The 55,962-nt window shown below is 68.7% G+C and carries 58 protein-coding genes and 1 pseudogene (1 of these 59 only partly in view); 18 read left to right on the top strand and 41 right to left on the bottom strand.

Annotated elements, in window-relative coordinates; genetic code table 11:
* Together BLQ73_RS13525 and BLQ73_RS13520 are read left to right on the top strand one after the other, a co-directional pair.
* Positions 1-204, top strand: partial view of an FAD-dependent monooxygenase gene (locus BLQ73_RS13525; protein WP_093170791.1) — the final stretch only. Its footprint begins 1,371 nt before the window's first position; 204 of the gene's 1,575 nt are visible here — the last part of the coding sequence; its start codon lies beyond the left edge, outside the window; its stop codon occupies positions 202-204.
* A gap of 140 nt (positions 205-344) precedes the next feature.
* Positions 345-776 (top strand): VOC family protein, encoded by a 432-nt coding sequence (locus tag BLQ73_RS13520; protein WP_093170790.1) that lies wholly within the window; start codon positions 345-347, stop codon positions 774-776.
* 251 nt (positions 777-1,027) lie between these two features.
* On the opposite strand, the gene BLQ73_RS13515 is transcribed toward BLQ73_RS13520, so the two are convergent.
* The 4 genes from BLQ73_RS13515 to BLQ73_RS13500 form a co-directional block, all read right to left on the bottom strand.
* The gene (locus BLQ73_RS13515; RefSeq protein ID WP_093170789.1) at positions 1,028-2,290 is read right to left on the bottom strand and encodes an amidohydrolase family protein; all 1,263 of its coding nucleotides are present in this window, start codon (positions 2,288-2,290) and stop codon (positions 1,028-1,030) included.
* Positions 2,291-2,404: 114 nt separating this feature from the next.
* Positions 2,405-3,862, bottom strand: coding sequence for an aldehyde dehydrogenase (locus BLQ73_RS13510; protein ID WP_093170788.1), 1,458 nt, complete (start codon positions 3,860-3,862; stop codon positions 2,405-2,407).
* Positions 3,843-4,931 carry a zinc-binding dehydrogenase gene (locus BLQ73_RS13505; RefSeq protein ID WP_093170787.1) on the bottom strand — a complete coding sequence of 363 codons (1,089 nt, stop codon included), beginning with the start codon at positions 4,929-4,931 and terminating at the stop codon, positions 3,843-3,845. Before BLQ73_RS13505 ends, BLQ73_RS13510 begins: the two co-directional genes overlap by 20 nt.
* Position 4,932: 1 nt before the next feature.
* Positions 4,933-5,913 (bottom strand): cytochrome P450, encoded by a 981-nt coding sequence (locus BLQ73_RS13500; protein WP_143020250.1) that lies wholly within the window; start codon positions 5,911-5,913, stop codon positions 4,933-4,935.
* Here BLQ73_RS13500 and BLQ73_RS31295 point away from each other — a divergent pair.
* Positions 5,899-6,279 (top strand): hypothetical protein, encoded by a 381-nt coding sequence (locus BLQ73_RS31295; protein ID WP_143020249.1) that lies wholly within the window; start codon positions 5,899-5,901, stop codon positions 6,277-6,279. The genes BLQ73_RS13500 and BLQ73_RS31295 overlap by 15 nt on opposite strands.
* 74 nt (positions 6,280-6,353) lie before the next feature.
* Here the strand turns inward: BLQ73_RS31295 and BLQ73_RS13495 are convergent, their stop codons facing one another.
* From BLQ73_RS13495 to BLQ73_RS13465, 7 genes are all read right to left on the bottom strand, one after another.
* On the bottom strand, positions 6,354-7,538 hold the full coding sequence (locus BLQ73_RS13495; RefSeq protein WP_093170785.1) for an acyl-CoA dehydrogenase family protein: 1,185 nt from the start codon (positions 7,536-7,538) through the stop codon (positions 6,354-6,356).
* 60 nt (positions 7,539-7,598) lie between these two features.
* Positions 7,599-8,144 carry a DoxX family protein gene (locus BLQ73_RS13490; protein ID WP_093170784.1) on the bottom strand — a complete coding sequence of 182 codons (546 nt, stop codon included), beginning with the start codon at positions 8,142-8,144 and terminating at the stop codon, positions 7,599-7,601.
* Positions 8,145-8,155: 11 nt separating this feature from the next.
* On the bottom strand, positions 8,156-9,160 hold the full coding sequence (locus BLQ73_RS13485; protein ID WP_176955421.1) for an ABC transporter substrate-binding protein: 1,005 nt from the start codon (positions 9,158-9,160) through the stop codon (positions 8,156-8,158).
* Positions 9,161-9,247: 87 nt separating this feature from the next.
* Complete coding sequence (locus BLQ73_RS13480; RefSeq protein WP_093170782.1) at positions 9,248-9,997, bottom strand: ABC transporter permease; 750 nt, start codon at positions 9,995-9,997, stop codon at positions 9,248-9,250.
* A 104-nt stretch (positions 9,998-10,101) separates the two neighbouring features.
* Complete coding sequence (locus BLQ73_RS13475) at positions 10,102-10,977, bottom strand: ABC transporter ATP-binding protein (RefSeq protein WP_218125841.1); 876 nt, start codon at positions 10,975-10,977, stop codon at positions 10,102-10,104.
* A gap of 29 nt (positions 10,978-11,006) precedes the next feature.
* Positions 11,007-11,495, bottom strand: coding sequence for a cupin domain-containing protein (locus BLQ73_RS13470; RefSeq protein ID WP_093170781.1), 489 nt, complete (start codon positions 11,493-11,495; stop codon positions 11,007-11,009).
* Positions 11,496-11,601: 106 nt separating this feature from the next.
* A complete protein-coding gene (locus BLQ73_RS13465) occupies positions 11,602-12,786 on the bottom strand; it encodes an amidohydrolase family protein (RefSeq protein WP_218125840.1) in 1,185 nt (394 codons plus the stop codon).
* 138 nt (positions 12,787-12,924) lie between these two features.
* Between BLQ73_RS13465 and BLQ73_RS13460 the strand changes: the two genes are divergently transcribed.
* Positions 12,925-14,556, top strand: a complete 1,632-nt coding sequence (locus BLQ73_RS13460; protein WP_176955420.1) for a thiamine pyrophosphate-binding protein — start codon at positions 12,925-12,927, stop codon at positions 14,554-14,556.
* A 101-nt stretch (positions 14,557-14,657) separates the two neighbouring features.
* Here the strand turns inward: BLQ73_RS13460 and BLQ73_RS13455 are convergent, their stop codons facing one another.
* The 7 genes from BLQ73_RS13455 to BLQ73_RS13425 are packed head-to-tail and all read right to left on the bottom strand — an operon-like array spanning position 14,658 to position 22,420.
* Positions 14,658-15,851 (bottom strand): lipid-transfer protein, encoded by a 1,194-nt coding sequence (locus BLQ73_RS13455; protein ID WP_093170779.1) that lies wholly within the window; start codon positions 15,849-15,851, stop codon positions 14,658-14,660.
* Positions 15,852-15,892: 41 nt separating this feature from the next.
* Positions 15,893-17,515 (bottom strand): AMP-binding protein, encoded by a 1,623-nt coding sequence (locus BLQ73_RS13450; protein WP_093170921.1) that lies wholly within the window; start codon positions 17,513-17,515, stop codon positions 15,893-15,895.
* On the bottom strand, positions 17,457-18,290 hold the full coding sequence (locus BLQ73_RS13445) for an enoyl-CoA hydratase/isomerase family protein (RefSeq protein ID WP_093170778.1): 834 nt from the start codon (positions 18,288-18,290) through the stop codon (positions 17,457-17,459). Before BLQ73_RS13445 ends, BLQ73_RS13450 begins: the two co-directional genes overlap by 59 nt.
* Positions 18,290-19,444, bottom strand: coding sequence for an acyl-CoA dehydrogenase family protein (locus tag BLQ73_RS13440; RefSeq protein ID WP_093170777.1), 1,155 nt, complete (start codon positions 19,442-19,444; stop codon positions 18,290-18,292). Before BLQ73_RS13440 ends, BLQ73_RS13445 begins: the two co-directional genes overlap by 1 nt.
* 14 nt (positions 19,445-19,458) lie before the next feature.
* A complete protein-coding gene (locus tag BLQ73_RS13435) occupies positions 19,459-20,337 on the bottom strand; it encodes a TIGR03619 family F420-dependent LLM class oxidoreductase (RefSeq protein ID WP_143020248.1) in 879 nt (292 codons plus the stop codon).
* Between the two features lie 20 nt (positions 20,338-20,357).
* Positions 20,358-21,575, bottom strand: a complete 1,218-nt coding sequence (locus BLQ73_RS13430) for an amidohydrolase family protein (protein WP_093170775.1) — start codon at positions 21,573-21,575, stop codon at positions 20,358-20,360.
* Positions 21,576-21,610: 35 nt separating this feature from the next.
* The gene (locus tag BLQ73_RS13425; RefSeq protein ID WP_093170774.1) at positions 21,611-22,420 is read right to left on the bottom strand and encodes an enoyl-CoA hydratase/isomerase family protein; all 810 of its coding nucleotides are present in this window, start codon (positions 22,418-22,420) and stop codon (positions 21,611-21,613) included.
* Positions 22,421-22,649: 229 nt separating this feature from the next.
* Between BLQ73_RS13425 and BLQ73_RS13420 the strand changes: the two genes are divergently transcribed.
* The 3 genes from BLQ73_RS13420 (at position 22,650) to BLQ73_RS13410 (ending at position 25,032) form a co-directional block, all read left to right on the top strand.
* Positions 22,650-23,816 (top strand): thiolase family protein, encoded by a 1,167-nt coding sequence (locus BLQ73_RS13420; RefSeq protein WP_093170773.1) that lies wholly within the window; start codon positions 22,650-22,652, stop codon positions 23,814-23,816.
* Positions 23,817-23,930: 114 nt separating this feature from the next.
* The gene (locus BLQ73_RS13415; protein WP_093170772.1) at positions 23,931-24,122 is read left to right on the top strand and encodes a ferredoxin; all 192 of its coding nucleotides are present in this window, start codon (positions 23,931-23,933) and stop codon (positions 24,120-24,122) included.
* Between the two features lie 145 nt (positions 24,123-24,267).
* Positions 24,268-25,032, top strand: a complete 765-nt coding sequence (locus tag BLQ73_RS13410) for an SDR family NAD(P)-dependent oxidoreductase (RefSeq protein WP_093170771.1) — start codon at positions 24,268-24,270, stop codon at positions 25,030-25,032.
* A gap of 68 nt (positions 25,033-25,100) precedes the next feature.
* Here the strand turns inward: BLQ73_RS13410 and BLQ73_RS13405 are convergent, their stop codons facing one another.
* Entirely contained in the window at positions 25,101-25,718 is a 618-nt protein-coding gene (locus tag BLQ73_RS13405; RefSeq protein WP_093170770.1) for a TetR/AcrR family transcriptional regulator, read from the bottom strand.
* Positions 25,719-26,028: 310 nt separating this feature from the next.
* On the opposite strand from BLQ73_RS13405, the gene BLQ73_RS13400 reads away from it, so the two are divergent.
* The gene (locus BLQ73_RS13400; protein WP_093170769.1) at positions 26,029-26,883 is read left to right on the top strand and encodes a helix-turn-helix transcriptional regulator; all 855 of its coding nucleotides are present in this window, start codon (positions 26,029-26,031) and stop codon (positions 26,881-26,883) included.
* On the opposite strand, the gene BLQ73_RS13395 is transcribed toward BLQ73_RS13400, so the two are convergent.
* Entirely contained in the window at positions 26,869-27,321 is a 453-nt protein-coding gene (locus BLQ73_RS13395) for a Zn-ribbon domain-containing OB-fold protein (RefSeq protein WP_093170768.1), read from the bottom strand. The two genes, BLQ73_RS13400 and BLQ73_RS13395, sit on opposite strands and share 15 nt — an antisense overlap.
* Positions 27,318-28,622, bottom strand: coding sequence for a thiolase C-terminal domain-containing protein (locus BLQ73_RS13390; RefSeq protein WP_245691059.1), 1,305 nt, complete (start codon positions 28,620-28,622; stop codon positions 27,318-27,320). Before BLQ73_RS13390 ends, BLQ73_RS13395 begins: the two co-directional genes overlap by 4 nt.
* A gap of 76 nt (positions 28,623-28,698) precedes the next feature.
* On the opposite strand from BLQ73_RS13390, the gene BLQ73_RS13385 reads away from it, so the two are divergent.
* Positions 28,699-29,841, top strand: coding sequence for a CaiB/BaiF CoA transferase family protein (locus tag BLQ73_RS13385; protein ID WP_176955419.1), 1,143 nt, complete (start codon positions 28,699-28,701; stop codon positions 29,839-29,841).
* Positions 29,842-29,912: 71 nt separating this feature from the next.
* Here BLQ73_RS13385 and BLQ73_RS13380 read toward each other — a convergent pair whose 3' ends face one another.
* Positions 29,913-30,962, bottom strand: coding sequence for an Lrp/AsnC family transcriptional regulator (locus tag BLQ73_RS13380; protein ID WP_093170766.1), 1,050 nt, complete (start codon positions 30,960-30,962; stop codon positions 29,913-29,915).
* A 321-nt stretch (positions 30,963-31,283) separates the two neighbouring features.
* On the opposite strand from BLQ73_RS13380, the gene BLQ73_RS13375 reads away from it, so the two are divergent.
* Together BLQ73_RS13375 and BLQ73_RS13370 are read left to right on the top strand one after the other, a co-directional pair.
* On the top strand, positions 31,284-32,735 hold the full coding sequence (locus tag BLQ73_RS13375) for an MFS transporter (protein ID WP_218125838.1): 1,452 nt from the start codon (positions 31,284-31,286) through the stop codon (positions 32,733-32,735).
* Positions 32,736-32,757: 22 nt separating this feature from the next.
* Positions 32,758-33,726 carry a threo-3-hydroxy-L-aspartate ammonia-lyase gene (locus tag BLQ73_RS13370; RefSeq protein WP_093170764.1) on the top strand — a complete coding sequence of 323 codons (969 nt, stop codon included), beginning with the start codon at positions 32,758-32,760 and terminating at the stop codon, positions 33,724-33,726.
* A gap of 141 nt (positions 33,727-33,867) precedes the next feature.
* On the opposite strand, the gene BLQ73_RS13365 is transcribed toward BLQ73_RS13370, so the two are convergent.
* Positions 33,868-34,635, bottom strand: a complete 768-nt coding sequence (locus BLQ73_RS13365; RefSeq protein ID WP_245691058.1) for an LmbU family transcriptional regulator — start codon at positions 34,633-34,635, stop codon at positions 33,868-33,870.
* Positions 34,632-34,928 carry a hypothetical protein gene (locus BLQ73_RS13360; protein WP_093170763.1) on the bottom strand — a complete coding sequence of 99 codons (297 nt, stop codon included), beginning with the start codon at positions 34,926-34,928 and terminating at the stop codon, positions 34,632-34,634. The genes BLQ73_RS13365 and BLQ73_RS13360 overlap by 4 nt, the downstream gene beginning before the upstream one ends.
* A 312-nt stretch (positions 34,929-35,240) precedes the next feature.
* Between BLQ73_RS13360 and BLQ73_RS13355 the strand changes: the two genes are divergently transcribed.
* Positions 35,241-35,639 carry a GntR family transcriptional regulator gene (locus tag BLQ73_RS13355; protein ID WP_245691057.1) on the top strand — a complete coding sequence of 133 codons (399 nt, stop codon included), beginning with the start codon at positions 35,241-35,243 and terminating at the stop codon, positions 35,637-35,639.
* Positions 35,640-35,688: 49 nt separating this feature from the next.
* A complete protein-coding gene (locus BLQ73_RS13350) occupies positions 35,689-36,015 on the top strand; it encodes a hypothetical protein (RefSeq protein WP_093170761.1) in 327 nt (108 codons plus the stop codon).
* A gap of 30 nt (positions 36,016-36,045) precedes the next feature.
* Here BLQ73_RS13350 and fabG read toward each other — a convergent pair whose 3' ends face one another.
* A complete protein-coding gene (gene fabG / locus BLQ73_RS13345; protein WP_093170760.1) occupies positions 36,046-36,774 on the bottom strand; it encodes a 3-oxoacyl-ACP reductase FabG in 729 nt (242 codons plus the stop codon).
* A gap of 123 nt (positions 36,775-36,897) precedes the next feature.
* On the opposite strand from fabG, the gene BLQ73_RS13340 reads away from it, so the two are divergent.
* A complete protein-coding gene (locus BLQ73_RS13340; RefSeq protein ID WP_245691056.1) occupies positions 36,898-37,380 on the top strand; it encodes an NUDIX domain-containing protein in 483 nt (160 codons plus the stop codon).
* Between the two features lie 113 nt (positions 37,381-37,493).
* Positions 37,494-38,480: an aldo/keto reductase gene (locus tag BLQ73_RS13335; RefSeq protein WP_093170758.1), complete on the top strand. Its 987-nt coding sequence runs from the start codon at positions 37,494-37,496 to the stop codon at positions 38,478-38,480.
* A gap of 99 nt (positions 38,481-38,579) precedes the next feature.
* Here BLQ73_RS13335 and BLQ73_RS13330 read toward each other — a convergent pair whose 3' ends face one another.
* From BLQ73_RS13330 to rfbA, 9 genes are all read right to left on the bottom strand, one after another.
* Complete coding sequence (locus BLQ73_RS13330; protein ID WP_093170757.1) at positions 38,580-38,852, bottom strand: phosphopantetheine-binding protein; 273 nt, start codon at positions 38,850-38,852, stop codon at positions 38,580-38,582.
* Positions 38,849-40,309 carry an amino acid adenylation domain-containing protein gene (locus tag BLQ73_RS13325; protein ID WP_093170756.1) on the bottom strand — a complete coding sequence of 487 codons (1,461 nt, stop codon included), beginning with the start codon at positions 40,307-40,309 and terminating at the stop codon, positions 38,849-38,851. Before BLQ73_RS13325 ends, BLQ73_RS13330 begins: the two co-directional genes overlap by 4 nt.
* On the bottom strand, positions 40,306-41,460 hold the full coding sequence (locus tag BLQ73_RS13320) for an acyl-CoA dehydrogenase family protein (protein ID WP_093170755.1): 1,155 nt from the start codon (positions 41,458-41,460) through the stop codon (positions 40,306-40,308). The genes BLQ73_RS13325 and BLQ73_RS13320 overlap by 4 nt, the downstream gene beginning before the upstream one ends.
* A 1-nt stretch (position 41,461) precedes the next feature.
* Positions 41,462-42,487 (bottom strand): ketoacyl-ACP synthase III family protein, encoded by a 1,026-nt coding sequence (locus BLQ73_RS13315; protein ID WP_093170754.1) that lies wholly within the window; start codon positions 42,485-42,487, stop codon positions 41,462-41,464.
* Between the two features lie 110 nt (positions 42,488-42,597).
* Entirely contained in the window at positions 42,598-43,440 is an 843-nt protein-coding gene (locus tag BLQ73_RS13310; protein WP_176955418.1) for an SAM-dependent methyltransferase, read from the bottom strand.
* A complete protein-coding gene (locus BLQ73_RS13305; protein ID WP_245691055.1) occupies positions 43,437-44,975 on the bottom strand; it encodes an aromatic amino acid ammonia-lyase in 1,539 nt (512 codons plus the stop codon). The genes BLQ73_RS13310 and BLQ73_RS13305 overlap by 4 nt, the downstream gene beginning before the upstream one ends.
* Positions 44,972-46,249: a class I adenylate-forming enzyme family protein gene (locus tag BLQ73_RS13300; protein ID WP_093170752.1), complete on the bottom strand. Its 1,278-nt coding sequence runs from the start codon at positions 46,247-46,249 to the stop codon at positions 44,972-44,974. The genes BLQ73_RS13305 and BLQ73_RS13300 overlap by 4 nt, the downstream gene beginning before the upstream one ends.
* A gap of 2 nt (positions 46,250-46,251) precedes the next feature.
* A complete protein-coding gene (gene rfbB, locus BLQ73_RS13295; protein WP_093170751.1) occupies positions 46,252-47,274 on the bottom strand; it encodes a dTDP-glucose 4,6-dehydratase in 1,023 nt (340 codons plus the stop codon).
* 6 nt (positions 47,275-47,280) lie between these two features.
* On the bottom strand, positions 47,281-48,168 hold the full coding sequence (rfbA, locus tag BLQ73_RS13290; protein ID WP_093170918.1) for a glucose-1-phosphate thymidylyltransferase RfbA: 888 nt from the start codon (positions 48,166-48,168) through the stop codon (positions 47,281-47,283).
* A gap of 154 nt (positions 48,169-48,322) precedes the next feature.
* Between rfbA and BLQ73_RS13285 the strand changes: the two genes are divergently transcribed.
* On the top strand, positions 48,323-49,651 hold the full coding sequence (locus BLQ73_RS13285) for an activator-dependent family glycosyltransferase (protein ID WP_093170750.1): 1,329 nt from the start codon (positions 48,323-48,325) through the stop codon (positions 49,649-49,651).
* 107 nt (positions 49,652-49,758) lie between these two features.
* Here BLQ73_RS13285 and BLQ73_RS35250 read toward each other — a convergent pair.
* Positions 49,759-50,079, bottom strand: a pseudogene (locus BLQ73_RS35250) (class III lanthionine synthetase LanKC N-terminal domain-containing protein); the annotation flags it as partial.
* Between the two features lie 10 nt (positions 50,080-50,089).
* Complete coding sequence (locus tag BLQ73_RS13275) at positions 50,090-50,647, bottom strand: GNAT family N-acetyltransferase (RefSeq protein ID WP_093170749.1); 558 nt, start codon at positions 50,645-50,647, stop codon at positions 50,090-50,092.
* A 69-nt stretch (positions 50,648-50,716) separates the two neighbouring features.
* On the opposite strand from BLQ73_RS13275, the gene BLQ73_RS13270 reads away from it, so the two are divergent.
* Both BLQ73_RS13270 and BLQ73_RS13265 read left to right on the top strand, forming a co-directional pair.
* The gene (locus BLQ73_RS13270; RefSeq protein ID WP_093170748.1) at positions 50,717-51,385 is read left to right on the top strand and encodes a helix-turn-helix transcriptional regulator; all 669 of its coding nucleotides are present in this window, start codon (positions 50,717-50,719) and stop codon (positions 51,383-51,385) included.
* A 9-nt stretch (positions 51,386-51,394) separates the two neighbouring features.
* Entirely contained in the window at positions 51,395-52,297 is a 903-nt protein-coding gene (locus tag BLQ73_RS13265) for a DUF4429 domain-containing protein (RefSeq protein WP_093170747.1), read from the top strand.
* 62 nt (positions 52,298-52,359) lie between these two features.
* On the opposite strand, the gene BLQ73_RS31290 is transcribed toward BLQ73_RS13265, so the two are convergent.
* From BLQ73_RS31290 to BLQ73_RS31285, 5 genes are all read right to left on the bottom strand, one after another.
* The gene (locus tag BLQ73_RS31290; protein WP_143020246.1) at positions 52,360-52,458 is read right to left on the bottom strand and encodes a SapB/AmfS family lantipeptide; all 99 of its coding nucleotides are present in this window, start codon (positions 52,456-52,458) and stop codon (positions 52,360-52,362) included.
* Positions 52,459-52,728: 270 nt separating this feature from the next.
* On the bottom strand, positions 52,729-53,514 hold the full coding sequence (locus BLQ73_RS13260; RefSeq protein ID WP_245691054.1) for a TylF/MycF family methyltransferase: 786 nt from the start codon (positions 53,512-53,514) through the stop codon (positions 52,729-52,731).
* Between the two features lie 15 nt (positions 53,515-53,529).
* Entirely contained in the window at positions 53,530-54,798 is a 1,269-nt protein-coding gene (locus tag BLQ73_RS13255) for an activator-dependent family glycosyltransferase (protein ID WP_093170746.1), read from the bottom strand.
* A 15-nt stretch (positions 54,799-54,813) separates the two neighbouring features.
* Positions 54,814-55,356, bottom strand: coding sequence for a hypothetical protein (locus tag BLQ73_RS13250; protein WP_093170745.1), 543 nt, complete (start codon positions 55,354-55,356; stop codon positions 54,814-54,816).
* Positions 55,357-55,422: 66 nt separating this feature from the next.
* On the bottom strand, positions 55,423-55,521 hold the full coding sequence (locus BLQ73_RS31285; protein WP_143020245.1) for a SapB/AmfS family lantipeptide: 99 nt from the start codon (positions 55,519-55,521) through the stop codon (positions 55,423-55,425).
* Between the last annotated feature and the right edge of the window lie 441 nt (positions 55,522-55,962).

Raw genomic sequence — 55,962 nt, 5'->3', positions numbered from 1 at the left:
CACCGCATCGGGTCCACTCCGGACAGTAAAATCTTCGACGCCAAGGGCGAGTTCAAGCGGATCTACCAGCCCTACCCCGGCGAGATCATCCTGATCAGGACAGACGGCCATATCATCGCCCGCGCTTCCGCCGGTCAGGAAATGGATATCATCAACCATTTGGCCCCGTTCCGGTCGATCGGCAATCAGGTCAGGCCCTACTAGGGCCGCCGCCTACGACATCTCAGGTCTCCGCGGCCCCTGCGGTCTCCACCACCCGACTCCCGACTCCAGGGAGTGCCTCTTCACCAACTCCACCGCCCGGCCGCGCGCCGGGCGGTCTCCAGAAGGGCGACCGAACGACCATGACCACGCCCGACTCCCCCATGCCCCGGTTCCACCTGGCCATGCCGGTCGACGACATCCCCGCAGCGCGCCACTTCTACGGGGAGGTGCTCGGCCTGGAACAAGGCCGCAGTGCGGACACCTGGGTGGACTGGAACCTGCATGGCCACCAGTTCGTCACGCACCTGTCACCGGCCTCCTCGCAGCGGATTCACAACCCGGTCGACGGCCATGACGTGCCGGTGCCGCACTTCGGCCTCATCCTCACGGTCCCGCAGTTCCAGGCACTGGCCGACAGGCTGCGTGCGGCGGGTACGGCATTCGTCATCGAGCCCTACGTGCGCTTCCCCGGGAAGCCTGGCGAGCAGTGGACGATGTTCCTGCTCGACCCGGCGGGCAACGCCCTGGAGTTCAAGGCGTTCACCGACGACTCCCAGGTCTTCGCCACCTGACGCGGTGCCGTACCCCGACGAGCCCCAGAAGCGGTAGGGGCACCGATCCCGGCCTGGCCGCGAGCAGCGCGTTTCGCCTCTCGCAGCCAGGCCGGAGGCATGCGGAGGTGTCCTCGCTCGCGAGTCGCCAATGGCCCCGGCGCTGTGTGTCATCGCGCCGGGGCCATCGCCTGTCGAGAGGGCGAGTACCACCCGCAGGTGAGGATCAAAGGTGAGGGGATGCCGGCTGCGGACCCGGCATCCCCTCGGTCTCAGGCGGCTCCCAGCAGCGTCGACGCAGCCCGCATCGAGGCCGGGGGCTCCGGATGGTGGTAGAGGGCCGCGGCGTTCCCGTAGCAGATCTTCTTGATGGTCTCGGTCGGGAGGGCCTCCAGTTCCGAGCGGAAGAGCGCCTGGCTGTCGGGCCACGAGCTGTCCGTGTGCGGGAAGTCGACCTCCAGCATCATGCGGTCCTCGCTGATGATGTCCAGTCGGCGGAACGCCGACGGATCCTCGATCGAGGTGAACCAGAAGTTCCGGTGCAGGACGTCGACGGGGTGCGTCTTCACACCGGCCCAGAAGTCCGGCTCCGCCTCCCGCTGGCGGTACGCCCTGTGGAGGCGCTCGACCACCATCGGCACCCATGAGATCCCGGCCTCCGACAGCACGATGCGGATGTCGGGGTACCGCTGCGCTATGCCGGAGAAGATCCAGTCGACGACCGTCTCGATCCCGTTGAGCGGGAACAGCGCCACCTGCGCCGGCACGGGCGAGTCGGGCGACGGGCAGCTGATCCGGCCCGACGAACCGATGTGGAGGTTGATCGACGTTTCGGTCTCCGCGCAGGCGCGCCAGAACGGTTCCCAATGGTCGGAGTGGACACTCGGATACCCCAGGGCTGCGGGGTTCTCCGTGAAGCTCACCGCGTGCACGCTCCGCTTGGCGTTGCGGTAGATCTCCTTTGCGGCCAGTTCAGGGTCCGCGAGGTAGGTGAGCTGGCAGGGGATGAGCCGATCGGGATGCGAGCCGGCCCATTCCTCCACCACCCAGTCGTTGTAGGCCTGCACGCAGGCGTACGCCGTCTCCTGGTCGGGAATGCGCGACAGCGACGTGCCGGCGAACCCCCAGGTGATCGAGGGGAAGCAGAGCGAGGCCCACACCCCGACCAGGTCCATGTCCTTGACCCTGGCATCGGTGTCGTACACCGATCGCCGGTAGTCCTCCCTGCGCATCCTCGTCGACCGCCACTCGCTGATGGGCCGGTTCGCGGCGCCGTCCATGCCGGTGAAGAAGAAGCGCTTGTCGCCGATCAGCCATGCCGGCCGGCCGTCGATCTCGACCAGCTTCGGCGCGTTGTCGCGCAGCTTGGCCGGCACCCGGTCGAACAGGGTCGGGGGCTCGAACGCGTGGTCGTCGACCGAGATCACCGGGCACCAGACCTCGCGCGGCTCCGGCTCGGGTAGGAACGTCAGCTCGTGATCGGCCCCGATTCTGAAGACATCGGATTCTGAGAGGGAATCAATATCGCTTGGCATCGTTTGACCTCCGTACCTTATGCCGCGATGCAGCCTCTGGGTGAACCTCGTGGGGGTGCGCCGATCGCCGGATCGGCACGTGGGAACCAGCGGATGCCCGGGTGTTCGGATCGCTCACAGGAGCGGCAGTTGCTTCGTCTCGGTGTAGGCGAGGAGCCCTTCGATCCCGCATTCACGTCCGATGCCGCTCTGCCGGAAACCGCCGAAGGGCGCGTCGAAGCTGCCGCCCTGTCCGTTGACGAGCAGCAGGCCGGCCTTCAGCTGCTTCGCCACGCCGACCGCCCGCTCGGAGTCGCTGCTCCACACGCCCGCGGCGAGTCCGTAGTCGGAGTCGTTGGCGATGGCGATGGCGGCGGCGTCATCGTCGTAGGGGATGACCCCGACGACCGGACCGAAGATCTCCTCCCGGGCGATGCGCATCGAGTTGTCGACGTCGACGAAGACGGTCGGCTCGACGTACCATCCCGTGTCCAGGCCGGCCGGGCGTCCACCGCCGACGGCGATCCTCGCTCCCTCGCTTCGCCCGATGCCGATATAGCCTTCCACTCTTTCCCTCTGGCGCTCGGACACCATCGGGCCGATCTCGGTCGTCGAGTCGGTCGGGTCGCCCACCTTCATCGACGACACCATGTCGCACAGGGCGTCGGTGAACTCTTGCCGCCGCGACCGCGGCACAAGAATCCGTGTCTGGTTGGTGCAGGTCTGTCCGCTGTTCCGGAAGGCGTAGTCGCGGAGGCCTTCCATGGTGAGCTCGACATCCGCGTCGTCCAGAATGAGCGCAGCCGATTTGCCGCCCAGCTCCAGTGTGCAGCGTCGCAGGTCTCGGCCGCAGATCTCCGCGATCCGGCGGCCCGCCTGGGTCGAGCCGGTGAACGCCACCCGGTCGACGCCGGGGTGGCTGACGAGGTGCTCGCCCGCCTCGCGGTCGGCGGGAACCACGTTGAGCACCCCGGGCGGAAGGCCGGCTTCGTCGAAGATCTCCGCCAGGACCAGTCCGTCGATCGCCGTCTCGGGCGATGGCTTCGCCACGACGGTGCAGCCGGCGACAAGTGCCGGAGCGATCTTCATCAGCAGGAGGGCCTGCGGGTAGTTCCACGGCGCGATGGCGGCGACGACGCCCGACGGGTCGTGGACCACCAGAGCGGGCAGGCTGAGCCCCTTGCGTGCCTGTTCGACCTCGAATTGCTTCCCGAGCTGGATGAAATACGTGAGGACGTGCTGCGCGATGGGGCCCTGGGCCTTCTGGGAGAAGGTGATCGGACTCCCCATCTCCGCGGTGATGAGGTCGGCGAGCTCTGCGGCGCGCGCCGCATAGAGCTCGCTCGCCCGCTCCAGGTAGCGGATCCGCTCGGCGACCGGAAGACCGGACCAGGCCCCCTCGTCGAAGGTACGGCGGGCCGCCGCCACGGCACGATCCATGTCGGCGGCGGTGCCGTCCGGGGCGCACCCGATGGGCTGCAAGGACGCCGGGGACACGACATCGCGCAGAGGCCCTGTGGACTTGACCCACTCGCCGTCGATGTAGACCGCCTCGCGCCGGCGATCTCCGGATTCAGAACGTCGTGATGACACTTCGGATGACCTCACCAGAAAGCATCGCCTTCATGGCGACGTTGATCTCGTCCAGACGGACCTGCTGAGAAACGAGCCCCCCGGTGTCGAGGCGGCCGCTCTCGATCATGTCGATGAAGAGCTGGAAATGGCGCCGGATCTGAGCCGAACCGGCTACACAGCCCTTCACGATCTTCTCGTTCGCCTGCAGGTCGAACGCGGGAACACGGAACTCGCCGTCCATCGGTCCGTAACCGACGAGCACCAGCATCCCGCCCTTGTTGATCATGCGGAATGTGGAGGAGACGATCTCCGGTGTGCCGACGACGTCGAACGCGTAGTCGACACCCTTGCCGCGGAGCAGCTCCTTCACCTGCTCTTCCGCGGGCGCGGTGGTCGGATCGACGACATCCGTGGCCCCGTGCCTGCGGGCGATCTGTCGCTTGGACTCGACCGGATCGACCGCGATGATCCGAGCGGCACCCGCGACGGCGGCACCCTGGATGACCGATTGGCCGACGCCCCCACATCCGACCACGGCGACGGTCGAACCGGGTTGCACACGCGCGGTGAACAGTGCGGCGCCGACGCCTGTGGTCATACCGCAGCCGAGCAGGGCCAGGTGGGCATCGGGAAGATCCGAGTCGACGCGGACCACCGATGCCTCATCGCACGTCAAGATGTCGCTGAACGTGCCGATCCCGCTCATGGCGATGGCACTCGAACCGTCCTGCCGGGTCGCACGTGGCGCCTGCAGGAATGCGCCGAGCGCGTCGCACAGATGAGAGCGATCACTCACGCAGTACGAACAAGTGCCACATGCCGGGCGGAAGGACGCGATCACCCGGTCGCCGACGGCTACCCGGGTCACCTGGCTCCCGACCTCAAGGACCGTTCCAGCGCCCTCGTGGCCGCCGATCATCGGCCCCGAGACCATGCCGGCGAACAGGCCGTTGCGAACCGAGAGATCGGTGTGGCAGATGCCGCTCGCCCCCACGGAGACGACGACGTCACGCGGACCGGGGGGCAGCGGCTCAAGCGATTCGACCGCGAGGTCCTGCCCGAACCCCACGAGCACGGCGGAACGCATGTCAGTGGTCTCCGTTAAATCGAAGGGGCAGGTAATCGACACCCATCATCTGGCCCATCATCAGGCGGGGCAGGTGCCGTGGGGCTCCCACCAGCTCCAGGGGCGGGCGCGCGGCCAGGGCCTCAAGGAGGATCCGGATCTCAGCGCGCGCCAGAGTGGCTCCGACGCAGTAGTGGGCGCCGATGCCGAACGCGAGGTGCTGCCGGGCGTTCGCCCGGTCCGGGTTGAAGGTCTCGGCATCCGCGAACTGCTCGGGGTCGCGGTTGGCGGCGCCGTACAGCAGCACCAACCGCTCCCCTTCCTCCAACGGGGTGTCGTGGAGCGTCGTCGGCGTCGTCACGGTCCGGAACATGGTGTGCACCGGCGGGAACAGGCGCAGCCCCTCCTCCACGAACCCCTCGATCGAGGCGGAGTCCGACCGCATCCGGGTCTGGAGCTCGGGATGTGTCACCAGGTGGTGGACGAGGCTCGCGATGCTCCGTGCCGTCGTCTCGAATCCCGCGAAGACGAAGCTCCGAATGATGTTGAGCAGTTCGTCCTCGGCGAGCGGCCGGCCGTCGAAGTCCAGCTGGACCAGGGTGCTGAGGTAGTCGTCGCGAGGCTGGGCCCGGCGCTCGTCGAGGTGCGTCTTCGCGAGAGCATCGAGCTCCTTCATCGCCTCGATCATCGCCGGTGTCCCGGCGTGTTCAAGAACCACCCTCGCGAATGCCTGCAGCTGCTCGTTCGCGGACTCCCCGAGCCCCAGCAGGTGGCCCACGGCGCGGACCGGGATCTGCACGGCGACACGCTCGACGAAGTCGATGTCGGCGCCCTCCGCGAATGCGTCGAGGACGCGCTCGGTCAGGTCACGCAGATACGGCTCGATGCCGCGGACCCGAGGTGCGCTGAGCACTTCCAGGAACAGCTTGCGGTACGCGGTGTGAACGGCGCCGTCGAACTCGATGGGAATACTGGGAGCCCGACCGGCATGAGCCGGGTGCATAACACCCTCGGCAGAGGAGAACCTCTTGCCGTCCTTTTCGACTTCGACGACATCGGCATGCCGCGTGACGAGCGCGAAACCGTTGTGCGCCGAGGTCTTCGCGACCGGGCAGCCCGCGAGAAGGCGGCTGTAAACCCCGTTCAAAACCTCATTATTGAGTGCTGCGTCGTGGTGGTCGAAGTCGACGGCGAGGCGATCGGCTTCCGTACCGCCGCGAATTTCCGTGTCGGCCTTGTCTTTCAATGTGGTACCCCTGACCTGTGTCAGTCGATTGCGCACAGCCTCCCTATGAGCGGTAAAAGCGTCAAGGCGCCATGGGTGGTGGCATCAGTGCCCGCTTCCGCACCGGGAGGATCGTTACAGTGAACAGCAGTAGATAAATCTCATGAGATGTTTCAATAGTCGCCGCCCGCCCTCGCCGCGCGCTTTGTCTTCGGCGCTCACGCCCCTCCACCGGCGCGTTGGTCGAACCGCAGCCCGAGATACTCCGACGCGATTCGCACACGCTGGATATTGGGCGTGCCCCCGGCGAGCGCCCAGCCGTGCGCGTCACGATGCAGCCGTTCCACCTCGTATTCCTCTGAGTAGCCGTAGCCCCCGTGCACCTGGATCGAAAGATCGGAGACCACCTTGGCCATCTCGTTCGCGGTGCACTTCGCGATGGATGCGGCCAGCGGGCCGGGAGCTCCGCGGCCCGCTTGCTCCGCCGCAGCGTAGATCAGCAGCCGGGCCCCCTCGACCCGCATCACCATGTCGGCGATCGCCCCCTGGACGAGCTGGAAGTCCGCGATCCGACGGCCGAACTGCTCGCGCTCACCAACGTGCCGGGCCGCACGGTCCAATGCGGACTGGCCGACGGCGAGCGACATCGTCGCGTTGCCCAACCGCTCGATCGAGAACGCGGTGAACAGCTTCGAGAACCCGCCGGCCGGGACGATCAGGTTGTCGAGCGGCACTCGTACGTCGGTGAGGAAGATGTCGGCCGAGCAGACCCCTCGAAAGCCCATGAGCTGCTCCTGCGGGCCGAAGGTCAGGCCAGGGGTGTCGCCGTCGACGACGACGGCACCGATTCCCTTCGCGCCCGGCCGGTCGTCCAGCCGCAGATAGACCAGGTACTGCTCAGAGTGTCCCGCGCCGGAACACCACCGCTTGACGCCGTTGATCACGATCTCGTTCCCGTCGACACGCCCTCGTGTGGACATGTCGGTCGCGGCTGTGCCGGCGTCGGGCTCCGAGATCGACACCGCGAGTGTCTTCTCCCCCGCCACGATCGGCGGTAGCAGGCGGTCTTTCTGCTCCTCGGTGCCGAACAGCTCGATCACCCGGGCCGGGCCGGTGCACGCCTCGAACACCGGCCAGGCTGCGACGGGCGACGCCTTGGCCAGCTCTTCCAGCACGATGAGCGCGTCCAGCAGCGGCCGTTCCTCACCCCCGTACTGCTTCGGCATGGTGATGCCCAGCAGACCGAGTTCGGCGAGCTTCTTCCGCTCCGATGTCGGTAGCGGTGTACGGCTGCGGTCCCATTCCCGCGCGTGCGGGGCGAATCGTTCGGCGGCCAGCTTCTCGACCATCTCGCGCAGGGCGCGCTGATCAGGGTCGAGCTGAGTGAGGATGTCCTTCGTCATAGCGCTCCACGTGCTTATCCGGTGTTTGCCATAGGTGTTGAGCGGTTGCTTATCGACAGATCATTGGTCGCCGTCTCCCCCGGTGGGACTTCCGTTGGCCGCGGCGGCCTGCCCGACCGACCGCGGCCGGTACGTGGCCCCGAGCAGTACGGCGGCGCCGGCGACCCCCAGTCCCCCGGCGATCAGCGCCGGCCATGCCCCGGCGACCGCTATGCCCAGCACGGCGTCGAGCGACGCGGTTCCCGGGCCCGCGATGGCGATGACCAGGGCGCCGAGTCCAAGCACCAGCACGTACTCGTAACCGTCTTTGAACACGAAGAAGCCGTGGCGGCGATGCGCGGCGAAGCCCGCGACCACCATGACGCCGATGACGCCGGCTGCTGCGAAGGGGGTGAGCAGCCCGAGGGCGAGGCCGGCGCCGGCCGCGAGCTCCACGATCACGCTCGCCGCCGCCTGCGCCATCCCGTACCTCAGGCCGAGGCTCTCGAACCAGCGGGCCGCACCGGGCAGTCGGCCTCCGCCGAACGCGTGATTGAGCCCGTGTACTACCACGACCCCGCCGATGACCAGACGCAGTACAAGCAGCGCGGAGTCGATTTCATCCATCCCGGTCCCTTTCATTTCCGATTCGGGGTGACGACGAAGTCGGAGGCGTTCAGCGAGTCGGCCGCAATACCGCCGGCGGTGAGCAACTCGATCTGGTTGTTCAGAGCCTGCGTCGGAACTTCCAGCCCCGGCTTGGTCGCCGAGTAGGCGGTGTTGTTCAGATAATCCACCAGCTTCTCGGCCAAGGGGACATCGTTCGACGTGACGTTCTTGGCGATGTATCCAATAATTTTGTCCCGGTTGGCGGGCTTACCGATGAACTCAATGGCCTGCTGCTCCGACGCCATCCACCGACGGAGGGCTTCGGGATTCTGTTTGGCGAACGACCGGTTCGTCATCATGCCGATGACCGAATCCGAGAATTTCGGCGGCGCCTCGTTCGCGATATCCACATAGAGTCCGCCGACTCCGGCCTTCTCGATCAGGTGGGCGGTGGGGGCGACATTGATGAAAGCGTCCAGCGCCTTCTGCTGGAACTGCGCGATGGCGGCCTGACCGGTGGTGATCGAGATCAAGGTGACGTCCTTGTCCGGGGTGAGACCCGCCTCGCGCAGCAGTCCGCGCATCACGATGTCCCCGCTGCTCCCGATCCCGGGCACACCGACCTTCTTGCCGCGCAGCGCCTGCACCTTGGCCTTCCAGTCGCCCTTGACGCCGAGCAGATCGCCCCTCGCGGATACCTGGAACAGGCTCTTGTTGATGACGCTTCCGGTCACCCCGATCGGCTGGCCCTTCGAGGCGGCCGAGATCCCGGAGGCCACATCCGCCAGCAGGCCCTGGGCGTCGCCATTGGCGAGCAGCCGCATGGCCGTCGCTCCGTCGCCCGGGTTGACGAAAGTGACGTCGAGGCCGTTGCGCTTGAAGATTCCCTCCTGCTGCGCGATGACATCACTGATGTACAGCAGGGCGCCGGGGAACGTCTGCAAGGTCAGGGGGATCGTGTCCGATCCACCGGTGGGCGCATCGGTGGCTCCGCCGCAGGCGGGCACAGCGGCCATCACCGCGGCCGCCGTCACGGCTACCAGGGAGCGGGAGAGTCGACTGCGCATAGGTGGTGCACTCCATTCATCGGACGTGACGGGGGATGTCGGCGAAACAGCGGCTCACGAGGTCGCCGAGGAGGTCCCCCACGAGAGGCGCTTCTGGAGGTGCCCGACCGCCCAATCCAGCACGAACGCCAGCAACGCGAGAAGAAAAAGGATGGCGAACGAGCCGGCGATGTCGAACTGGTTCGTGGCCTGCACCAGTCGAAGGCCCAGCCCCTCCGTGGACGCCACCATCTCGGCGACCACGACGCCGAGCACGGCGTAGACCGACCCCAGGCGAAGCCCGGCGAGGATGGCGGGCCCCGCCGACGGCAGCTGCAGCAGACGGAACCGCTGCAGCCGCGACATGCCGAGCGTGCGGGCGAGCGTGGCGCGGTCGGCGTCCATGCCGTCCACCCCGGCCAGCGTGTTGATCAGGAGCAGGAAGTAGACGACACTCACCGACACCGCGACCTTCGCACCGGCTCCCAGACCGAACCAGACGAGGAAGATCGGCGCGAGAGCGGGGCGCGGCAGCGCGTTGGCGAGCGTGACGATCGGCTGCACAGCACGCCTGAACAGGGCGAACTCACCCAGCAGCAGCCCGCTCGCCACCCCGGTGGTAGCGCCGATCACCAGGCCCGTCAGCGCGGCGGACAGCGTCGCCCACCCGTCGCCCCAGATGCCGCCGTCCACGACCAGGGCGACGAGGCTCTCGGCCACGCTCGCTGGATGGCTGATGAACACGGGGTTCATCCATTCCAGAGCCCCCGCGAGATACCAGACGAGTAAGAACGCCGCGATGCCCCCCAGACGCATGCTCCACATGGCCGCCGTCCTGGCGGTGCGGGCTCGACGGTGGTTTGTCCGCAGTCGCTCGTGGACGGCGGCGCGGTCGTGATCGGCTGAATGCCGATCCGCGGGTGGGGCGCTCACTGCGGCTCTGCCGCGATACGCTCCGCGAGCTCCGTGCCCGCGTCTGTCGTCCGAGGGTCGGGAACTTCAGCGCGCAGCGCGTCCTGCAACTCGTCGTACAGCCGGTGCCAGGCCGGGTTCACCCCGAGCCGGTCGACGTCGCGCGGGCGCGGAAGACCGATGCGGATGTCCCGGAGCAGGCGGCCCGGTCGGGAGCCCAGCAGCACGACCCGATCGCTGAGGGAGATCGCCTCGCTGAGGTCATGTGTGACGAACAGGACCGTCGCCCTGGAACGTTCCCACAGAGAGAGGAACTCCTGCTGAACGAGCAACCTGGTCTGCGCGTCCAAAGCGGCGAACGGCTCGTCCATGAGCACGCACCGTGGTGAGAGTGCCAGGGTGCGGGCGATCGCCACCCGCTGGCGCATGCCCTGTGAGAGCTGCGTGACCTGTGCGTTCTCAAATCCCGTGAGGTGGACCCGGCCCAACCATTCCAAGGCCAGGGCACGCCGCTCGCTCTTGCGGACGCCCCGCACCTCCAGCCCCAGCTCGACGTTCTCGACGGCCGTGCGCCATGGAAAGAGCGCGTCCCTCGCCGGCATGTACGCGACGTCGCGCGACGGACCGGCGACCGGGTGGCCGCCGAGCGTCACGGTTCCCTCCGTCGGCCGGGTAAGGCCGGCGACCATGTTGAGCAGCGTCGTCTTGCCGCAACCGGAAGGACCGACGAGTGCGACGAACTCGCCGGCCGCGATCGCGAGATCGACACCGACCACCGCGTCGACCACCCCGTCCGACATCACGAAGGACTGGCCGACTCCGGTGAACCGGATGTCGGCCCCGCCCCCGGTGCCGGGTCCTTTGTTGCCGCCAGGGTCGGCAGGTCTGCGCACAGCAACCTCCTGGGGGTGGCCGAGCGGGGTCATTGCCCGGCCTGGTCGGCCTGCCGCCGTACGATCGCCTCGTTGACCTGCCGCGTGACGGCGGCCGAACGCTCATCCGGCGCCGCGTCCGGGTCGCTGATCGGGTAGACGCCGCGGGCCGCCGAGAAGATCTCGACCGACAGGCATCCTTCGGGCCCGGCGACGTGCGGCCCGTAGAACTCGCCCGGCCGTGACAGCATCATGTCGCCGGGGACCAGCGTTTGCCCGTCGGGCACCGTGATAGAGCCCCGCACGACGACCTCGACCCGGAAGCAGTCGTGGGCGTGCCGGGGCAGTGTGTCCCCGGGGGCGATCTTCAGCATCGACGCGACCGGGACTGCCGGGTCGCTCAGGTCGTCGCCCATGAACACGCTTCCGAGATCCCACCCGGGCATGACCTCGCGGGTCGTCGCCCCGGCCCATCTCTTCTCGGGTGGAGTTATGGCGTCGAAGTAGCCAGGGTCGTCGATACGGAAATACTGCGGCATTGGAACCTCGATCTCACTTGCCGTCGGAACAGGGGCACACTGTCCCCGGGGAAGGCGGCCCGTGCCGACAGGTGGTACGGCCCGCGGCCCGCCCATCCCTCGTGGATCACGCAGGCAGCAGCAGCTCTCCGTTGCCGGCGAAGAACTGCTCGCGGGCGGCGTCCGGCACTGACGCGAGCGCGGCCGACAGGACGGCTCGCGAGTCCTTGCCCCCTTCCACATGCGGGTAGTCGGTGGCGTAGCAGTACACCGGCCACAGGTCGGGGTGGCGCTCGTAGTAGCGCGCGACCGGCTCGAAGTAGAAGGGCGTCACGCGGACGTTGCGCGCGATGTATTCGGAGGGCCGCATGCTCAGCGTGCCGGCCAGCCTTGAGCGGAACTGGGTCTCCGCCCACCAGTCGAGCCGTTCGGCCAGCGGGCCGATCCAGCCCGCGGCGAGCTCGATGGCACCGAACCGAAGCCCCGGATGACGCTCGAAGACTCCGCCGAGCACCATCGTGGAGATCAGGTTCTCGGCGCAGAAATGGATGGTCGTCGCCCGATAGGGCTCGATGGGCAGCTCGATGGTGGACTTGTCCGAGGGGTGGAACACCTCCACTCCCGTGGACCACGCCGACGAGGCGAGGAAGCCGAAATCAGTCCCGAGGTGGATCGTGACGGGAACATCGGCCTCTGCCACGAACTCCCAGAACGGATCGAGTTCCGGGTTCGCCGGCGACGTTCCGGCCGGGGGGACGTTCGCCGGGATCATCAGGGCCCGGATACCGCGTTCGACGGCGGTGCGGGCCTGCTCCACCATCGACTCCACCGAGGTGTCGGTGAGCACGATTCCGACCGGACGGACCCGATCCGAGGTCGATCTCGTGATGTCGGCCGCCCAGTCGTTGTGCGCGGCGACCGCCATGCGACCGAGCTGCTGACCGTCGACCCGGCCCGGGTCGAATCCAAGCCAGGCATGCGCGTTCGGGTCATTTACAAGAATGAGGGCGAATAGCCCGAATGTCGGGAAAACCAATTGACGGGCGATGCCCATTTCGTCAAGGACTTCCGGACGCCTGCGGAGATCGATGGCGGATGGGGCGCTCGCCCCTTTCAGCTGCCATACCGTCTCCTGGGTGATGGGCGTGGTGTCGGCGACCAGACCGGGGACCGACAGCGGGTTCGCCCGGGCTCGCTTATGGATTGCGAAGCCGACCTCGTTCACGCGCCGGGCGATCTCCTCGCCGAACACCTCACCCCAGAGCTCCAGCGGCGCCATCTCATGGCTGTCGACATCCAAGGTTACGGTCACGGATTCCTCCTACTCTGCATGTTCGTTAGGCGATGGTCCACCACTCCGCAGACGGGCACAAGGGACCTCTCATGCTGTTACTTTTTCAACCACCCGCGAAACTCCGAATAGGCGCGCAAGCGTGATTCAATGCGCACGATGTCCAGTTCTGAAATCTCAGTTCACGCAGCGATCGCCAAGGCTCTCACCGAGCAGGGCATGACAACCCTTTTCGGGGTCGTGGGCGAAGGCAACATCCACATGATCGCCGACCTCGTCGAAGACCACAGAATTCGCTATGTGAAAGCGGCCCGTGAAGACGGTGCTGTTCTCATGGCGAGCGGCTATGCCTCGGTGACGGGCGAGGTGGGCTTCGCGACCGTGACACACGGCCCAGGCCTGACCAACACCACCACCGCGCTCACCCAGGCCGCCCGGAGCGGCCTGCCGGTCGTGCTGCTCGCCGGCGACACAGACGCCGCACTTCCCCACGGTCGCCAGCGGATCGACCAAGCGGCCCTGGTCGCGCCGACCGGAGCAGGCTTCCAGCCGATCACCTCACCGGCCACGGCCGTGGACGACGTCGCGCGGGCGGTCGGCCGGGCACGGGCGGAACGGCGCCCGATCGTACTCAACGCGCCGGTCGACGTTCAGCAGGGCGCAGTCGCCTACTCGCCGGCGAGGGTGAACCTCCCCCCGCCTCAAGCGGTCGCGCCGGACGTCGAGGCGCTCGACCGAGCCGCCGGGGTGATCGCCGCGGCGCGGCGCCCCGTCATCGTCGCCGGCCGCGGCGCCGCTCTGTCCGGTGCTCGAAAGTCCATTCTCGCCCTCGCCAACCAGATCGGCGCTCCCGTTGCCACCACCCTCCGCGCCAAGGATCTGTTTCGCGGGGAGCCGTTCGATCTTGGGATCTGCGGCACGCTGTCGCACGGCCCGGCCGTCGAGACGATCCTTGCCGCCGACTGCCTCGTGGTCTTCGGCGCCGGCCTCAATTCGGATACCACGGCGGACGGGTCGTTCGTCGCCGGGAAGCGAATCGTCCACATCGACCTGGATCCCGCCCACCTCGGCCGGCACACGGAGGTCACGGTGGCCGTCCAGGCCGACGCCGAGCGTGCCGCCGGCACCTTGATCGAGTGGCTTGGGGAGCTCAACCTCCGGCACGCGAGCACGCTGTGCACGGAGGAGCTCCGGACCCGCCTCGCCGAGTTCGACCCGCGATCGGAGTTCGCACCTTATGACAGCGGTTCCGTTGACAGCCGTGAGCTGACGCTTCTCCTCGACCGGGTGTTCCCCCAGGAGCGAACGTACGTCTCTGACTCCGGCCGGTTCATGCTTCCGGGATACGCCTGGCTGCATGTGACCGAACCCTCCGCCTTCATCGAGACGGTGGACTTCGGCTCCATCGGGCTCGGACTCGGGGCGGCGATCGGTGCGGCGATGGGAAGACCCGACCGGCCCGTCCTGCTCACCGCGGGCGACGGCGGACTCGCCATGGAGCTGCCGGAGCTGCTCACCGCCGTCAGGTACGGTCTCGACCTGGTGCTCGTGGTGTACAACGACAGCGCCTACGGGGCGGAGGTGTCCATCACCGACCTGCTCGGAAGGGCACACGACATCTCCAGGCTGCACGCCACCAACTTCGCCGCCATCGCGCGGGGGATGGGAGCGTCGGGTCTGACCATCACGCGCCCGGACGACCTGCCGCTCATCGCGGAGGCGATCGAGAAGCGCCGTGGTCCTCTCGTCATCGACGTAAGGACCGATCCGCGGACACCCATCCCCCACTGATCCCTCACCGAGCTCTCCGCGGCGACACGTTCGACACGACAGGTTCGAGACGAGCCCCTGACAGCACCCGGCTCCGGGCATTGCCCGGAGCCGGTCGCCGGTCATCGTGCCGGCGTGCGGTACATCGTGACGACCGCCGCGCCGCCGATGCCGATGTTGTGCTGCAGCGCGGCGCTCGCACCATCGACCTGCCGGGCTCCCGCCTCGCCGCGGAGTTGCCAGTTGAGCTCGGCGCACTGCGCCAGGCCGGTCGCGCCCAGCGGGTGCCCTTTCGAGATGAGGCCGCCGGACGGGTTCACCACCCACGTCCCGCCGTAGTCGACGGCTCCTTCGTTGATCAGGTCGCCGGCCCCGCCGACCCGGCACAGACCCAGGGCCTCATAGGTGATGAGTTCGTTCGTGCTGAAGCAGTCGTGGAGCTCGATCACCTGTACGTCCTCAGGACCCAAGCCCGACTGTTCGTACACCGCTTGAGCGGCACTCCTGCTCATGTGGTACCCGACGAGACCGGCGTCAGTGCCGTCGAATGTGGACTCGGTATCGGTCGTGAGCGCCTGTCCGACGATCTCGACGGCCTGGCCCCAGAGGCCGTGGCGCTCGACGAAGGACTCGCTCGCCACCACGGCGGCCGCGCCTCCGTCCGAGGTCGGACAGCACTGAAGCTTGGTGAGCGGATCATGCACCGCGGGCGAATCGAGGATCTCGGAAAGCGAGAACTCCTTTTGAAACTGCGCGTATGGGTTGTTCACCGAGTGGCGGTGGTTCTTCTCCGCGATCTTGGCGATGGTCTCTCGGCTGACGCCGTAGCGCTCCATGTATTCGCGGCCTGCGTTGCCGAAGAGCTGCGCCGCGAGCGGAGCCTCCGAGCGACCGCGCAGCTCGGCCATCGCCTCGATGTGCCGGCCGGTCGGCGCGGCGCGATCGCTCCAGTATTCCCGGAGGCTCCCCCGCTCCATTTTCTCGAAGCCGAGCGCCAGCACACATTCGGCGAGCCCCGCCCGCACGTACTGATTGGCAAGGTATAGCGCCGAGGAGCCCGTGGAGCAGTTGTTGTTGACATTCACCATCGGAATGCCGGTCAGCCCCACTTCGTATAGCGCCCGCTGCCCTGATGTCGAATCGCCGTAGCAATAAGCGAGGAATGCGTGGTCGACGTCCTGGTACGGGATACCCGAGTCGGCGAGCGCGTTCACGGCCGCTTCCCGTCCGATATCGGGGTAGTCCCAGCCGGGACGTGACCCCGGCTTCTCGAACTTGGTCATTCCAACGCCGACGACGAACGATCGATACGTCACGGTCCTCCTTCACCGATCTATGGATACCGCCCGGCTACGGGCTACCGCCGGTCCCACTCGACACCGGCCTTCTCCCGATCCCATGTGGCCGGAGTACAGCCCTCGTCGCGCAGCTTGTACTTGTGCACCCGGCCGAGGGGGCTGGTGGGCAGTGCGTCTCGGAACTCGATGTACCGCGGCAGAGCGAAGTACGGGAGGCGGTCCTTGGCCCATTCGAAGAGCTCGCGCTCTGAGAGCTCCGCGTCCGGTGACAGGACGGCGGTGACCTTGAGATCGTCCTCGGTGAGTTCGGACGGCACCGCGTGGACGGCCACCTCGGCCAGCGCCGGGTGGGTGAGCATCGCCTGCTCCACCTCGTGGCTGGAGATGTTCTCGCCGCGGCGCCTGAGATAGTCCTTCTTCCGGTCAACGAAATAGAAGAACCCGTCGTCATCGAAGCGGCCGAGATCTCCGGTGTGGAACCACAGGTTGCGAGTGACCGCGGCGAAGGCCTCCGGGCGCCGCCAGTACCCCTGGAACATCACGCCCGGCCGTCGAGGCCGGCACACGACCTCGCCGACCTCGCCCACCGCTACCTCACGGTCGTTGTCATCGAAGATCCTGACGTCGAAGTCCTCCGAGTTCGCCTTTCCGGAGCTGCCCGGAGGAGACGAGGCTCCGACCTCAAGGGTCGTGAGAGGGAAGCACTCCGTGAGCCCGTAGGTGTTGCCGCCCACCCGCCGCACGCCGAACCGGGTGCGCCACAGCTCCTGCAGCTCCGGCGGGAACGGCGCGCCGTGAACGACGCGGATCTGCCCGTGGCAGCGGGTCATCTCCGGCGTCTCGTCCATCTGTGCGATCAGCGAACCCATGGAGCCGAGCAGATTGACCATCGTGGCGCCGGTCCGCTCGACGTCGGGCCAGAACCCCGACACCGAGAAGCGGGAGGCGATCGACGCCGAGCCGCGCAGCAGCATGGTGCCGAGGATGGTCCCGCTCACGAGGTTGAAGTGGTAGATCGGCAGGGGGCTCCAGTTCAGCTCGTCCTTCGTGCGTCCGCTCTGGACCAGGAATCCCCGAGCGGAGCTGAACACGTAACCGTTGGAGATGGCGCAGCCCTTGGACGGGCCGGTGGTTCCACCGGTGTAGATGATCAAAGCCGTGTCGTCGGAGCCGCGCTCGACCCCGATCTGCTCACCGCCGTCGACGAGGTAGTCCTCAAGCGGTTCCACGGCGACGTCGCCGATCCGGCTCGGCGCGTGGAGCCCGCGTACGAGGATGCGCTCGACATTCGGCAGATGACCGATCTCCGCTCGGAGCCGGTCGAGGAAATCGGCCTCGCACACCACGACGCGCGCGCCGGCGTCCGCGACGACGTGCGAGAGGAAACTCCCTTTCAAGGCTGTATTGACAGGCACCCAGATGCCGCCGAGAAGGTTCGTCGCGAACCAGAGGGAGACCGCGTCCGCGTTGTTGTCGAGCATCGTGACAACGGTCTGATCCGGTTGGAGTCCCGTCTTGCCCAGCCCTGCGGCGTACGAGGTCGCTCGCCGCCACATCTGACGGTAGGTGTACGGCTCCCCGCCGAAATCCAGGAACGGCTGGTCGCCGGCCTCCTCCGCGCATTCACGCAGGAGTCCGACGGCCGTCAGCCCCTCCGTCGAGGTGCTCCCCCAACCTTCCATTGCTGCCCCTCCTGTCCTTCTCTCGTCCGACGCCCCGCGACCACGACGGAGGCCGCCGCTCGGCGAAGGCAGCGAACCCTTCCTCCGCCTCGGTCGTGCTGATCGACGCCGCGACAGATCGTTCGTCGACCGGTTCGATGTGCGTGTGTACCGCCCGCTTCCACGCCGCGCGTGCTCCCGGGGCGGCCTCAAGGAGCTCGTACGCGGTGCGTTCGGCCTCATCGTGGAGGTCGTCATGCGGGACGACCCTGGCGACGAGGCCCATGGCGTACGCCTCGGCGGCGCTGAACGACCGGGAGGTCAACGCCAGCTCCTTCGTTCTGGCGAGCCCGATCACCGGAGGCAGCAATGCCGCGCTCCAGGGCGCTGCCACACCGAGCCGCAGTTCCGGAAGCCGGAAGCGGGCCCGCTCGCTGACGACCGCCACGTCGGCGAGTACGGCGAGCCAGAGACCGCTCGCCTGGCAATGGCCGTTGATCGCGACGACGACCGGGACGTCGCCCTGGTGGAGCAGCGAGAACGGCAGGTCTCCGTCGCCCGGCGGCGCGTCATCGGAGCCATGCGAGGCGGGGTCGCCACCGACGATGAACACGTCGTCGACGCCCGTGATGACCAGTGCCTCAAGCCGGGGATCACGCGCGACACCTTGGACCGCCCGGCCGAGGCCCCGGTACATCGCCGTCGACAAGGCGTTGCGTTGCGTGGGGTTGTCGACCGTGCACCAGGCGATCGGGCCGCGCCGCTCGAATCGGAGGTTCGGCGTACCGAGGTCCATCAGACCCCCAGCATTCGGCGTCCGATGATTTCCTTCATGATCTCGTTGGTGCCGCCGTAGATCGACATCGCACGCCCGTCCCGCCAGGCGCGTGCGACCGCGCACTCCTCCATGTATCCGTACGCGCCGTGCAACTGAACGCACGACGTCAACACGCGGGAATTGAGCTCGGCACACCACCACTTGGCCTGCGCCGCCTCCTCCGCGGAGAGCTCACCCGCGACGTGAGCCGCGAGTTGCTTGTCAACGAAGGCCTGGGCGATGTCCAGTTCGGTACGCATCGTGGCGAGCTGGAAGCGGGAGTTCTGGAAGGAGCCGATGGGCTGCCCGAAGGCGCGGCGCTCTTTGCAGTAGGCGAGGGTCTGTTCGAAGGCGACCTGCGCATGCGCCAACGCCATCACCGCGATCGACAGGCGCTCCTGAGGGAGCATCGACACCAGGTGGTAGAACCCGCGGTCCTCCTCGCCAAGGAGGTTCTCCACCGGGACCACCACATCGTCCAGAAACATCTCGGCCGTGTCGGCCGAGTGCTGACCGACCTTGTCGAGATTGCGTCCCCGGCTGAATCCCTGCCGGTCGGTCTCCACGACGACGAGGCTGAGGTTCCGCTGAGCCGCCTCGTTGTACCCGGTGCGGCACACGAGGATCACCAGATCGCTGTTGATGCCGTTCGAGATGAAGATCTTGCTGCCCCGGATGACGTAGCTGTCGCCGTCCCGTACGGCCCGCGTGGAGATCGCCGCCAGATCCGACCCGGTGTCCGGCTCGGTCATCGCGATGGCGCCGACGAGTTCTCCCGAACTCAGGCCGGGCAACCAGCGTTCCTGTTGTTCCCGCGTGCCGTACTGGACGAAGTACGGCACGACGACGTCGGCGTGTGTGGAGATGCCGAGACCGGCGTTCATCACGCCGGCTCGGCACACCTCTTCCAGAACGACGGCGTTGAACCGGAAATCCAGCCGGCCCGCTCCTCCGAGCTCTCCAGGCACGCCGAGCGCCAGAATTCCCGCATCCCCGGCCTTGCGGAACAGGGCCTTGTCGATGATGCCGGAGCGCTCCCACCGCTCGAAGTGCGGCGTGATCTCCCGCGAGATGAAGGATCGGACCGACTTCCGGAAGAGTTCGTGGTCGTCGTCGAAAATTGTTCGTTCCATCGGGTAAGTGGCTCCTACGCCGTCCGGATCAACTCGACGAGCTCGGGAAGCGCGTCGACGATAACGTTCACGGGAAGGTCGTAGATCGACTCACGCCGCTCTCCGATCTGCCACGGCGCGAGCAGGAAGGAGTCGACACCGAGCTCGCGGAGGGCGTCCAATCGGTCCCGCGTCACCGTGCCCCGGATACCGGTCCGAATCTCGAAGGGGCGGTCCTCGGTGCCCGCTTCGGCGCGTGCCTTGGCGAGCCTGCCGACGATCCCGGCCAGCTCCTCGACCGAATGGTTCGCTCCCACCCAGCCGTCCGCGAACGCCGCGCAGCGCCGGAGCGCGGCGTTCGACGTTCCGCCGACGAAGATCGGGACGTCCGCCTGTGGGGCCGGATTCACGGCGACGGCTTCGAAGGAGAAGTGGTCGCCGTCGTGAGCGACCGGCTCGCCGGTCCAGAGCCGCCGCAGAAGCGGCAGCATCTCGTTCAAGACGCGCCCCCGGTCATCGAAGTTCGACTGCCCCAAGGCCTCGTACTCCTCTCGGAGCCAGCCGACGCCCACGCCGAGGTCGAAGCGCCCGCCGCTCATCGCCGACACCGTGGCCACCTGCTTCGCCAGCAGCACCGGGTGCCGCAGCGGCGCGATGAGGACCGCGGTCATGAATCGGAGGCCCGTCGTCGCGGAGGCGAGTCCGGCGGCGGCGACAAGCGGATCGGGAAGCTCCGCCTCGGGCGGCAAGGCGACCGGCTTCCCGCCGCCGTAGGGATACGGCGACGAGAAGTCGATCGGCACACAGACGTGGTCCGAGAGTGCGACGCCGGTGACACCGGCATCCTCGGCTGCGACCGACAGACGCAGGAGACCGTCCGCGGGCAGGAAGGGCAGCGAAAGCCAGACCTTCATGTTCGTACGAGCGGCCAAGGTCACTGGCGCGTCGCGGGCGGCTCGGGCAGATCCAAGCGGAACACCCGCGCGGCATTGGTCTGCAGAACCTTGCGCTTCACGTCGTCCGAAAGACCCTCAAGCTGCTTGTGGGCCACTTCGATGGAGTTCGGCCAGGTCGAGTCGGTGTGCGGGTAATCGGTCTCGATCATCACGTTGTCCACGCCGATCTTCTCGATGGCGCTGACGCCGAACGGGTCCTCGATGAAGCACCCGAAGATGTGCTTCCGGAACAGTTCCGACGGCATCACGGACATGTCAAGGCCACCGAGGTCACTGTCGTCGACGGCGCCGGTGGTGAGATCTCCGCTGAAGTCCCCCTTGGCGGCCCAGCCCCGGTGCACCTGGACCACGTGGTCGCAGCGCTCAAGCACGTAGGGGATCCATCCGATGCCGCCTTCGGACAGGCACAGCTTGATGTTGGGGTAGCGCGAAAGCCAGGGGCTGAAGAGCCAGTCGATGCATGCGGCAGCCGTACTGGCGACGGGCGTCAGCGCGATGACACCGGCCATCGGCATCTCGGGCGATGTGGCGGGCAGCTTCGAGGAGGAGCCGAGGTGCATGCAGATCGGCATCTCCGTCTCGGCCGCCGCGGCGATCATCGGCTCCCAGTAGCCGCTCCGGTCGTGGATGGACGGCAGGCCCAGCTGGTACGGATTCTCACTGAAGGCGATCGCCTTGGCGCCCATCGCCGCGGTGCGCTCGATCTCCTGGGCGGCGAGATGCGGGTCCCACAGCGGAAGGATGATCATCGGGACCAGGCGGTCCGGCGCCGTGCCGCACCACTCCTCGATCATCCAGTCGTTGTAGGCCTTGACGCAGAGCAGTCCGAGCTCGCGGTCACTGGCCTCGGTGAACGTCTGGCCGCAGAACCTCGGAAAGGACGGGAACGACAGCGAGGCCAGCACCCCGGCGCGGTTCATGTCCTCGATACGCGCGGCCGGGTCATAACACCCCGGCCGCATGTCGTCATAGGTCACCGGGAGCGGGCTGAACTCCTCCCTCTTCTTACCTGCGGCGGCGGAGAGTCCGGTGGTCGGCATCCGCTTGCCCTCGAAGACCCACGCTTCGCCCTGGTCGTCCCGCACCATCCGCGGGCCGGCCTCCCGGAACGCGGCCGGCAGCCGGTCCTGCCAGACATGCGGCGGCTCAAGCACGTGGTCGTCGACCGAGACCAGCCAGTCGAGCGAAATATCCATGATTCGTCTCTCCTCTTGTTTCGTCACGACTTTCGTCACGACGTGGATGACGCCGCGGCAGGGGCGCTGATGCCCTGCCGGGCGGTGTAGGCCCTGAGCGAGGCCCCGAACTCCGGGAGCGCGAACGTCTCGCTCTCGGACGCGAACGCGAAGTCGATCACGCTGCTGATCGCTTTGCCCATGTGGATGTTGAGAGCGCGTTTGGTGTCCCACAGTGCCTGCTGCGGCTGCCGCGCCAGCCGCTCGGCCAGTTCGTACGCCCGAGGCAGGACCTGGTCATGTGGCACGACGTGGTTCGCCAGCCCGATGCGTTCGGCTGTGACGGCGTCGATGCGGTCGCCGGTGAAGAGGTACTCCTTCGCGCGAAGCAGGCTCATCATGAGGGGCCAGGCCAGCACGCCGCCGTCGGCCGCGACGACACCCAGGCTCACGTGCGGATCGGCCATAAAAGCCTGATCGCTCATGAAGACGACGTCCGACATCACGGCCAGGCTGCACCCCAAGCCGACGGCCGGGCCGTTCACGGCGGCGATGATCGGCTTGGGGAAGGCCAGCATCTCGGTCACGATGCGCCGAGCCTCCGCCATCGTGCGATAGCGGTACTGCGGGTCGTTGGAGACACGGACGAGGTACTCCAGGTCGCCCCCGGCGGCAAATGCCTTTCCCGCCCCGGTGAAGACCACCGCACGGACTTCCTCGTCGTCGCGTAACCGGCCCCATATTCCCGCCAGCGCGGCGTGCAACTCTTCGTTGACGGCATTGCGTTGCGCGGGGCGATTCATCGTTACCGTTCGTACCGGACCGTCGCCTTCAACGAGCAGCACATCTGGTTTACCGCCGTTCATCCTCACCAGAACCTCCGTTGGAACTGATCCGAGTATCAGCACGTGAGCCGTTTCCAAACAGAGTCGGCCCATGCCATCAGCCGTACTGCCACCCTGTAGCCCGGGCGCATTCCAAGGGTTCCGGTGCCCGACCCTCATTAATCGAAGTGAACTTCCTCCCCCGATCGCGACGATGGTCGCGCGTTGTCGTACCTTTGCTCAAATCACCCCGACTGCATTTCGAGGAACCATGCCTGAAGCCGTCATTGTGGACGCCGTCCGTACCCCCATTGGAAAGCGCAACGGATCTCTCGCCGACGTTCACGCCGCCGACCTGTCCGCGTATGTGCTCCGGGCGCTGCGAGAGCGCACCGGGATCGACCCCGAGGTGATCGACGACGTCCTGTGGGGCTGCGTCAACCAGGTCGGCGACCAGGCCGCGCAGATCGGCCGGTACGCCGTTCTGGCCGCGGGCTGGCCGGAGACCGTCCCTGGTGTCACGGTGAACCGCGCGTGCGGGTCGAGCCAGTCGACCTTCGACTTCGCCGCCGGGATGGTGATGGCCGGCCAGTACGACGTCGTCGTCGCGGGCGGTGTCGAAACGATGACCAGGGTGCCGCTGGGCGCGGGCCGCGACCTCGGCCGGCCCTACGGACCGCTGGCCCGTGCCCGGTACGAAGCGGACCTGACCAGCGGCGAGTTCCCCCACGAGGATTTCAACCAGGGCGTCGGGGCCGAGCGGATCGCCCAGCGGTGGGGCCTCTCCCGGCGGCGGCTCGACGAGTACGCCGCGCGCTCCCACGAGCTCGCGGCCGCCGCGATCGACGCGGGCGCCTTCGACGGGCAGCTCGTCCCGGTGCCGGGCAAGCCGGAGTTCACCGCGGACGAGGGCCTCCGGCGCGGGACCACGGCCGAGACGCTGGCAAAGCTCAAACCCTCCTTCCGCGACGACGGACTGATCCATGCGGGCAACGCCTCGCAGATCTCCGATGGCGCCTCGGCCATCCTGATCACCACCCCGGAGAAGGCGAAGGAACTCGGGCTCACCCCGATCGCCCGCTACCACGCCGGCGCGGTCTCCGGCGCGGACCCGCTGTTGATGCTCACCGGACCGCTCCCGGCCACCCGGAAGGTGCTGAAGAAGGCCGGACTTTCGGTCTCGGACATCGGGGTCTTCGAGGTCAACGAGGCCTTCGCCCCGGTCCCGCTGGTCTGGCAGGCCGAATTCGGGGTGGACGACGAGGTCCTCAATCCGCTCGGCGGGGCGATCGCCGTCGGCCACCCTCTCGGCGCGTCCGGCACCATCCTGATGACCCGGATGCTGCATCACATGCGGGACAGGGGCATTCACTACGGCCTGCAGACCATGTGCGAGGGCGGCGGCACTGCGAACGCCACCGTCGTCGAACTTCTGTGACCGGCTGAGACGACGGCCCACCGGGGAGCCGTGACCGCCGTCCTGAGGTGGTGGTGGCGGTGCTCCTACTCGTTCGGTCACGCTGACGCACGGCGACCGGTGCACCATGAGGCCATGAAGATTTCCGTGGACTACGACCTCTGCGAGAGCAATGCCCTGTGCATGGAGATCGCGCCGGAGGTGTTCGAAGTGCGTGACGACAATTTCCTCTACGTGCTGGACGAGTCCCCGGCGCAAGCCGTATGGCCCCAGGTCGAGGACGCCCTCCGGGCCTGCCCGAAGGGCGCGATCAGCATCGAGGACTAGCCCCTTTTCGGCGGCGCGGTGGGCTCGCCCCCGATCGCGCTGATCAGCGAGTCCGACGGGGTACGCGAGCTTCGCCCGATGCCCGGCTGAAACATCACCGCCTCGGGCCGCGCCGCACGTTCACGACACTATGCAAGGAGACGCAGTGGATATTTCAGGGATCTCGGCTGTCGTGACGGGCGGCGGGTCGGGGCTCGGCCTCGCGACGGCGCGCCGTCTCGTCCATGCGGGCGCCCGGGTGGTGCTGCTCGACCTGGAGGCATCCGGGGGGGCCTCCGCGGCAGCGGAGATCGGCGATGGCGCCGTCTTCGTGCCCGGTGATGTGACGACGGAGGAGGGGGTCGCTCCCGCGCTCGACGCGGCCGAGGAACTCGGCCCGCTGCGCGCCGTCGTGCATTGCGCGGGCCGCGGGCACGCCATGCGGATCCTTCGCAAGGACGGCAGCGCGGGTTCCCTTGAAGACTACGCCGCGATCGTCAACCTGAATCTGGTCGGCTCATTCAACGTTCTACGGCTGGCGGCGGCCCGGATGGCCGCCACCGACCCGGTCGGTGGGGAGCGTGGAGCGATCGTGCTGACCGCTTCCGTGGCGGCGTGGGAAGGCCAGATCGGCCAGATCCCGTACGCGTCGGCGAAGGCGGGGGTCGTCGGGATGACGCTGGTCGCGGCGCGTGATCTCGCGTCGAAGCTGATCCGTGTCGCGACGATCGCTCCAGGCATCTTCGACACCCCGCTCCTGGCACGGCTCCCCCAGAACGTGCGCGATTCCCTCGGGCGGATGGTGCCGCATCCCAGCAGGCTCGGGGCACCCGACGAGTATGCGGCGCTGGCCGTACACGTGCTGGAGAACCCGATGATCAACGGGGAGACGATCCGGCTCGACGGTGGAATCCGCATGGCCCCGCAGTGACGCGGGCGTGGCGCTGGCGCCGAACCGCACTGCAGTGACGCGGGCGTGGCGCCGGCGCCGAGCCGTACTCAGGTGTAGGCGCGGAGGAACGTGTCCACACCGTCGACGAGGACCTCGTCCACCTCATTCCACGCGCCCTCCACGGCGGGGTCGAGCGTGTCGAGGGCGAGCAGGAACGTGAGCGCGATGAAATGCTCCGCGGCGCGCCAAGGGTTCTCCGTGATGATGGCGCCGGCCTTGAAGAAGGAAGCCATGCGCCCCACGAAGAGCTCTTTCGGCGCGTTCCGCACGGAGCCGGTGATGCGGCGCTTGCCTATGCTCATGCCGAGGAGTCTCCGAAACAGCGTGAAGTCGGATGACGAGAACGTATCCGTGGCGACACGACGCGCGAACGAGAGCAGCCCCGACCGCAGATCGCAGCCTTCCGGCAGCTCCTCCTCGATCGCCGCCTTGACGGTGACCAGGAGCCTCTCCGACACCCGGTCCATCACCGCGCCGTAGATCCGCTCCTTGTCACCGAAGTGGTCGTACACCGTCCTCTTCGACACCTCCGCACGGGCCGCGATGGCGTCGACGCTCGTCCGCTCGTAGCCGTCCGCGAGGAACAGGGCTTGCGCCGCGTCGAGCACAGCCGTGTGCTTCTGCTCCGAACGCCCTCGCCTACGCGACTGTTCGACGGCTGTCATCCCACGTCCTTCCGCCAGAGTCTTGCTAAATTGCACTACTCGGTGCAGTGTAGTATCACCGATGCTCGACCGCTACGCGGGGCATACCCCGAGGTCGACGCTACAGTCGTCGACCGCATCAACCGAACGGCCCACGAGACGCTCATACGGCTCACCCCGTGAGCCGCCTCGACTTCCACCCCGACGAACCCCCACCACGTCACAGCGAGCGGCACTACTTCTCGTTTCCGCAGTGCTGCACTCCCCGCCAAGCGCGGGCGTGCGCACCACCCGGGCGAAAAGCTGAGGTGCGAAGAACAGTGGAACCAGCATGAATGATCTAATTCGATCGTCCCGGATCATCGAAGAACGGGCCCGCCGCGATGAACTCGCGGCTTTCCTCCGGACGCGGCGCGAGTCCCTGCAGCCGGAGGACCTCGGAATCCCACGCCGCGGCCGTCGACGGGTGAAAGGCCTCCGGCGGCACGAGGTGGCCGACACCGCCGCGGTGAGTGTCACGTGGTACACGTGGCTGGAACAAGGGCGCGACATCCGTACAACGCCCCAGGTCGTCGAGGCGCTGGCCCGTGCGCTGAGACTCGACGACAACGGGCACCGCTATCTGCGCCGCCTCGCCGGGATAGCTCCCAAGAGCCTCGAGTACGGCCGGCCGGAGGTCGGCGAGAGCCTGGTCTCGCTGGTCGACAGCCTGCTGCCGCATCCGGCGCACCTGATGCATCCGGTCACCGACCTGGTCACCTGGAACCGCGCGTACGCCCGCCTGTTCGTCGATCCATCCACATTGGACGAGGAGCACCGCAATGGATTGTGGATCCAAGTCATGTGCCCCGAGCTGAGAGAACGCCTCGTCGGCTGGGAGGCGGAGACGGAGTTCGCCATCGCGCGGTTCCGGGCCGAGGCGGCGAAATACCCAGGAAACGTGCGGTTCACGCAAGTGATCGACCAGCTCAACGAGGACAGCCCCTTCTTCCGGAAAACCTGGCAGCGCCACGAGGTACAGGGCTTCGACGGCCACATCGAGAGGATCAGACACCCCGACATCGGCACCGTCCAGGCCCGGCTCGTCCAGCTCCGACCGCTCGACCAGCCCAACCTGCTGGTCATGGTGCACATGCTCGAGGACCAGGATTCACGGGACCGCATGTCCAGGCTACTCGCGGACTGACCCCGGTCCTCCACCGCGGAGGGCCGCCCGGCGCCAACGAAGCACCGTGAGACGCCGACCGTCGTCGCCGGCCTCGACCTCGTCGAAGCCGACCTCGACCGGCAGCCCGATGGTGAGTCCGGCACCGTCCGGAGGCCCGTCGAAGTAGCCCGGTACCAGAATGTCGTCCTGATCGTCGAGTCTCACCAGGACGACGACGAAGGTCTCGCCGCCTGCCGGCCCGGGGCGATGCGTCACCGTCCAGGAGGCGACGGCGCCGACCCCCGAGGCCGACACCCATGTCCACTCGTCCGAACCGCAGTCATTGCACATCGCCCTGGCCGGCCAGCGCAGGCGCCGGCAGGGCGCGCAGGACTGAAGCACGAACTCACGGCGCTGCAGCGCCTCCCACCATGGAGAGGAGTCCAGATCGGTCACCGGATACGGCCGCGTGCTCATGCGGCCCGCTTGAGGATCACGGCGCCGGTGAGGCCGCTGTTCACGCCGGGTTGCGCTGTCGACAGCGCGACTTCGGCGCCCGGCACCTGGCGTTCGCCGCAATCGTGGCGTAGCTGAAGCACCGCTTCGGCTACATGGTTCAGTCCGTGCACGTAACCCTCCGAAAGATGACCGCCATGGGTGTTGATCGGCAAGACGCCGCCGAGGCGAACGGCCCCCTCTCTGATCATGTGGCCGGCCTCGCCCCGTTTGCAGAACCCATAGGCCTCCAACTGCAGCGGTACCAGCGGTGTGAACGCGTCGTAGAGCTCGGCGAGATCGATCTCATCGGGGCCGAGCCCGGCTGCGGCGTAAAGCCGCGGGGCCATGGCGTGGGCCCCCGAGACGGTGGGATCCGAGCGATGGTTGGAAGCCAGCTGGCCGCCCCCGCCGAAGGCCGTCGCCGTGATGGTGACAGGTGTCCGCCTGAGGTCTCGGGCCCGGGCCGTCGATGTCACGACCAACGCGACGGCCGCGTCGTTCTGCTGACAGCAGTCGAGCAGTCGAAGAGGTTCCGCGATCCACCGGGACCCGAGGTAGTCGTCCATCGTGATCGGCCGCCGCATCATCGCTCGGGGGTTGAGCGCGGCGTGGGCTCGCTGCGCGATCGCCACCCGCCCCAGGTCCTCGGCGGTCAGACCATGCTTGTGCATGTACATGCGGGCGAACATGGCGAACTGCTGCGGCGCCGATGCGTGGAGGTACGGCAGCCAGTACTGCGCGTCCGCGGACAGCGCCGGATTCGAAGCCGCCCCGGCCATCTGCACACCCGAGCGGCCGTTGAGGGCCCGCCATACGACGACACAGCGGGCCTGCCCGGTCGCGACCGCGGTCGCCGCCGCGTCCAACGGCGCTATGCAGGAACTGCCGCCCCCGAACACGTCCCGCACGAATCTCAGATCTCGAACACCGAGCGCTTGAGCGACCAACGCGGGATCGACGGAGTCGCCCACGCGGTGGCAGGCGACGCCGTCCACGTCATGCTGTGACAAGCCGGCGTCGGCGAGCGCGGCCTGGACAGCGCGAATCGCCAATGTGAGCGTCGTGACGCCCGAATTCTTGGAGTACTCGGTGTGACCGACGCCCGCTATCGCCGCGGCGTCGCGCTGAGTATTACCGATATCTATTTCGCCCACGGCGATCACGTTAACCGCCGCAGCCAAGAAGCAGCGTAGTGCGCCCTTAACTAGTGTTCCGAATACCCGCAATTCAAGATCTATCTTGACTGGTGCAAACACCACCATTTTTTCGGTAAGACCCATCGCTATCGTCAGGGGACGTGACCTTGGAGGATGCATGACGACGAAAAATCAGCGGCCCACGCCACAGGGGCCGCTCGTGGGAATTCGGGTTCTCGACATCGGACAGCTTGTCGCCGGACCGATGATCGGTACTTTGCTTGCCGACTGGGGCGCCGACGTCGTGAAGGTCGAGCAGCCCGGCATCGGCGACCCGATCCGCAAGCTGGGATCGCACTCCGGAGCGCCCCTGTGGTGGAAGGTCAATGGCCGCGGGAAGCGCTCGGTCGCCCTCGATCTGCGCGTCGACGGTGGCCGCGACATCCTGCGCCGTCTCGTCAAGGCGGCCGACATTCTCATCGAGAACTTCACGCCGGGCACGATGGAGCGTTGGGGCCTCGACTATGCCTCGCTGCGGGCCGAGAACCCCAGCCTCATCATGTTGCGCGTCAGCGGCTTCGGGCAAACCGGCCCTAACCGGGGCAATAGGGCATTCGGTCGTATAGCCCAGTCCTTTAGCGGATTCTCCTCGATCAACGGCTTTCCCGACCGCCCACCCGTCCATCCCGGCATTCCCGTGGGCGACTACTTCGGCGCCCTGACCGGCACTGCCGCCGTCCTCGCCGCGTTCGCGGAGCGCCAGCGGTCGGGAGAGGGACAGGAGATCGACCTCGCGTTGTATGAGGCGTGCTTCCGGGTCATGGAGCTCATGACGGCCACCTACGACCAGGAGGGCACGGTCATCGGCCGGGAGGGTACGTCGAACACGTACGTCGCACCGGTCGGCACCTGGCAGACCACCGACGGAAAGTGGTTCTCACTGACGGCCAGCACTCAGCCCGTCGCCGAACGCCTCCTCGAAACCGTGGGTGGGCCCGAGCTCCCCGCGGATCCCCGGTTCGCCACCAACTCGGCTCGCGTGAAGCACCGTGCGGAGCTCGACGAGATCCTCGGCGGATGGGTCGCGCGGCACTCGGCGGAGGAGCTCACGAAGATCTGCGACGAGAACGACGTCGCCTACTGCATCGAGTACGACATCGCAGACATCTTTGCGGACGCGCACTACCGTGCCAGGGGCACGATCGAAGCGGTGGAGGATCCGGACTACGGGCCGATGCGCATGCCGGCCGTTGTGCCCCGGTTCGGCCGTACGCCCGGCGCGATCCGCTGGACCGGCGAGCAGCTGGACGCCAGCCACGACGAGGTGCTGCACGATCCGGCCTGGGGCATGACGTCACCATGACCGAGAGTGATCAAGTGCGAGGACTTCCAGCGCGTCGGCACCTTCACATGGTGACGCGTTCGAGCGACTGATTAACCGACCAATTCAACCGACGTGGCGTCGCCGCCGTCGAGTACGGGGTCCTCAGCCAGGAGCGGCACGTAGCCTACCGACCTTCCCTCGGCATCGAGCAAGTGGCCGAGCAACTTCACTGCGCGCAGGACCACCGAGCGATCCTGAATCCGCAACGCGGGCAGTACCTCGCTCATCTTCCGTTCAAGGTCGTGCGCCTCCCCCGTCGACCGCAGCCATGCGTCGACAATGACGTTGTACGGCCCCGCCACAAGACTGCAGGCCCGGACCCCCGGCAGCGTACGGATCCGCCCTTCGGCGCTCTTCATCTCATGGGCGTCGAGTGAGCCGAAGTAGACGGCGGCGACGGCACGCCCCGAGAGCCGGCGCGAGGCGTCGCAGCGCATGGTGACGAGCCCTGCCTCCTCCAGACGTGTCAACCGTCGCCGCACGGCGACGGGGCCGAGACCGACGTGTTCGGCGAGCCGCTCGAACGACATCCGCCCGTCGATGTTCAGCGCGCGGACGATGCGGTAGTCGGGGGCCTGGAGGACGGCAGGGGTGTGCGGGCGGGCCTCGGCCTCGGCGCGCAGGCGCCGGCGCTGCTCCGGATTCAGTGCGCCCTCACGCCATCGACTCCCCTCAAGAGCCGACCGCGTCACGAGGTGACTGCGCACACGTGTGATGTGCGGGACGCGCCCTATACGGCCCAGAAGGTAGTCGGAGAGTGTGTTCAGATCGGGGGCCTGCGCCAGCACCAGCACATCCCTCGCACCGGATGTCAACTTGATGCTGGCCGCCTCCATGTCGGCAGCGAGGATGTCCGCCACCTCGCCCGATCGCCCCGGTGTGCAGTCGATCTCCACATAGGCGCACGAAGGCATCGCACCGCCCGACAGATGGGCGGCGACCCAGGCGACCCTTTCCGACTGCATGCGCGACCAGCGCCGGCTGATGGTCGCCGGGTCCACCCCCAGGACGGGTGCAAGCTCCCGCCAGCTCCCGCGCGGAGCAGATCGCACGGCGTCCACGATGGCGATGTCGAGTTCGTCGAAGTCCGAGAGCGCCATGCGCCTGATGGCCCCTTCTGTGCAGTGAAACCGCTATGAGCGATGGAAACATGCAATCTATAAGTCCATCCACCAGGCCAACATAATTTAGCAACAGCCATAGCGAGATCAACCCCTGAACCGGGGAGACGCCGCGTTGGAAATCAAGAACAAGGCGGCTCCTCTGGCGCACGACGTCCAACTCGCCGACGTCCTCGACCACGTGGCCCCGTACCGATCGCACATGGCGATCGCGTCCGCCGCGCGCAAGGACTCACGTCAACACCCGCCTCCTGATGCGCCTACACCCCCCCTCGCTGCACAGAAAGACCACGGTGCGATATGCCAACCAGCAGCGCGAGCGATAGAGAATCACTGAGCGGCGAACTACACACGGGTTGGAGCGGGCGGCTGGTCCGCCAGGTACTCGTCCTGATCGCCGCCAACGTCATGGTGGACACGGTCGTCAGTTCGCCGATCATCGTCCTTCCCCAGATGCTCGAACATTTCGATACCGATCAGGCGGCGTGGCTCAACGCCGGCGCGATGCTGGCCGGAGCCATGTGGGCGCCGCTGCTCGGAAAGAGCGCCGACATTTACGGGAAGCGCAAAGTGCTGCTGGTGACATTGCTCATCGGCTGCCTGGGCGCCCTCGTTTGCCTGTTCGCCCCCAACGTCTGGGTGTTCATCGCGGGGCGCATGATACAAGGCGCGGCCCTGGCCGCCCTCTTCCTCACGGTCGCGCTCATCCGGCAGATCTGCGCACCCCGCCTCGGCATGGCCGTCGTGGGCCTCCTGACGGCCGGCACGGCCGTCATCGGCATTTTCGACGCGTTCCTGTTCGAGTACCTGGCCGACGAGTACGGCTTCCAGAGCGTGTTCGTCGTGTCCGGGGCACTCGCGGCCGTAGCGGCGATCTTCGTGCGCCTGCTCATTCCGGAGTCCCCCATCAAGGCCGGGGGCAAACTCGACGTCCTCGGAGCTCTGCTTCTCGGTGGAGGTCTGGCGGCGGCGCTCGGCTACATCAGCCTCATTCCGGAGCTCGGATGGATCGGCGTCGGCCCGCTCAGCATAATCGTCGGCGGCATCGCGCTAATGATCGCGTGGGGCATACGGACGCGGCGGATTCCCGAACCCGTCATCCCCATCGGCAATCTCACCAAGCCACTGCTACTCACCATGGCCGTAGTCGTTCTTTCGACCGGCGCATACCAGAGCATGCTTCAACTCATCGGCCTCATCGCCCGAATCTCGCCGGACGAGCAGCTCGGATACGGACTCGACGCCGCGGGATCGATGGGACTGCTGTTCGCCGTGCCGTCGATCGGCATCATCCTGGGAGGCCCACTGGCGGGTGCTCTGGCGACCCGCATCGGACCCGCGTGGACACTGGCCGGCGGTGTGCTGATCGGCACGGGAGCGGCCATCGGGCTGTTCATGTCGACCTCCCACTTCTATCCCGCGCTCGTCTTCTTCGGCCTGCTGGGTTTCACAGCCGGAGTGATCGTGACATCCGGCTTCAATATGGCGGCGAACGTGGCATCCGCTGAATCACACGGCGTCACGACCGGCCTGATCCAGGTCATGCTCGCGGTCGGCTCGGTGCTGCTGAACGTGGTGGGCGCGGCTGTGCTCACGGCCACCCAGGTGACGGTCAACGGAGTGGAGAAGAACTCGGCCGTGGGTGTGAACAGCTACATCGCCATCGGAATCGGTGCGTTCCTTGTCTCCGTGGTAGTGGCGCTCGTCCTCGCCCGAAGCCACCGCTTCACGCCGCTGCTCGGCTCCAAGTGACAACTATCCAAGGTGATGGCGAATGACCACCGTTCTGCCCGTATCCTTCGACGACATCCGTGAGGCCGCCGCACGCCTCCACGGTGTCGTCCACCGCACGCCCGTCGTCACGTCCCGCACCTTGAACGCCCTCGTCGGCGCCGAAGTGTTCATCAAGTGCGAGAACTTGCAGCGTGTCGGCGCCTTCAAGTTCCGCGGCGCCTACAACGCCGCGGCGCGGCTCTCCCCCGAGCAGCTGGCCAAAGGCATCGCCACCTACTCGTCCGGCAACCACGCCCAGGCCGCCGCCCTGGCGGCACGCACGCTCGGCACCGGCGCCGTCGTCCTGATGCCCGAGGACGCCCCCCGCTCCAAGGTGGAGGCCACCGCCGGATACGGCGCGGAAGTCGTCACCTACGACCGCTACACCCAGGACCGCACAGGGCTCGGGCAGGCCCTCGCCGACGATCGCGGCCTGGCCCTCATCCCGCCGTACGACCACCCCCACGTCATCGCCGGGCAGGGCACCGCCGCCCTCGAACTCCTTGAGGAGACGGGGGAACTCGGCGCCGTCGTCGTGCCCGTCGGAGGCGGCGGCCTCATGGCCGGCAGCGCCATCGCCGCCAAAGCGCTCCACCCCGCGATCCGGGTCATCGGCGTCGAACCGGAGAACGGCGACGACACCAAGCGCTCCCTGGAAAGCGGCGAACGCGTCACCATTCCCGTGCCGCACACCATCGCCGACGGCCAGGCCCTGCCCACTCCGGGCGAGATCACCTTCGCGGTCAACCGTCGCCTCGTCGACGCCGTCGCCCTCGTCGGCGACGACGAGATCGTTCACGCCATGCGGTTCGCCTTCGAACGGCTGAAACTCGTCCTCGAACCCAGCGGAGCGACCGCCCTGGCCGCCCTCATGGCCGGGCGCGTCGCCGATCCGCCGCGCCGGATCGGCGTCATCGCGTCCGGCGGCAACATCGACGCCCAGAGGTTCTCCGAGCTCATCGGCGCCTGACATCTGTTCAAGGGCCGCCGGTTCATACGTCGTCGTGGTGCGGGAGGCCCGGGCCTCCCGCACCACGACGACGCGCGGCGGAGGCCCGGGGTGGTGCCGGCATGTGGGCGGCGTGGGACGGGTCGCCCGGATACCGGTGGGTCAGGCGCTTTCTCTGCTCAGTGGTGCGGTTTCGGGCTCCTGGCGGGCGATCTGGTAGAGGATGACGCCGCTGCCGGAGGGGCGGGACGGGGGGAAGGCCGGTGGGGTGCTGCGGGCGGCGTTGCGGTTGATGACCTCCTCGGCGAGGGTTTCGAGCCCTTGGACCATCCAGTGGGTCAGATCGCAGTCTTGGATGCGGGCGGCGAGTTCCCACCGTTCGAGTTGTTCGCGGCTGGGCCGGAGGTTGAGGTCGGCGGGGGCCGCGGCGGGCTGTCGCCGTACGGCTTTCGCCTCGGTCTGGGCCTGCCGGAGTTCGCGGCGCAGGCGGTTGCGCGACCAGCGGTGCCGGTCGGCGCGCTCCAGCCAGAGGTCCTGGTCGGCTTCGCTCAGGGCGGCGACTTCGGCGTGGTGGGCGAAGCTGAGTTTGTCGCGGCGCCTGGGGAGGCTGAAGCGGCGGGCGACCCAGGCGTAGTTGCGCAGGGTCTGGTAGTCGAGGGCTGTCCTTTCGATGGCCGTGCGGTAGCGGTCGGTGTAGTGGTCCTGGCCGTAGACGAGCCAGTCGCCGAGCCACCAGGCGGAGGAGTCGGCGATGAGGGAGAGTTGTCTGCCGATGCGCTCCCAGCTTGTGAGGGGGATCTGTCTGGGGAACTGGAGGCCGGTGCGGCGCGGCACGACGGCGCGGTCGAGTCCGGGCCGGTGGTCGTGCCCGGCGTCGGGCGTGGCGCCGCCGAGGGTGAGCTCGTCCTCCATGCACGCTTGTTCGGTCATAGTTGTTCCCTCCCGCGTTTCACGACCAGGCTGCGGATGACCGCTTTGCGTGTTCTGCCGGGTCGGCCGGGGCCGCGGAGGGCCGGGGGGTGTGGGCTGGCCATGGAAAGTTCCTTGATCCTGAGGGTGACGGGGTGGTCCGACGGCCGCAGGTGCAGCACCAGGCAGCCGAACATCACCAGTGCGAAGCTCACCAGTCCCATCGAGAGGGCGACGGGCAGGAGCAGCAGCGTGATCACGGCGGCGATCTGGTCGCCGCCGTCGAGCGCGGTGGCGGAGGCCTGGAAGCTCACCGCCGCCCACCAGTGGCAGGCCGTACACGTTGGTCCACGGGCTGACCTCGGCGACAGCGCGCGTCTTCGTGCCGAGCCGGGCTAGCACGCGATGTCCACGCGCACCGCGGAGACGGGCATGGACGGCCGCGGCGCCGCACGGGCCCAGCCCACGGCAGCGGTTTCTGCCGGGACAGCGCGAGCGGTCCGCAGAGGACGGGGTCGGGCGCCGGGTTGCGGGTGTGTACGGCGCCGCTGAGTGTGTCCAGGCATTCAGCCTTATGCTAAAAATTCTAGAATTATGTGTAAAGAGCTGGTCACCACGCTCCGATCGTGACCCCAAGGCAGGCCGCCACCGGCCCAGAGGTGGAGCCGCCCATGCGCCTGAGCATCGACCTCAGTTCCCCCCTGCCGCTCTTCGACCAGATCGCCGAAGGGCTGCGGCGTGAGCTCTCTCTCGGCACCTTGCAGCCCGGCGACCACCTGCCGCCCGCGCGCGACCTGGCCGCCAGTCTCGGCGTCAATCTCCACACGGTGCTGCGCGCTTATGCGCTCCTCCGCGACGAGGGCGTAGTGGAGGTGCGCCGCGGCCGGGGCACGGTGGTCGTCTTCCGGCCCCGGGTCGGCGACGACCCGCGTCTGACCCGCGCCGTCAACGCCGTCGTGGCGGAGGCCAGGCGCGTGGGGCTGACGGCCGACCAGCTTGTGGGCTATGGCAGGATTTGTGACTAGGTGACCGCAGCCCGCTGCGCGTCCGTCGGGGGCGTAAGCGGTCAAGGCGGTGCACGTACGGTCCAGTCGACGCTCTCTGCTGGTCACTCTCGCCGTCCCTTTCGGTCTGCTCGCCGCCGGCGTCGCCGTCCCGTTCGCGTTTCAGGAGCGGTGTCCAGAGCCGCTCGCCGTGCACTTCACCAACGGACGCGCCGACGATGCGGCTCCGCTCTGGCCGACCGTGCGCGAGATCTTCGGGCTCGGGACGGGGGCGTGGCTGCTGATGGGCCTGCTCACCTATCTCCGGCCCGCCGGGTCCCTCGGGCGGCGGATCGCGGCCGGCGCGGCGCTCGCCGCGGCGACGACGACGATCTCGCTCACTGTCCTGCTCGGCTGACCCGGCGCCCGGAGCGCCGGCGGGGCCGCGTCAGAGTGACAGTCCCCCGTCCACCCGCAGCACCTGCCCGGTGAGGTAGGCGGAGCGCTCCGACAGCAGGAACGCGACCGACTCGGCGACCTCGCCGGGCGTGGCGAAACGGCGGAGCGGTATACGCCCGATCACTTCGGACCGGTCGCCGTCCGTCATGCCCGCCGTCATGTCGGTCTCCACGAAGCCGGGCGCCACCGCGTTGACCCGGATGCCGAAGGCGGCCAGCTCCTTGGCCAGGGTCTTGGTGAGGCCGATGACCCCGGCCTTGGCGGCGGCGTAGCCGGCCTGGCCGGCGGCGCCGTACAGGCCGGCGAGGGAGGACAGGGTGACGATGCCGCCCGCGTGCCGTCTGGCCAGGCGTACGGCGACGGCCCGGCAGGCGTTCCACGTGCCGGTGAGGTTGGCGTCGAGCATGGCCTGCCAGTCGTCCGTCGAGGTCAGGACGGCGGGGCGGTGGGCGGTGAGGCCGGCGCAGGTGACGAGGGCGGTGATCGGGCCGAGCTGCGCCTCGGCGTCGCGCACGAAGGCCGCCACCGCGGCCGGGTCGCGGACGTCGGCGGCGGCGAAGTGGGCGGCGACGCCGTGGGCGGCCACCTCGTCGCGGGCCTCGCGCGCCGCCCGGCTTTCGGCGGTGTAGCAGCCCGCCACGTTGTATCCCTCCGCGGCGAGTTTCACCGCGACGGCGCGGCCGATTCCGCGGGAAGCTCCGGTCACCACAGCGGTCACGCCCTGTCCTCCTCAGCCGCATTGCCTATAGTCTCGCTTTCAAGGAGGATATGAGAAATGACCGGGATTCAAAAGTCCGTGATTCTCCGGATTTCCAGTACGATCGTCTACGAGAATCCTTGGATGACCGTGCGCGAGGACGAGATCGAACGGCCCGACGGATCTCGCGGAATATACGGGGTGGTGCACCGGCCCGACAGCGTTCTCGTGGTGCCGTGGGACGGCACGCATTTCCATCTGGTGGAGGAGTTCAGATATCCCTTGGGCCGCCGCTCGTGGAGTTTTCCGCAGGGGTCGGCCCCCGAGGCGACGCGCGAGGCCGAGGCGCGCCGGGAGCTCGCCGAGGAGACCGGGCTGCGGGCCGGCCGCGTGCGGCCGCTCGGGCTGATCGACGACGCGCACGGCACGAGCACGCAGCGCCTGCACGTCTTCCTGGCCACGGACCTGACCGCGGGCGAGTCCGCGCGCGAGCACACCGAGCAGGACATGCGCCAGAGCCGGGTGTCGCGCGCCGAGTTCGAGGCGATGGTCCGCGGCGAGCAGGTCACCGACTCGAGCTCGATCGCGGCCTACGCGATGCTGCTGCTCGGCCCCGCCCTGCCGTAGCCGGGCACTCTGCTGATCGTATGCGGGAAATCGCATTCCGCCGCATTCTCGGGGCGGGGATCCGAAACGGACCGGAATCTGGGAACGGTTGTTCTGCAGACAGGGGTGAGGAAATGGAATACACACGGCTCGGCCGTACGGCGCTGGAAGTCAGCCGGCTCTGCCTCGGCACCCTGAATTTCAGGGTCAGGACGACGCTGGACGAGGCGTTCCATCTCATGGATGAATCCCTGGCGCATGGCGTCAACTTCTTCGACACGGCCAATCATTACGGCTGGCAGGTGCACCGCGGACTGACCGAGGAAATCATCGGCCAGTGGTTCGCGAAAGGCGGGGGTCGCCGCGAGAAGGTGGTGCTGGCGACCAAGGTGTTCAATCCGATGAGCGACTGGCCGAACGACCGCGGGCTGTCGGCCAGGCACATCATCGCCTCCTGTGAGGACTCCTTGCGGCGGCTGCGCACCGACTGGATCGACCTCTTCCAGATGCACCACGTGGACAGGGCGGCGCCGTGGGAGGAGGTGTGGCAGGCCATGGAGTCCCTCGTGCGGCAGGGGAAGGTGCGTTATGTCGGCTCGTCCAACTTCGCCGGGTGGCATCTGGCTATGGCGCAGGCGGCGGCGGACCGGCGCCACTTCCTGGGGCTGGTGTCGGAGCAGTGTGTCTACAACCTGGTGACCCGCTATGTGGAGCTTGAGTTGATACCGGCCGCCGTGGAGCTGGGGATCGGTGTGCTGGCGTGGTCGCCGCTGCACGGCGGCCTGCTCGGCGGCGCGTTGCGCAAGCTCGACGAGAGGGTGGCGGTGAAGTCGGCCGAGGGGCGGGCGATGGCGGCGCTCGACTCGCACCGGGAGACCATCGTGCGCTACGAGAAGTTCTGCCGCGACCAGGGGTTCGACCCGGCGGAGCTGGCGCTCGCATGGGTGCTGCGGCGGCCGGGGGTGACGTCGGTGGTGATCGGGCCGCGGCTGCCGGAGCACCTTGCGGGGGCGGTGAGGGCACTCGGCACGGAACCGGGCGAGGAGGTGCTGCGCGAGCTGGACAAGATGTTCCCGCCGGTCGGCAACGGCGGGCCCGCGCCCGAGGCGTGGGCCTGGTAGGGCGCGGGCCGGGACCGGGTTCAGGGGGCCGCGGGTCAGGGCCGGGTTCAGGGCCGGGGGCCGGGTCGCGGGTCAGGGCCGGGTTCAGGGGGCCTCGGGTCAGGCGGTCGTCTCCGCCGATTCGCAGATCATGGCGGCGATGCTGCGGACGTCCCTGAAGGACACCTCGTCGACCCGCTCCATGGGCACGGCGACGCCGTACTCCCGCGCGATGTGGTTGAGCAGGATCGCCGAGTTGAGCGAGGTGAGGATCCCCCAGGCGAGGAGAGGGGTGTGCTCGTCGAAGCCGGTCCCGTCGCCCGACAGGAACCTCTCCCGGACGAACCCGGTGAGCCCCTCGACGACCTTCTCCTGCGACAGGTCTTTGCTCATTGCGCTCTCTCCTTCAGCCCTGCCCGGTCGGTCTTGCCGTTGGCGGTCCGCGGCAGGACGGTCGTGAATCGGATCTGTTCGGGGATCATGTACGGCGGGAGCCGCTCGGCCGTGTGCCGTTTGAGCGCCAGCACCCCGGGCGGCCCGCCGGGGCCGGCGACGACGAAGGCGACGAGGGCCGCGTCCGCTCCCTCTCCCCTGACCACCACCGCCGCCTCGCCGACGTCCGGGTGGGCGGTGAGCACCGCCTCGACCTCCGCGGGTTCGACCCGGTGGCCGCGCACCTTCACGAGGTCGTCGTCGCGGCCGAGGAAGTCGAACGCGCCGTCGTCCCGCACCCTGACCACGTCGCCCGTCCGGTAGGGGCCGGTCTGCGGTTCGCGGCCCCAGTAGCCGAGCATCACCGTGGGACCGTCCACGTGCAGCACGCCTTCGTCGCCGGGGGCGGCCACGCCGCCGTCGCGGCGGACGGCCCACACGGTGTCGCCGCAGCTCGCGCGGCCGATGGGGACGGGCTGGTCGCGCCGCAGGTCCTCGGGCCGCACCTCGTGGAAGGTGCAGACGTTGGTCTCGGTCGGGCCGTACAGGTTGAGCAGCCGGGCGCCGGTCCAGGCCGCGAGCCGCCGTACGTGCTCGACGGCGAACGGCTCCCCGGCGAACAGCACGGCGCGCAGCGCAGGAGGCGCGGGCTCGTCGAGCAGGCCGCCGTCGCGGATCATGAGGGTGAGCGCCGACGGTACGGAGTACCAGATGGTGATGCCCTCGTCCCGGACGAGCCGCGCCAGCCGTACCGGGGTATAGGCCAGCTCCGGCGGCACCAGGTGGACACTCGCGCCGGCGGCGAAGGCCGCGTAGAGGTCCAGCACCGACAGGTCGAACGTGAGCGGGGCGTGGTTGGCGAGCCGGTCCCGCGGGGTCACCGCGAGTTCGGCGACGGCCCAGTCGACGAAGGCGCGGGCGTTGCCGTGGCCGACGCACACGCCCTTCGGCCTCCCGGTGGAGCCGGAGGTGTAGAGGATGTAGGCCGGTTCGCCGGGGGCGACGGCCGTGTACACGGGCTCGGCGGGGCGGAGGTCCTGTCCCATGTCGACGAGCGCGGTGCCGGGGGCCAGGATCCCGGCGAGCCGTTCGACTCCGGACGGGGTCGTGCACACGGCCGCGGCGCCGCAGTCGGCGGCGACGACGGCGAGCCGGGCGGCGGGGGTGGTGGAGGCGACGGGCACGTAGACCGCTCCGAGCCGGAGCACGGCCTGCATGGCGACCACCGTGCGCGGCGACTTGGCGCTCCAGATCGGCACGCGGTCGCCGCGGCCCACCCCGTGGGCGGCGAGCGCGCGGGCCAGGGCGTCGGCCCGGGCGTTCAGCTCGCCGTACCGCAGCACGCCGCCGACCCAGCGTACGGCGGGCCGCTCGGGATGGCGGGCGGCCGTCTCGACGACGTAGTCGTGCAGGCTCACAGGCCGAGCCCTCTCGCCACGATCTCCTTCTGGATCTCGGTGGTGCCGGAGAAGATCGTGCTCCCGACCGCGTCGCGGACGCCCGCCTCGATGCCGGTGACGGTCAGATAACCGCTGCCACCGAAGATCTGGACCGCGGCCAGGCCGTTGGCGACCGCCGCCTCCGAGACGGCGGTCTTGCTCATCGCGATGGCCATCGCGACGGCCGCCGCCTGGTCGCCGGTGCCGGTGCCGATGCCGGTGCCGCCGTCCAGCTTCGCGCAGGCCCGGTAGAGGAGCAGCCGCGCCGCCTCCAGACGCTGCGCCATCTCGGCCAGCCGGTGCGAGACCGCCTGGAAGTCGCCGATGGGCCGGCCGAACTGGCGGCGTTCCCTGGCGTGCTCCACGCACAGGCGCAGCTGCCGGTCCATCCGGCCGAGGTAGAGGGCGGGCAGGCAGGCCCGCTCCCAGGCCATGGACTCGCGGAAGATCGCGCCGCCGCGCCCCTCCTGGCCGAGCCGCAGCCCGGCCGGCACCCGGCATCCGGCGAACTCGACGCGGGCCGCCTGGCAGCCGTCGAGGCCCATCTTCGCCATCGGCTCGCCGACCGTCAGGCCCGGTGTGTCCCTCGGTACGGCGAACGCGGTCACGCCGAGGTAGCCGGCCGCCGGGTCCGTGGTCGCGTACGTCACGAAGATGTCGGCCTGGGGGGCGTTGCTGACGAAGGACTTCACCCCGTCGAGCACGTAGTGGTCTCCGTCGCGGACCGCGGTGGCGGCGGGTCTGCTCACGTCGGAGCCCGCGCCGTCCTCCGTCATCGCGTTGGCCGCGATCAGCTCCGCCGAGGCGAGACCGGTCAGCAGGCCGTCCCTGGCCTCCGGCTGGGCGTGGTCGCGGATCGTCACCCCGCAGGCGAGCAGGTGGGCGGCGAAGGCGAAGGCGTGGCCGGCGGAGGCGCAGCCGTACCCGAACGCCTCCAGGCAGAGCGCGGTGTCCAGCGCGCCGAGTCCGCCGCCGCCGTGCTCAGGCGGCAGGCACAGGCCGGTGACGCCGAGCTCGGCGGCGGCCGTCCAGGAGGCCCGGCCTGCGGCGGGTACGGCGAAACGCTCGCTCGCCCTCTCACGCATCTCGGCGATGCGCTTGCGCTGCTCCGGTGTCGGTTCGAAGTCCATATCAGTCCCAGTCAGGCCGTTCGAGGATCTTCACTACGGCGCAGGACACGGTGAGCCCGGAGCCGACGCCGCCCATGATCACGTGGTCTCCGGCCTTGAGTTCGCCGGTCGCGAGCAGGTGGTGCAGGGCGATGAACGGGTCGCCGGCGCCGGTGTGTCCGACCGTCTTGCCGTAGTCCCAGGTGGATCTGTCCATCGGCATCCTCAGCACCTCCATCCAGCGGTGCTCGATGGACTCGGGGGCGAGGTTGGTGAAGGCGGCCCTGGTCAGGTCGGCCGCGGTGATGCCCGCCTCCGCCAGAACCCGGCTCACCAGCTGCATCATCTTCTTGTGCGCGACGATCCAGGCGAGCCGCAGGTCGCTCCGCTCGGCGGACAGGCGCACGAACGCCTCGTCCCGGGCGGTGAAGTCCACCATGGCCCCGGTCGTGGCGCCGGGCGGGAAGAGCGGCTCGCCGCAGCGGTGCTGCTCCTCCAGCTCGGGGATGGCGGCCGACCCGACCGACAGCACCTGGGCGAACCCGGTGTCCTTGGTGAGCACCATCGCGCAGGCGCCGTCCCCCAGGATGAACGGGCCGGAACGCCACCGGTCGATGTGCGGGGTGCCGTAGTTGTCGGCGGCGGCCAGCATGGCGGCCGACGTGGACGGTGTCGCGCGCAGGTAGGCGGCGGCCAGCTCCAGGGAGCAGAACAGGCCGTTGCAGCCCTGCCGTACCTCCGCCGCCAACACGTCGCCCACCAGGTGGCGCTGCAGGTAGTAGTGCGGGAACCACGCCTCGGGCCCCTGGTGCCAGGTGTCGGCGTACAGCAGCAGGCCGAGGTCGGCCGGGCACTGCTCGACCGCGTCCCGGGCGGCCCGCAGCGCCATCTCCGGCGCGGGGAGGTCCCCCGCCACCGCCGCCGAGGTCATGCCGTGCACCGCCGCCTGTTCGGGGGTGCAGAGCCCCTGCTCGATCGCCGACCGCACGCTCACCACCTCCGGGAGGTGGACGCCGAGGCCGCCGATGAAGAGATCTGGAGTACGCACAGGTGTGAGCTCTCCCCTCTGGTGCCGATCCGGATGTGACAGTCGTGCGCGGCGCCCGCACCGCGCCCGCACGTGGCCGCACGTGGCCGCACGTGGCCGCACGTGGCCGCCTACACCTGCCGGGGCAGGCGCAGGAAGGCCGCCCACGGCGGGACCGGGCGGAGCAGGAACGTCGCGAAGCCGAGGGTCCCGCGCCACGCGCGCAGCCACGTGTCGCGGTAGTCGGCCATATAGCGCAAGATCTCCTGCCCGTCGCGGGCGGTCCGCAGGATGTCGCGGCTGCCGACCCCGGCCGGTGCGGAGGGCGCGGCGGCGTCCAGGCCCCAGCGGGCGAGGGCGCCCACGCACGCCCACTGGAAGTCGTCCCACTCGGCGGCGCTGCTGATGTGCGCGTGGACGGGCGCCCACCCGGCCGCGGCGAACCGGTCCACCGTCCCGGCCAGGCCGGTGTGCGTGGACGCCTCCACGCCGAGCGCCGCGAGCGCCCGCTCGTCCGGTTCGCGTTCCCAGAACGGCTCGCCGACCAGGGCCACGCCGCCGGGGGCGACGAGCGGACGCAGATGGTCGAGGTTGCGGCGCAGCCCGCCGAACGCGTCGGACAGGCCGACGCACATCACCAGGTCGTACGGCTGCCGCGAGGTGAACGCGCGGGCGTCGGCCGCCTGGAACGCGGCCCTGGCGTCGAGCCCGCGATCCTTGGCCCGGTCCTGGGCTTCCGCGATGTGCGGCGCGGACACGTCCACGCCGTGGCCGACGGCGTCGGGGTGCAGCTCAAGGGCGCGCAGCACCCACGCGCCGAGCCCGCAGCCGAGGTCCAGCACCCGCGCGCCCGGCTTGAGCCGGGCGCGGCGCAGTAGGCGGTCGACGGAGTCCTCCGACACCGGGCCGAGCACCGGATGGTCGTCGCCGAGCCGGTTCCAGACGGCCTCGCTGTCGATGTCGTCGTACCTCACCGGCCGCCTCCCCCCGGCGAGCCGTCCTCCTCGCCGAGGAGGTCCGCCGCGGCGCGCGCGCACAGCGCGCTCGCCGCCCGCACCTCGGGCGCGAGCGGACGGTCGGCCTCAAGGGGCGGGGAGATCTCGGCCAGGTCGGCCCACACGCCGCCGGGCTCCGGCCGAGGGCGGTCGGCCGACAGCGCGGTGAGCTGGGCGACGCCGACGGCGAGGGAGCCCACGACGAGCCAGGCCGGCTCCAGCGCGTCGGCGACGGCGTTGGCGCCGTTCAGCGCCATCGGCACGTGGTCCTGGTTGCCGCCGTTGGTGGGCAGCGCGGTGAGCGAGGAAGGGTAGACGAGCTGCCTGATGCGCGACACGAACGAGGTCGAGCTGATCTGCACGCCCGCCAGGCCGCTGCCGCCGCCGGGCCTGGGCGTCAGCATGGGGGGCAGGCCGCCGTTACCGGACGGTGCGCAGATCAGCGCGAGCTGCCGGTCCGCCAGGTAGGCGAGCTGCTGCAGGCAGAGCCCGAGCTGGTCGGAGCAGAGCCCGACCGGCATGGCGTGGAAGTTGCCGCCGTGCAGGATCTTCCCGTCGACGTACACGGGGTTGTCGGTGCAGCCGGCCGCCTCGGTCAGCAGGATGGCCTCGGCGGCGGCGAGCTGGTCGAGCACGGCGCCCACCACCTGGGGGACGCAGCGCAGGCTGTAGGGCTCCTGGAGGGGGCGGGACGGTTCCCGCGCATGGCCGGCGGGCAGCTCGTCGCGCACCCATCGGGCCGCGGTGAACTGCCCGGCCTGGCCGCGCGCCCGCGCCACCCCCGTGTGGTAGGCCTCGGGGCTGGCTCCGAGCAGGCGCACGACGCGGCCGGTGAGCATCGCCACTGCGCGGGCCAGGCGCAGCACCTCCTGATGGTTGAGCACGCTGACGGCCAGGCCTACGCTGGTGCCGTTCACGAAGGCCAGCGCCTCCCGCGCCGACCATTCGACGGGGCTCGCGCCGATCGCCGCGAGCGCCTCCGCCGCGGGGACGCGGCCCCACCGGCCGGCCCGGTCGCGTGTCCACGCCTCGCCCGTGCCCGCGTGGGAGAGGGCGGCGTGCGCGAGCGGCTGCAGGTCGCCGCTGGCGCTGACGGTGCCGTCGCGCGGGATGACGGGGGTGAAGCCCCGGTTCCACAGGTCGGCCAGCCCCTGCCAGAACTCCGGCGACACGGCCGAGTAGCCGAGGCGCATGCTGTTCAGCCTCAGCCACACGGCCAGCCTGGACGCCTCGGGAGGCAGCGGCCGCCCCTGGCCGGAGCCGAGGTGGGAGATGAGGCCGCCGCCCTGCTCCACCGGGGAGTCGGCGGCCTCGTACACGACCAGCGGGCCGAACCCCTGGGTGACCCCGTACACGGGGTCCTTGGCGGCGAGCGCCTCGGCGAGACCGGCGGCGCTCACGCGCATGGCCGCGGCCTCCTCGGGGCCGCAGGGCCGCAGGACGGCCCCGAACGCGGCGGCGCGCACGAGGTCGGCGAGGCGCTGGAGCTCCTGCCGTTCGGTCAGGGCGGTCACGCGTCCGCTCCCACGCCCGCGGTGAACGGCTGCTGGAGGCGGCGCAGTTTGCCGGTGTCCGACCGTTCGATCCTCGCGACCAGCCCCACCCTGCGCGGGCGCAGCCCGATGCGGGCGATCACCTCGCGCAGGTCGAGCCGTACGGAGGACGCTCCCGGCCGGGGGACGAGAAGCAGGTCGAAGTGTTCGCCGGTCGCGGCGTCGACCACCGGCACACACGCCAGGTCGGCCGCGGGGACGAAGGTGCGCAGGGTGCGTTCGAGCTCGTCGAGGTCGATGCGGCGGCCGTTCACCTTGACCAGGCGGTGGCGGCGGCCCGCGAACGCGAAGGTGCGCCCGTCCAGGATTGTCACGTGGTCGTCCATCCGCCGCGCGGCGGGCGCCGGGCCGCCCTCCGGGGCGGCCAGCCTCGGGCTGGTGATCGTCAGCGGGACCTCCTCGCCCGGCGTTCGCCGTTCGTCCGTGTCGGCCGCGCCGTCGGCCCCGTCTGCGTCGTCGGTGTCGTCGGCCCCGTCCGCGCCGCCGGCCCCGTCCGCGCCGCCGGCCCCGTCCGCGCCGTGGGAGTCGTCGGCGCCGTGGGAGTCGTCGGCGTCGGCGTTATCGGCGTCGGCGGCCGAGTCGGCGGCCCGGGCCGCGAACTCCACGTCGTCGAACAGGCGCCACGGCGGATTGCCGGGCTCCCACGTCCGGGTGGCGACGCCGCCGGTCTCCGTCGAGCCGAAGATCTCCGTGATCGTCGCGCGCCCCTCCCCCGCCAGGTCCAGCAGCTCGGCCGCCGCCGACGGCAGCGTCGCCGTACTGTGCACGATCACGAGCCGGTCGGCGGCGCTCACCCATGCGGCGCGGCGCAGCAGCAGCGGGAAGGCCATCGGGATGGCCATGACCGCCCAGCGGCGGGCCAGCTCCGCGGGGGGCAGCCCGCCGCGCTGCGGGTGGTACCAGACGGGAAGCCGCATGTAGGCGGGCACAAGCACGCTCACCAGCGCGCCGTACAAGTGGCGCGGCGGCGCGAACGTCAGCACCGCCTCCGGGCGCTCGTCGGCGAGCAGCCCGGCCAGCATGGCCGCCTCGGCCCAGAGCTGCTCCCTGGTGCGCCGCCACCGCCGCGGCGCGCCGGTGCTGCCCGACGTCTGCAGGTCGAGGTACGGCGGAAGCGCGCCGATGTCCAGCCCGCCCGCCTGGTCCCAGCGCACCGACCAGGGGTGATCGGCGAGCTCCGGGGCGGTCAGCCCGGAGGCGAGTAGATCGTCGGGATCGAGTTCGGTGAAGGTCACGGCTAACCTCTCAAGGTCGGCACTTGTGCGCTGTCTCGCCGGCGGGACCGCTCGCGTTTCTTCAGGGGCTCCCACCAGGCCCGGTTGTCGGCGTACCACTTGACGGTGTCGATCAGGCCCTGGGAGAAGCCGATGGTGGGCCGGAAGCCCAGCTCGGTCCTCGCCTTGCCGCAGTCGACCGAATAGCGGCGGTCGTGCCCCTTGCGGTCGGCGACGAAGTCCACCATGGACCAGTCCGCGCCCAGCGCCTTCAAGACGGCCTCGGTCACCGTGAGGTTGGTCAGGCCGTCCGTGCCGCCGAAGTGGTAGACCTCGCCCGGCCTTCCCCGGTCGGCGACCAGCGCGATGCCCCGGCAGTGATCGTCCACGTGGATCCATTCCCGCACGTGGCCGCCGTCGCCGTACAGCGGCACCGGTTCACCGTCGAGCAGGTTGGTGGCGAACAGTGGGATCAGCTTCTCGGGAAACTGGTAGGGGCCGTAGTTGTTGGAGCACCGGGTCACCGTGACGGGGAAGCCGTGGGTCTGGTGGAACGCCCGGGCCAGGAGGTCGGCCGCGGCCTTGGACGCGGCATACGGCGAGTTCGGGCGGAGCGGGGCGTCCTCGGTCCAAGTGCCCTCGTCGGTCGTGCCGTACACCTCGTCGGTCGAGACCAGCACGAACTTGTCCACCCCGGCCCGGCGGGCGGCCTCGATGAGGACGTGGGTGCCCGTGATGTTGGTCCTGACGAAGTCGTCGGCGCCGGCGATGGAACGGTCGACGTGGCTCTCGGCGGCGCAGTGCACGACGAGGGAGACGCCGGTCATCACCTCGGCCACGAGGTCGATGTCGCAGATGTCGCCGTGGACGAACGTCAGCCGAGGATCGCCCGCGACCGGCAGCAGGCTCTCCCTGGTGCCGGCGTAGGTCAGCTTGTCGAGCACCACGATCTCGTGGTCGGCGAGCCAGGGGTAGACGCCGGCGAGCGTCTGCCTGATGAGGTTGGAGCCGATGAACCCGGCACCTCCGGTGACCAACATGCGCATCCGCGTTCACCCTTGTCGCGAGTCGTCCCACCGCCGGGCCGCGTCCATGACGTAGCGGCCGTACTCCGAATTCCGCATATCGAATCCCAGCCGGTGGCAATGGTCGGCGTCGATGAATCCCATGTGCAGTGCTATCTCTTCCAGACAGGCAATGCGCACGCCCTGTTCGCGGTGGACCGACCTGACGAACCGGCCTGCTTCGAGCAGTGATTCGCTGGTGCCCGCGTCGAGCCAGGCGAAGCGCTCGTCCAAACGCACCATCCGGGCCGTCCCCTCACCGAGGTAGACCCTGTTCACGTCGGTTATCTCAAGTTCTCCGCGGGCGGACGGGCTGATCGACTTGGCGATTTCCACGACGTTCTCGTCATAGAAGTAGAGCCCGGTCACCGCCCAGTCGGAAAGGGGCGCGGCCGGTTTCTCCTCGATCGAGGTCAGCGTTCCCCCGGCGTCGAGTCCGGCGATCGCGAACCGGCTCGGCTCATCGGTCCTGCGGCCGAACAGCGCGCATCCATCGAGTTCCTTGCGCGCCGTCGTCAGCAGATCGCCGAAGCCGGGACCGTGGAAGATGTTGTCGCCGAGCACGAGGGCGCACGGCCGGCCCCGGACATGCCTCTCGCCGACCAGAAAGGCGTCGGCTATTCCGCGCGGCTCGGTCTGGGCGGCGTAGTCGACGCTCACGCCGAATTGCGACCCGTCACCGAAAAGCGCTTGAATCGCGGGCAGGACATCGGGCGTGGAAATAATAAGGACATCCCTGATCTCCGCCATCATGAGCACGGCGAACGGGTAATATATCATCGGCTTGTCGTAGACCGGCAGAAGCTGTTTCGAGGTGGACAGCGTAATGGGGTGCAATCGGGTGCCGCTACCCCCTGCCAGGACGATTCCCTTCACGATCACTCCCCGCTTAAACGGCTTTTTCCCAAGCGAATCGTATGATCGGCAAGCACTTCCCTTTCAACCCCTAGCGACCCCTGCGTAGGGGTTGGAAGTCCTTTCGGCGCTGGTTAACCTCCCAACCGTCCGCACTTCCAAGAAAGGGCATGGCGTGCGCATTCTGTTCGCTTCTTATGCGGAGAAGAACCACTTCCTCAGCATGGTTCCGCTGGCGTGGGCGCTGCGGACCGGCGGCCACGAGGTGCGGGCGGCCAGCCAGCCCGCGCTCGTCGACGTCATCGCCGACACCGGCCTCACGGTGGTCCCCGTCGGCAAAGACCACATGCTCGGGCGGCTCATGGCGCCGAACGGCACCACCTCGGACGGCACCACCCCGGACGGCACCACCCTGGACGGCACCACCCTGGACGGCACCGCCGTACTCGAAGCGGAACCCGGGTTCGACCTCGCCGAACGCGACCTCGAACGCTTCACCTGGGACTACCTGACCACGGGCTACAGCCAGTTCGTCCCGTGGTGGTGGAAGGTCGTCAACGAGCCGATGATCGACGACCTGACCGCGCTCTGCCGGCAGTGGAGGCCCGACCTCGTCATCTGGGAACCCACCACCTACGCGGCGCCGATCGCCGCCGCGGCGGTGGGCGCGGCCCACGCCCGGTTCCTCTGGAGCCACGACCTACTGGGCCGGATGCGCGCACGCTTCCTGCGCCTGCTTTCGCAGCGGCCCGCCGACAGCCGCCAGGACATCCTGGCCGAATGGCTCGACGCGCGCATGCGCCCCCTCGGCGGCGCGTTCTCCGAGGAGATGACCACGGGACACTTCACCGTCGACCCGTTCCCCGCCTCGCTGCGCATCGACACCGGGGCCGACCTGCACCACGTGCCCGTACGGCACATCCCCTACAGCGGGCGCGCCGTCGTCCCCCACTGGCTCCGCGGCGACGCCGAACGGCGGCGCGTCTGCCTCACCGTCGAGACCACCCTCACCGAGCGCTTCGGCCGCAGCGCCGTCCCGGTGCGGGAGATCCTCGACTCCCTCGCCGACCTCGACCTAGAGATCGTCGCCTCCATGCCGCCCGCCGAGCAGGAGAAACTCGGGCACGTGCCCGACAACGTGCGCGTCATGAACGGGGCACCCCTGCACGCGCTCATGCCCACCTGCTCCGCGCTGATCAACCACGGCGGCGCCGGCGCGGCCCTCACCGCCGCGGGCTACGGCGTGCCGCAGCTCGTCGTCCCCCACCCGCAGATGTTCGACGAGCCGCTGACCGCCGAACGCATCGCCGACCTCGGCGCCGGCCTCGCCCTCCCCTGCCGCGACGCCACCGGCGACCATGTCCGCGAGAACCTCCTGCGCCTCCTCGACGACCCCGCGTACGCCAAAGGCGCCGGGCAGCTCCGCGAGGAAATGGCGGCCATGCCCACCCCGAACGGCGTCGTCGCCGAGATCGAACGGCTCGTCGCCGAATACCGGCCCTGACCCGGCCGCCCGCCTCCCGCGCTCGTCCGGGGGCGGGCGGTTCCTGGCCTTCTTCGCGATCCGGGGAACGCGCTCAGAGTGCGGGGAACGCTCAGAGCACTCGACCCCCGAGGCGCGTACTTCGCATTCACCACCTTCACCAGAGCCCGCCGCGCCAGGCACTTGAACGCGATCCCCCGCTCCACACAGAAACCCCACACCACCTCCCGCACCCGATCGAAACCCTCCACCGTGCACGACACATGCACCTTCCACCCCTGCTCCGCCAGCACCGCCCCCTCCGGCACCACCACGCACCAGATCCCCCGCACCACCCGCCGCCACCCCGCCGGCACCACCGGCTCCCGCGCCCCGTCCGCCACGAAACCCCGACCCGACACCCACCGCGCCGGATCCTCGAAGAACACCGGATCGGCGAACGTGTGCATCTCCACCCGCTCAAACACCCGCCACCCCCGCAAGCCGCCCCAGAAGACGAGCCCCCACCCGCTCCCACTCACCACGACCCACCGCATAGAAATGCAGATCCCACAACCGCCCCCGGAAGAACACATGCGCAGGAAGCGACGCCTCCCGAGGCGTCGCCAGCAACGCCGAACCGAACCTCGGCAGACTCGCGTCCGTCGTCAGGAAATACACCTTCCGCAACTCCGGCCACACCGCGAACGCGTAATTCACCAGCAGCATCATCGCCTCGGCACCCACACCCCGCCGGACGCGTTCTGTTTCCATGAACAGGCCCACTTGAATGTGGCCGGCGCGGTCGCGTTCCTGGAGCGAGCCGAATCCGAGGAGTTCGCCGTTCTCCCGCAGGCGGATGGCGAAGACCGCGGCCAGCGTCTCGGGCCGCTCTTCGAAGCTTTTGAGAAACGATTCCATCGACGGAAGACTGTGCAGTCCGAGGCGCAATAGCAGTTGATAGAAGGAAAGGCCGTCGGCCGCCTCCGCCGGCTGCAATGCGACTTGCCTCGTCTCCAGGTGAGCGATCAGCACCATTACCGCCTTTCCCGAAAAAGGTTCCCTCGGGGATTCCGTAGATATTTTTCTATGTCAATATGACTGAATATGCACAAGGTTGCGGCACATTTGAAGCCCGAACGGCCCATTCCGGAGAACAGATTGCGGGCCGTGGTGCACCTGCTCGCCGAACGCGGCGTCGAAGAACTCGTGGCCGTTCTGGGCGACGATCCGCTCGGCCGTACGGTTGCCGATTCTCTGGCGGACCTGCCCCACATCGGCTTGGTGCGCATCGTACGAACGCCCGCCCCGTTCGACAACGAGGTCGCGGCGGGTCCGCAGGTACGTGTGCTGGGCGCGGTGCCGCTGTCGGCGGCCATCGTGGACGGGCGGGCGGCCGTGGTGCGCCTGCCGTATGGAGAGGGCGGCACTCGCGTGTTCCTGACGGCGAACGCCCCTCACGTGGCGACGCTGGCCTCGATGGCGGACCATCTGTGGGATGTGGCGTGCCCGGCGCCGGTGGTCGAGGGGCGTGGGCCGGTGATCCTGCACCTTCTGGCCGGGGGGCTGACCGATGCGGCCATCGCGGCGCGGCTGAGCATCGCCGAGCGCACGGTCCGCCGTCAGATCAGCGGGCTGATGCAGGCGGCCGGCGCCGCCAGCAGGTTCGAACTCGCCGTGCGTGCTCACCAGCTCGGGTGGCTTCCCTGTCCCGCCGGCGGGACCCGGCACCACCACGATCAGGACATGTGCCCCGAGAGCGCGCCGCGCCAATAAACTCACGCCATGGCCGAGGTGATCGGACGAGATGGAATCTGGACTTTCGACGGCGAACGCATTCGCGTGGTCCCCAACCGCAAAAGGCACGTGCCCAAGCTGCGCAGGGCACTGGGCGAGGTGTCGATTCCCCTGCCCGCTGTCGCGGGCGTCGCCTACGAGCCGGGCCGCAAGGGCGGTGCTCTGCGGCTGAGGCTGCGTGAGGGCGCAGACCCGCTGCTTCAGGTGGCCGCCGGGCGGTTGGGCGACGCCGACCCCTATCAGTTGGCACCCGACCCCGAACGCACGGGGGTGGCCGAATACTTCGTCGATGAAGTACGGCATGCGCTGCTGATCGAGCAGGTCCCGGAAGGGCCTGCGGACCGCTATCTCCTGCCGGGCCCCCAGGTTCCCGCCTCCGCTTCGGTGGGGGACGGGACGGTGTCGTTCGACGGAGAGCTGATCAACTTCGAATGGAATTGGACCGCGATCGAGCCCAAGAAGGCGGCCGGTCCGCAGAGGATCCCCGTGGGCGCCGTGGCGGGTGTGGAATGGGTGCCGCTCGCCGGAGGTGAGGACGGGAGGCTCTGCTTTCTTCTGAAAAGCGGTCATGTCGGTGCTCCCTCGAATCAGGAGCTCGCCTGCCTGCGTTGGAGCAAGTGGGGCATCGAACGTGAAGGTGGGACAACGGTGCTCGTGGCGGCTGCGGTGGCGGCCCGTCTGCCGCATCCGTTCAATCCCTCCCAGCCCGCGCTGACCCCGGGCGGTGCCGGCGGTGCCGTCAATCCTGGCGGTGCCGGCGCCGATCCCGACGTGATGCTGCGGCGTCTGCGCGAACTGGGGGAACTGCATCGCGAAGGGACGCTCACCGACGAGGAATTCACCCTCGCCAAGCAGGTTCTCCTGCGACGCATGGCCGACGGTTCCGAGTAGCGGGCGGTCCGGATGGCGGACAAAGGGTGTGGGGGCCCGGAAGGGCCCCCACACCGTGGGGCTTAGCTGCACGTCGCGATGCTGAGCCCGCTGTGCGGCAGAACCTCGTGCTCGGGAGCAACGTCGATGTCCTGCAGGGCGAGAACGTCGGACAGAACCATGGGAACCTCCTCTCCTTTCCGTCGTCGCGGCGATAAAACCCTCGGCAGGCCTCGCGGCCCCGCCGGGGATTCCATTGCGGTCGGCAATGAATTCCCTGTGAAGCCGCAGTGCGATTCTGGAATACGCAGACGGTCCGTACCAGGTGATATTCACGCTAAATGTCTGTTCCGAAGGCGGGCAACCTGATGTCCTAAAACGGCCATCCGGCGATATCCGGGCATGGTTTGCCGCGGGCCGTCGGAGCGGTCCGCTGCAAAAGGCCGCTCAGGTCAGCCGCTCTTTTGCCAATAAACGCCGGAGCGGTCGACGGTATGAATCGGATCGCCGATGCCGTGCTTTTCCCGGTAATGGGTGACGGCGAGTCGGCACGACACCAGGGCGCTGTAATCGTCGACGATCACGTATCCGCCGGGCGACAGCTTCGGATAGAGGTGAGTGAGGGCGTCCATGGTCGACTCGTAAAGGTCCCCGTCCATGCGGAGTACGGCAAGGCGCTCGATCGGCGCGTCCGGCAGCGTGTCGCGGAACCAGCCCTCCAGGAACCGGACCTGGCCGTCGAGCAGGCCGTACGCCTTGAAGTTCTCGCGCACCGTGTCGGCGGAGGCGGTGAGCAGGTCGTTCATGAGGTGGAGCGGGGCCCAGCGGTCGGCCGGATACTTCTCCGTGTCCGCCACCGGAAGGCCCTCGAAGGAGTCGGCCACCCAGACGGTCCTGTCCTTCACCTCATACGCCTTGAGGATCGCGCGCATGAAAATGCTCGCGCCGCCGCGCCAGACACCGGTCTCGACAAGGTCGCCGGGCACGTCGTCCTCCAGCACGCCGGTGACGCACTCACGGATGTTGTCCAAGCGCTTCAGGCCGACCATGGTGTGCGCGGTCCTCGGCACGTCCATGCCGTATTCCCTGCGTTTCGCGTCGAACGCGCGATCCTCCCGGACACCCGACCGCATCTCATCCCACGAGTCGCCGAACCAGATATCGGGGTCCTGGTAGATCGTGTTCGCCACTGCTTTCTTCATCAGGTCGAGATAGAGGTCCCGAGCGACTTCTGACACGAGGCCCACCCCATTTCATTGCGTAACCACGGGCCGGCGGTAATGCGCGGCGAGCCCTTCGATTTCGGGCACCAAGGCGTTCGGCGTCGGCAGTCCGCGCATCTCATCCCGGATCCGGTTGGTGTGACGCCGGAATCCCGGATCGGCGAGGACCGTGAGCAGCCCCTCCCGCACCACCTCGGGGGTCACGTCGGCGCTGGCGACGGTGAGGCCGGCCCCCTGCTCCGCGACCCGCCTGGCCAGAAGCGGAGCATCGAACATGTGCGGATTCGGCAGGATGAGTTGCGGCACGCCGTACGACAAGGTCGTGAAGACGGTCCCCGGCCCGCCCTGGTTGACGATCGCCGCACACGTCGGCAGCACGGCGTGGAGCGGGGCGAAGTCCACCAGTCTGATGTTGTCCGGCACACGCGGCAGGCTCTCCTGCTGCGCACGCGGCAGCGTCACCACCACCTCGGCGTCGACATCGCCCACGGCCTCGATCAGGTCCGGCACCGACACCGCGTATCTGCCGAACCGCTCGTGTGCCGTGGTCCCGAGCGTGAGGCAGACCCGGGGCCGCTGCGACGGGCGGCGCAGCCACTCCGGCACGACGGCCCGCCCGTTGTAGGGCACGTAACACATCGCCGCGTACCGCAACGGCACATCCAGACGGAGTGAGTCCGGCATGTAGTCGATCGTGAAATGTCCCCGCGTCAGCGTCTCCGAGAACTCACCGCCGAACGCCGCCACCCTCGTGCCGATCCAGTCGGCCAGCGGGTCCTCACGCCGTCCGGCGGGCTGCTCATGCATCAGCCTCAGGTAGTGTCCGCGCATTCCGGCGAAGAGATCCACGCTCCACAGGAACCGGGCGTGTACGGCGCCCGACGCCTCGGCCGCGATCGCGCCGGCGAAGGTCGTCGGCTCCCAGATCACCAGATCGGGCCGCCAGCCGCGGCACAACGCGATCAGGTCGCCGAGCATCGGCTCGTTCACCATCCGCCACCACCAGGGCACGATCTGGCGGTAGCCGTCGCGGAGGTATTCCCAGGTGACCCGGTCCGGCCGGAGACCCGTCATGTCGAAATCGGGCTCCGGCGCCGCCGCCCCCCGTTTGATCACATGCCGGAACCTGTGGTCCGTGCCGACCGGGACGAACGTCAGCCCCGCGCCGCCGACCACCTCCGTCAACTCCGGCTGGCTCGCCACCACCACGTCGTGGCCGGCCGTGCGCAGCGCCCAGGCCAGCGGCACCATGCCCAGGAAGTGGGTCCGTTCCGCCTGCGTGGCGATCAACACGCGCACTGCCATACCTCCGGGCTATGCGGATTCCTGGAGGAGCGCGGTGACGTAAGGCACCCCGTGGCGCTCCCACTCGTCGCGGTAGACCGCGAAGATGTTGATGTCGAGGAGTGTTCCGCGGTCGTAGACGTACTCCGGCAGGGTCGCCTCACACAGCACGGTCACCGGCGTGGCGGCGAGGCCGGGAAGCCCTTCCGCCACCGTCCAGAAATGCACCTTCCTGATGTTCCACATGGCGAAGGCGTAGTTGACGGTCAGCGCGGCGGCCTCGGCCGCGACGGCGTCGCCGCCGGGCAGGGCCAGGCACCCCTGCACATAGCGGCTGTGCGGGCTGAGCCGGTGCAGCGAGGTGAAACCGGCGAGCCTCCCCGTGCCGAGTTCCTCGACCGAGAACTGCGCGGCCACCTCGTCGCGGCTCCGCGGCCACGTCGAGGTGAACACATCGAGGCTGTCCAGCCCGGACATTTCTTCTTTCTGCAGGAATTCATGGACGGCCGGACCGTCCATGGAATGGCTGAGGCGCAGGGCCGCCTTGTGCGTCTCGGTATACGGGAAGATCACGGCTCGCCTTCCATATATGTGCCCCGGGTGTGGGAGCCCGAGGGCGGACCCCTACACAGGCCGGACTCAGCTACACGTGGCGTAGCTGACGCCGCTGTTGGCCAGAGTCTCGTGCTCGATCTGGATCTCGATTCCTTGGAGAGCCAGCACGTCGGATGCGGCCATGAATTCCCTCCTTTCCATGCCGTTGAAAAACGATCCTTAAGCTAGGCGTGCGCCGGTCTACGTGCAAGGTCCCGTCGGCGGGACAGGGCCGGGGGAGGGATATGTTCATGCCTGCTTAAATAGGCTGTTCACCCTGTGCCGCCTGCGTATGTGTGTCGTGGGAAAGGCCCTCACCCGGCTCGGCCGCTTATCCGCGGAGCGCGGTCGCGGGCGTGCGTGCGGTGATGTCCGGTGCATGCGACGCGGCAGTAGATTATCTCGCCGCCGTACCGTCGAAAAGCCATTCATAAACCAGACGCCGCCGGTCCGGGCGCAAGGTCCCGCCGGCGGGACAACGGACGGCCGAGGAGGGTTTCGATCGGGTGCGGGAGGTGGTGTGGGGTTTCTGTGTGGAGCGGGGGATCGCGTTCAAGTGCCTGGCGCGGCGGGCTCTGGTGAAGG

This window comes from Sinosporangium album (assembly GCF_900100605.1).
Classification (GTDB): Bacteria; Actinomycetota; Actinomycetes; order Streptosporangiales; family Streptosporangiaceae; genus Sinosporangium; species Sinosporangium album.
This window is presented reverse-complemented; position numbering and strand designations above follow the sequence as displayed.

Bases quoted from the DNA above. Each gene is read 5' to 3' on its own strand.
- BLQ73_RS13420 (WP_093170773.1), top strand. From the start codon at position 22,650: ATGCCTGAAGCCGTCATTGTGGACGCCGTCCGTACCCCCATTGGAAAG.
- BLQ73_RS13500 (WP_143020250.1), bottom strand. From the start codon at position 5,913: ATGCACCCGGCTCATGCCGGTCGGGCTCCCAGTATTCCCATCGAGTTC.
- BLQ73_RS13380 (WP_093170766.1), bottom strand. From the start codon at position 30,962: ATGGCGCTCTCGGACTTCGACGAACTCGACATCGCCATCGTGGACGCC.
- BLQ73_RS13440 (WP_093170777.1), bottom strand. From the start codon at position 19,444: ATGGAACGAACAATTTTCGACGACGACCACGAACTCTTCCGGAAGTCG.
- BLQ73_RS13335 (WP_093170758.1), top strand. From the start codon at position 37,494: ATGGAATACACACGGCTCGGCCGTACGGCGCTGGAAGTCAGCCGGCTC.
- BLQ73_RS13405 (WP_093170770.1), bottom strand. From the start codon at position 25,718: ATGACAGCCGTCGAACAGTCGCGTAGGCGAGGGCGTTCGGAGCAGAAG.
- BLQ73_RS13400 (WP_093170769.1), top strand. From the start codon at position 26,029: ATGAATGATCTAATTCGATCGTCCCGGATCATCGAAGAACGGGCCCGC.
- BLQ73_RS13340 (WP_245691056.1), top strand. From the start codon at position 36,898: ATGACCGTGCGCGAGGACGAGATCGAACGGCCCGACGGATCTCGCGGA.
- BLQ73_RS13415 (WP_093170772.1), top strand. From the start codon at position 23,931: ATGAAGATTTCCGTGGACTACGACCTCTGCGAGAGCAATGCCCTGTGC.
- BLQ73_RS13370 (WP_093170764.1), top strand. From the start codon at position 32,758: ATGACCACCGTTCTGCCCGTATCCTTCGACGACATCCGTGAGGCCGCC.
- BLQ73_RS13445 (WP_093170778.1), bottom strand. From the start codon at position 18,290: ATGGACCTCGGTACGCCGAACCTCCGATTCGAGCGGCGCGGCCCGATC.
- rfbB (WP_093170751.1), bottom strand. From the start codon at position 47,274: ATGCGCATGTTGGTCACCGGAGGTGCCGGGTTCATCGGCTCCAACCTC.
- BLQ73_RS13430 (WP_093170775.1), bottom strand. From the start codon at position 21,575: ATGGATATTTCGCTCGACTGGCTGGTCTCGGTCGACGACCACGTGCTT.
- BLQ73_RS13490 (WP_093170784.1), bottom strand. From the start codon at position 8,144: ATGGATGAAATCGACTCCGCGCTGCTTGTACTGCGTCTGGTCATCGGC.
- BLQ73_RS13365 (WP_245691058.1), bottom strand. From the start codon at position 34,635: ATGACCGAACAAGCGTGCATGGAGGACGAGCTCACCCTCGGCGGCGCC.
- BLQ73_RS13470 (WP_093170781.1), bottom strand. From the start codon at position 11,495: ATGCCGCAGTATTTCCGTATCGACGACCCTGGCTACTTCGACGCCATA.
- BLQ73_RS13375 (WP_218125838.1), top strand. From the start codon at position 31,284: ATGCCAACCAGCAGCGCGAGCGATAGAGAATCACTGAGCGGCGAACTA.
- BLQ73_RS13520 (WP_093170790.1), top strand. From the start codon at position 345: ATGACCACGCCCGACTCCCCCATGCCCCGGTTCCACCTGGCCATGCCG.
- BLQ73_RS13270 (WP_093170748.1), top strand. From the start codon at position 50,717: ATGCACAAGGTTGCGGCACATTTGAAGCCCGAACGGCCCATTCCGGAG.
- BLQ73_RS13425 (WP_093170774.1), bottom strand. From the start codon at position 22,420: ATGAACGGCGGTAAACCAGATGTGCTGCTCGTTGAAGGCGACGGTCCG.
- BLQ73_RS31285 (WP_143020245.1), bottom strand. From the start codon at position 55,521: ATGGCCGCATCCGACGTGCTGGCTCTCCAAGGAATCGAGATCCAGATC.
- BLQ73_RS13495 (WP_093170785.1), bottom strand. From the start codon at position 7,538: ATGACGAAGGACATCCTCACTCAGCTCGACCCTGATCAGCGCGCCCTG.
- BLQ73_RS31295 (WP_143020249.1), top strand. From the start codon at position 5,899: ATGAGCCGGGTGCATAACACCCTCGGCAGAGGAGAACCTCTTGCCGTC.
- BLQ73_RS13515 (WP_093170789.1), bottom strand. From the start codon at position 2,290: ATGCCAAGCGATATTGATTCCCTCTCAGAATCCGATGTCTTCAGAATC.
- BLQ73_RS13450 (WP_093170921.1), bottom strand. From the start codon at position 17,515: ATGGAAGGTTGGGGGAGCACCTCGACGGAGGGGCTGACGGCCGTCGGA.
- BLQ73_RS13480 (WP_093170782.1), bottom strand. From the start codon at position 9,997: ATGTGGAGCATGCGTCTGGGGGGCATCGCGGCGTTCTTACTCGTCTGG.
- BLQ73_RS13390 (WP_245691059.1), bottom strand. From the start codon at position 28,622: ATGGGTCTTACCGAAAAAATGGTGGTGTTTGCACCAGTCAAGATAGAT.
- BLQ73_RS13320 (WP_093170755.1), bottom strand. From the start codon at position 41,460: ATGGACTTCGAACCGACACCGGAGCAGCGCAAGCGCATCGCCGAGATG.
- BLQ73_RS13395 (WP_093170768.1), bottom strand. From the start codon at position 27,321: ATGAGCACGCGGCCGTATCCGGTGACCGATCTGGACTCCTCTCCATGG.
- BLQ73_RS13435 (WP_143020248.1), bottom strand. From the start codon at position 20,337: ATGAAGGTCTGGCTTTCGCTGCCCTTCCTGCCCGCGGACGGTCTCCTG.
- BLQ73_RS13265 (WP_093170747.1), top strand. From the start codon at position 51,395: ATGGCCGAGGTGATCGGACGAGATGGAATCTGGACTTTCGACGGCGAA.
- BLQ73_RS13330 (WP_093170757.1), bottom strand. From the start codon at position 38,852: ATGAGCAAAGACCTGTCGCAGGAGAAGGTCGTCGAGGGGCTCACCGGG.
- BLQ73_RS13275 (WP_093170749.1), bottom strand. From the start codon at position 50,647: ATGGTGCTGATCGCTCACCTGGAGACGAGGCAAGTCGCATTGCAGCCG.
- BLQ73_RS13460 (WP_176955420.1), top strand. From the start codon at position 12,925: ATGTCCAGTTCTGAAATCTCAGTTCACGCAGCGATCGCCAAGGCTCTC.
- BLQ73_RS13505 (WP_093170787.1), bottom strand. From the start codon at position 4,931: ATGCGTTCCGCCGTGCTCGTGGGGTTCGGGCAGGACCTCGCGGTCGAA.
- BLQ73_RS31290 (WP_143020246.1), bottom strand. From the start codon at position 52,458: ATGGTTCTGTCCGACGTTCTCGCCCTGCAGGACATCGACGTTGCTCCC.